This is a genomic window from Homoserinimonas sp. (genome assembly GCF_056262345.1).
Map to the genome: position 1 here is coordinate 1 of NZ_JBACFR010000180.1, position 44,075 is coordinate 44,075.

General features: G+C 63.3%; 46 protein-coding genes. 9 read left to right on the top strand and 37 right to left on the bottom strand.

The features are described from left to right. Positions 1-139: 139 nt before the first annotated feature. The 5 genes from AC062T_RS08875 to infC all read right to left on the bottom strand — a co-directional run bounded on the left by AC062T_RS08875 (position 140) and on the right by infC (position 3,343). Positions 140-955 (bottom strand): amino acid ABC transporter ATP-binding protein, encoded by an 816-nt coding sequence (locus tag AC062T_RS08875; RefSeq protein WP_476029242.1) that lies wholly within the window; start codon positions 953-955, stop codon positions 140-142. 85 nt (positions 956-1,040) lie between these two features. Next, the gene (locus tag AC062T_RS08880; RefSeq protein ID WP_476029244.1) at positions 1,041-1,868 is read right to left on the bottom strand and encodes a TrmH family RNA methyltransferase; all 828 of its coding nucleotides are present in this window, start codon (positions 1,866-1,868) and stop codon (positions 1,041-1,043) included. A 26-nt stretch (positions 1,869-1,894) separates the two neighbouring features. Further along, positions 1,895-2,281: a 50S ribosomal protein L20 gene (rplT, locus tag AC062T_RS08885; RefSeq protein WP_108515909.1), complete on the bottom strand. Its 387-nt coding sequence runs from the start codon at positions 2,279-2,281 to the stop codon at positions 1,895-1,897. Between the two features lie 33 nt (positions 2,282-2,314). After that, on the bottom strand, positions 2,315-2,518 hold the full coding sequence (rpmI, locus tag AC062T_RS08890; RefSeq protein WP_108515907.1) for a 50S ribosomal protein L35: 204 nt from the start codon (positions 2,516-2,518) through the stop codon (positions 2,315-2,317). A 60-nt stretch (positions 2,519-2,578) separates the two neighbouring features. Beyond that, positions 2,579-3,343: a translation initiation factor IF-3 gene (gene infC, locus AC062T_RS08895; protein WP_476029315.1), complete on the bottom strand. Its 765-nt coding sequence runs from the start codon at positions 3,341-3,343 to the stop codon at positions 2,579-2,581. Positions 3,344-3,559: 216 nt separating this feature from the next. Here infC and AC062T_RS08900 point away from each other — a divergent pair, with 216 nt between their 5' ends. After that, positions 3,560-3,931 (top strand): DUF1844 domain-containing protein, encoded by a 372-nt coding sequence (locus AC062T_RS08900; RefSeq protein ID WP_108515905.1) that lies wholly within the window; start codon positions 3,560-3,562, stop codon positions 3,929-3,931. Between the two features lie 44 nt (positions 3,932-3,975). Here AC062T_RS08900 and AC062T_RS08905 read toward each other — a convergent pair whose 3' ends face one another. From AC062T_RS08905 to AC062T_RS08930, 6 genes are all read right to left on the bottom strand, one after another. Then, on the bottom strand, positions 3,976-4,770 hold the full coding sequence (locus tag AC062T_RS08905) for an SseB family protein (protein WP_476029248.1): 795 nt from the start codon (positions 4,768-4,770) through the stop codon (positions 3,976-3,978). Beyond that, a complete protein-coding gene (gene priA, locus AC062T_RS08910; RefSeq protein ID WP_108518803.1) occupies positions 4,767-5,516 on the bottom strand; it encodes a bifunctional 1-(5-phosphoribosyl)-5-((5-phosphoribosylamino)methylideneamino)imidazole-4-carboxamide isomerase/phosphoribosylanthranilate isomerase PriA in 750 nt (249 codons plus the stop codon). Before priA ends, AC062T_RS08905 begins: the two co-directional genes overlap by 4 nt. A 103-nt stretch (positions 5,517-5,619) precedes the next feature. Then, positions 5,620-6,258 carry an imidazole glycerol phosphate synthase subunit HisH gene (gene hisH, locus AC062T_RS08915; protein ID WP_476029250.1) on the bottom strand — a complete coding sequence of 213 codons (639 nt, stop codon included), beginning with the start codon at positions 6,256-6,258 and terminating at the stop codon, positions 5,620-5,622. Positions 6,259-6,346: 88 nt separating this feature from the next. Continuing rightward, positions 6,347-6,955, bottom strand: a complete 609-nt coding sequence (hisB, locus tag AC062T_RS08920) for an imidazoleglycerol-phosphate dehydratase HisB (protein WP_476029252.1) — start codon at positions 6,953-6,955, stop codon at positions 6,347-6,349. A gap of 131 nt (positions 6,956-7,086) precedes the next feature. Then, entirely contained in the window at positions 7,087-8,181 is a 1,095-nt protein-coding gene (locus AC062T_RS08925) for a histidinol-phosphate transaminase (protein ID WP_476029254.1), read from the bottom strand. Positions 8,182-8,231: 50 nt separating this feature from the next. Further along, on the bottom strand, positions 8,232-8,606 hold the full coding sequence (locus AC062T_RS08930; RefSeq protein WP_476029256.1) for a LysM peptidoglycan-binding domain-containing protein: 375 nt from the start codon (positions 8,604-8,606) through the stop codon (positions 8,232-8,234). A 310-nt stretch (positions 8,607-8,916) separates the two neighbouring features. Between AC062T_RS08930 and lexA the strand changes: the two genes are divergently transcribed. After that, positions 8,917-9,597 (top strand): transcriptional repressor LexA, encoded by a 681-nt coding sequence (gene lexA, locus AC062T_RS08935; protein ID WP_476029258.1) that lies wholly within the window; start codon positions 8,917-8,919, stop codon positions 9,595-9,597. On the opposite strand, the gene hflX is transcribed toward lexA, so the two are convergent. After that, positions 9,594-11,117 carry a GTPase HflX gene (gene hflX / locus AC062T_RS08940; RefSeq protein ID WP_476029260.1) on the bottom strand — a complete coding sequence of 508 codons (1,524 nt, stop codon included), beginning with the start codon at positions 11,115-11,117 and terminating at the stop codon, positions 9,594-9,596. The genes lexA and hflX overlap by 4 nt on opposite strands. Before the next feature lie 42 nt (positions 11,118-11,159). On the opposite strand from hflX, the gene AC062T_RS08945 reads away from it, so the two are divergent. Beyond that, positions 11,160-11,768: a class I SAM-dependent methyltransferase gene (locus tag AC062T_RS08945; RefSeq protein ID WP_476029262.1), complete on the top strand. Its 609-nt coding sequence runs from the start codon at positions 11,160-11,162 to the stop codon at positions 11,766-11,768. 41 nt (positions 11,769-11,809) lie between these two features. Here AC062T_RS08945 and dapF read toward each other — a convergent pair whose 3' ends face one another. The 21 genes from dapF to AC062T_RS09050 all read right to left on the bottom strand — a co-directional run bounded on the left by dapF (position 11,810) and on the right by AC062T_RS09050 (position 32,566). Then, the gene (dapF, locus tag AC062T_RS08950) at positions 11,810-12,685 is read right to left on the bottom strand and encodes a diaminopimelate epimerase (protein ID WP_476029264.1); all 876 of its coding nucleotides are present in this window, start codon (positions 12,683-12,685) and stop codon (positions 11,810-11,812) included. A 3-nt stretch (positions 12,686-12,688) separates the two neighbouring features. After that, positions 12,689-13,696: a tRNA (adenosine(37)-N6)-dimethylallyltransferase MiaA gene (gene miaA, locus AC062T_RS08955; RefSeq protein ID WP_476029266.1), complete on the bottom strand. Its 1,008-nt coding sequence runs from the start codon at positions 13,694-13,696 to the stop codon at positions 12,689-12,691. Beyond that, positions 13,683-15,260, bottom strand: a complete 1,578-nt coding sequence (miaB, locus tag AC062T_RS08960) for a tRNA (N6-isopentenyl adenosine(37)-C2)-methylthiotransferase MiaB (RefSeq protein WP_476029268.1) — start codon at positions 15,258-15,260, stop codon at positions 13,683-13,685. Before miaB ends, miaA begins: the two co-directional genes overlap by 14 nt. 59 nt (positions 15,261-15,319) lie before the next feature. Then, positions 15,320-16,036 (bottom strand): regulatory protein RecX, encoded by a 717-nt coding sequence (locus AC062T_RS08965; RefSeq protein ID WP_476029270.1) that lies wholly within the window; start codon positions 16,034-16,036, stop codon positions 15,320-15,322. 2 nt (positions 16,037-16,038) lie between these two features. Beyond that, positions 16,039-17,118: a recombinase RecA gene (gene recA, locus AC062T_RS08970; protein WP_108515885.1), complete on the bottom strand. Its 1,080-nt coding sequence runs from the start codon at positions 17,116-17,118 to the stop codon at positions 16,039-16,041. 355 nt (positions 17,119-17,473) lie between these two features. Continuing rightward, positions 17,474-17,695 (bottom strand): DUF3046 domain-containing protein, encoded by a 222-nt coding sequence (locus AC062T_RS08975; protein ID WP_476029273.1) that lies wholly within the window; start codon positions 17,693-17,695, stop codon positions 17,474-17,476. A 39-nt stretch (positions 17,696-17,734) separates the two neighbouring features. After that, entirely contained in the window at positions 17,735-18,091 is a 357-nt protein-coding gene (locus tag AC062T_RS08980) for a helix-turn-helix domain-containing protein (protein ID WP_476029275.1), read from the bottom strand. Between the two features lie 134 nt (positions 18,092-18,225). Then, positions 18,226-18,711 carry a CinA family protein gene (locus tag AC062T_RS08985; RefSeq protein ID WP_476029277.1) on the bottom strand — a complete coding sequence of 162 codons (486 nt, stop codon included), beginning with the start codon at positions 18,709-18,711 and terminating at the stop codon, positions 18,226-18,228. Then, entirely contained in the window at positions 18,708-19,301 is a 594-nt protein-coding gene (pgsA, locus tag AC062T_RS08990) for a CDP-diacylglycerol--glycerol-3-phosphate 3-phosphatidyltransferase (protein WP_476029279.1), read from the bottom strand. Before pgsA ends, AC062T_RS08985 begins: the two co-directional genes overlap by 4 nt. A 22-nt stretch (positions 19,302-19,323) precedes the next feature. Beyond that, complete coding sequence (locus AC062T_RS08995; protein WP_476029281.1) at positions 19,324-22,101, bottom strand: FtsK/SpoIIIE family DNA translocase; 2,778 nt, start codon at positions 22,099-22,101, stop codon at positions 19,324-19,326. 83 nt (positions 22,102-22,184) lie between these two features. Further along, a complete protein-coding gene (locus tag AC062T_RS09000; protein WP_476029283.1) occupies positions 22,185-23,402 on the bottom strand; it encodes an ABC transporter permease in 1,218 nt (405 codons plus the stop codon). Beyond that, a complete protein-coding gene (locus AC062T_RS09005) occupies positions 23,402-24,121 on the bottom strand; it encodes an ABC transporter ATP-binding protein (protein WP_108515874.1) in 720 nt (239 codons plus the stop codon). The genes AC062T_RS09000 and AC062T_RS09005 overlap by 1 nt, the downstream gene beginning before the upstream one ends. Continuing rightward, positions 24,118-25,062 (bottom strand): efflux RND transporter periplasmic adaptor subunit, encoded by a 945-nt coding sequence (locus AC062T_RS09010; RefSeq protein ID WP_476029285.1) that lies wholly within the window; start codon positions 25,060-25,062, stop codon positions 24,118-24,120. Before AC062T_RS09010 ends, AC062T_RS09005 begins: the two co-directional genes overlap by 4 nt. Positions 25,063-25,185: 123 nt before the next feature. After that, on the bottom strand, positions 25,186-26,862 hold the full coding sequence (locus AC062T_RS09015; RefSeq protein WP_108515871.1) for a ribonuclease J: 1,677 nt from the start codon (positions 26,860-26,862) through the stop codon (positions 25,186-25,188). A 91-nt stretch (positions 26,863-26,953) separates the two neighbouring features. Further along, positions 26,954-27,931 (bottom strand): 4-hydroxy-tetrahydrodipicolinate synthase, encoded by a 978-nt coding sequence (dapA, locus tag AC062T_RS09020; RefSeq protein ID WP_108515869.1) that lies wholly within the window; start codon positions 27,929-27,931, stop codon positions 26,954-26,956. A 44-nt stretch (positions 27,932-27,975) separates the two neighbouring features. After that, the gene (locus tag AC062T_RS09025) at positions 27,976-28,497 is read right to left on the bottom strand and encodes a dihydrofolate reductase (protein WP_476029288.1); all 522 of its coding nucleotides are present in this window, start codon (positions 28,495-28,497) and stop codon (positions 27,976-27,978) included. An 8-nt stretch (positions 28,498-28,505) separates the two neighbouring features. Next, positions 28,506-29,315 (bottom strand): thymidylate synthase, encoded by an 810-nt coding sequence (locus AC062T_RS09030; RefSeq protein ID WP_476029290.1) that lies wholly within the window; start codon positions 29,313-29,315, stop codon positions 28,506-28,508. A gap of 45 nt (positions 29,316-29,360) precedes the next feature. Next, positions 29,361-29,804: a hypothetical protein gene (locus tag AC062T_RS09035; RefSeq protein WP_199220509.1), complete on the bottom strand. Its 444-nt coding sequence runs from the start codon at positions 29,802-29,804 to the stop codon at positions 29,361-29,363. Beyond that, positions 29,801-30,565, bottom strand: coding sequence for a 4-hydroxy-tetrahydrodipicolinate reductase (gene dapB / locus AC062T_RS09040; RefSeq protein WP_476029292.1), 765 nt, complete (start codon positions 30,563-30,565; stop codon positions 29,801-29,803). Before dapB ends, AC062T_RS09035 begins: the two co-directional genes overlap by 4 nt. A 47-nt stretch (positions 30,566-30,612) precedes the next feature. Then, positions 30,613-31,215 (bottom strand): histidine phosphatase family protein, encoded by a 603-nt coding sequence (locus AC062T_RS09045; RefSeq protein WP_108515865.1) that lies wholly within the window; start codon positions 31,213-31,215, stop codon positions 30,613-30,615. A gap of 7 nt (positions 31,216-31,222) precedes the next feature. Continuing rightward, positions 31,223-32,566, bottom strand: a complete 1,344-nt coding sequence (locus AC062T_RS09050) for a M16 family metallopeptidase (protein ID WP_476029295.1) — start codon at positions 32,564-32,566, stop codon at positions 31,223-31,225. A gap of 444 nt (positions 32,567-33,010) precedes the next feature. Here AC062T_RS09050 and AC062T_RS09055 point away from each other — a divergent pair, with 444 nt between their 5' ends. Beyond that, positions 33,011-33,607: a TetR/AcrR family transcriptional regulator gene (locus tag AC062T_RS09055; protein ID WP_476029297.1), complete on the top strand. Its 597-nt coding sequence runs from the start codon at positions 33,011-33,013 to the stop codon at positions 33,605-33,607. A 17-nt stretch (positions 33,608-33,624) separates the two neighbouring features. On the opposite strand, the gene AC062T_RS09060 is transcribed toward AC062T_RS09055, so the two are convergent. Next, positions 33,625-34,539, bottom strand: coding sequence for an aldo/keto reductase (locus AC062T_RS09060; RefSeq protein ID WP_476029299.1), 915 nt, complete (start codon positions 34,537-34,539; stop codon positions 33,625-33,627). A gap of 91 nt (positions 34,540-34,630) precedes the next feature. Between AC062T_RS09060 and AC062T_RS09065 the strand changes: the two genes are divergently transcribed. Continuing rightward, positions 34,631-34,936 (top strand): hypothetical protein, encoded by a 306-nt coding sequence (locus AC062T_RS09065; protein WP_476029301.1) that lies wholly within the window; start codon positions 34,631-34,633, stop codon positions 34,934-34,936. Positions 34,937-35,019: 83 nt separating this feature from the next. Here the strand turns inward: AC062T_RS09065 and AC062T_RS09070 are convergent, their stop codons facing one another. Continuing rightward, on the bottom strand, positions 35,020-37,299 hold the full coding sequence (locus tag AC062T_RS09070; RefSeq protein ID WP_476029303.1) for a polyribonucleotide nucleotidyltransferase: 2,280 nt from the start codon (positions 37,297-37,299) through the stop codon (positions 35,020-35,022). Positions 37,300-37,595: 296 nt separating this feature from the next. On the opposite strand from AC062T_RS09070, the gene AC062T_RS09075 reads away from it, so the two are divergent. Further along, a complete protein-coding gene (locus AC062T_RS09075) occupies positions 37,596-38,768 on the top strand; it encodes a baeRF11 domain-containing protein (protein WP_476029305.1) in 1,173 nt (390 codons plus the stop codon). Positions 38,769-38,974: 206 nt separating this feature from the next. Here the strand turns inward: AC062T_RS09075 and AC062T_RS09080 are convergent, their stop codons facing one another. Beyond that, positions 38,975-39,610 (bottom strand): FMN reductase, encoded by a 636-nt coding sequence (locus AC062T_RS09080; RefSeq protein ID WP_476029307.1) that lies wholly within the window; start codon positions 39,608-39,610, stop codon positions 38,975-38,977. 11 nt (positions 39,611-39,621) lie between these two features. Further along, the gene (locus AC062T_RS09085) at positions 39,622-40,743 is read right to left on the bottom strand and encodes an LLM class flavin-dependent oxidoreductase (RefSeq protein WP_476029317.1); all 1,122 of its coding nucleotides are present in this window, start codon (positions 40,741-40,743) and stop codon (positions 39,622-39,624) included. A 156-nt stretch (positions 40,744-40,899) separates the two neighbouring features. Here AC062T_RS09085 and AC062T_RS09090 point away from each other — a divergent pair, with 156 nt between their 5' ends. The 3 genes from AC062T_RS09090 to AC062T_RS09100 form a co-directional block, all read left to right on the top strand. Continuing rightward, on the top strand, positions 40,900-41,565 hold the full coding sequence (locus AC062T_RS09090; RefSeq protein ID WP_476029309.1) for a hypothetical protein: 666 nt from the start codon (positions 40,900-40,902) through the stop codon (positions 41,563-41,565). Further along, positions 41,562-43,457: a YhgE/Pip family protein gene (locus tag AC062T_RS09095; RefSeq protein WP_476029311.1), complete on the top strand. Its 1,896-nt coding sequence runs from the start codon at positions 41,562-41,564 to the stop codon at positions 43,455-43,457. Before AC062T_RS09090 ends, AC062T_RS09095 begins: the two co-directional genes overlap by 4 nt. Positions 43,458-43,532: 75 nt before the next feature. After that, positions 43,533-44,075: gluzincin family metallopeptidase (locus AC062T_RS09100; protein WP_476029313.1), on the top strand; the 543-nt coding region annotated here is incomplete at its 3' end.

A 44,075-nucleotide genomic window follows, 5' to 3' on the forward strand; every position in this document is an offset into this window, starting at 1 on the left:
CCGCGGTGTCGCTGCCTCCAGCGCATCCCGTGAGCACGAGCGCCGCTGCGGCCAGCGCAGCGACAAATGGGGTTCTCTTGTGCATGGTCTTCCTTTCCTCGGGAGAGACGGCAAGCCGCCCCTCCATCGTGTTTCGGTCTCAGTTCGTGAGGAGCTTGGAGAGAAAGTCTTTCGCGCGGTCGCTCTTCGGATTGGTGAAGAACTCGTGCGGCGTTGCCTCTTCTACGATCTCTCCCTCAGCCATGAATACGACTCGATCTGCAGCCCTGCGAGCGAAGCCCATCTCATGAGTGACGACGATCATCGTCATACCCTCGGAGGCAAGCTTGACCATGACGTCGAGGACCTCATTGATCATCTCGGGATCTAGCGCGGAGGTCGGCTCATCGAACAGCATGACCTTGGGCTTCATCGCAAGAGCCCTGGCGATTGCCACGCGCTGCTGCTGTCCGCCGGAGAGCTGTGCCGGCATCTTGTCAGCCTGCTCAAGGACACCCACGCGATCGAGCAGTGCGCGCGCATCCGCCTCCGCCTCCGCCTTGGCCCGTCCGCGCACCTTGGTCGGCCCCAGGGTCACATTGCGAAGCACCGACATGTGGGCGAAGAGGTTGAACGACTGAAACACCATGCCGACATCGGCCCGCAGGGCTGCGAGGGTCTTGCCCTCCGATGGCAGCTCTTTGCCATCAATGCGAATCTCGCCCGACGTGATCGTCTCAAGACGGTTGATTGTGCGGCACAGCGTAGATTTTCCCGAGCCCGACGGCCCGATCACGACAACGACCTCACCCTTGTTCACCGTGAGGTTGATGTTCTTGAGCGCGTGGAAATCCCCGTAGTGCTTTTCTACGTTTTCGACGATAACCAGGGGCTCACCCGGTGCCGCAAGAATCGGATTGCTCGTTGTCTCAAACTGCGGCAAATCTCGGGCGGCCGCTGCATCGTTCGACGTCATTTTCCTAACTTAGCGCTCATGAGCGCGAGTATTGGGTAGGAAAACAGCGTTACCTAAACGTAACCCCCATTCGAGGGTGCACGAATCAGTCTGCCGAGGCCGTTCGGTGGGCAAAAGCGCTCTCGTAGAGACACACGGACGCCGCCGTCGAGAGGTTCATCGACTCTGCCCTGCCATAAATGGGAACAACGATCGCACGATCGGCAAGAGCTAGCTGCTCGTCGCTCAGGCCGCGGGCCTCGTTGCCAAAAAGCCACGCCGTCGGCTCGTCAAGTACGCCTTCTGAGCGCGCAGCGAGGAGGTCTTCTCCCTTGATGTCGGCCGCGAGGATCTGCAGTCCAGCACCCCGCACGCGTTCGCGCAGGGTCTCGAATTCTGCACCAACGGCAACAGGGATATGAAAAAGCGAACCCGTCGTCGAGCGCACAACCTTGGGGTTGTACAGGTCAACCGAACGGCCGCTGAGGATCACTCCATCAGCTCCGGCAGCATCGGCAGCCCGGATGATCGTGCCTGCATTGCCGGGATCGCGCACCTCTTCGAGGATCACAATGAGCCGGGGGAAAGCCCCGTCAGCGTCAGGCGCGAGGATGTCTTTGACCGAGGTCGGGAACTGCTTGCACACCGCCACAACGCCCTGGGGCGTCACGGTGTCTGCCATAGCATCGAGCACCTGTTCGGTGACGAACTCGATCTCTAGCCCCGCCTCGCCCGCCCCCTCGGCTATGCCGGGGTGACGGTCGAGGGCGGTGGGCGTCGCGAACAGCTCAACAAGGAGCTCCGGACGCCAGGCAAGAGCCTCGGCAACGGCCTGCGGTCCCTCCAAAAGAAAGAGCCCGGTCTCTGACCGGGCGTCTCTCTTGCGGAGCTTCGCAACGCCGCGCACACGAGGTGAACGTGGGTTGTCTAGCATGGGCCAATTCTAGGCCCGATTACTGCTTAGGCCGAAACCTTGGGGGCCGACGTGTCGGCGGGCAGTGCTGCCTTGGCCGTCGCGACGATCGCGGCAAACGTCTTCGGGTCGGTGACAGCAAGGTCAGCGAGCATACGACGGTCAACCTCGACACCGGCGATGCCGAGTCCCTGGATGAAACGGTTGTAGGTGAGGCCGTTGGCGCGCGATGCAGCGTTGATGCGCTGGATCCACAGGCGACGGAAGTCACCCTTGCGGGCACGGCGGTCACGGTACGAGTAGACCAGGGAGTGGGTGACCTGCTCCTTGGCCTTGCGGTAGAGACGCGAACGCTGGCCGCGGTAACCGCTGGCGCGCTCGAGGATTACCCGACGCTTCTTGTGGGCGTTGACCGCCCGCTTTACTCTTGCCATTTTCTCTGTTCCTTAGTTCTGAATGCGGGCGGCTCAGCGGCCGGCTTTGCCAAGAAGGCGCTTGATTACCTTGGCGTCCTGCGGCGCCAGGACCTGGTCTGCGTTCAGGCGGCGCTTGCGCTGGCCCGACTTGACCTCCAGGTTGTGGCGCATGCCAGCCTGCTGCTTCATGACCTTGCCGCTGCCGGTGACCTTGAAACGCTTCTTGGCCCCTGAGTGGGTCTTCTGCTTGGGCATTTCTCTCCTTAGTTGCTGTCGTGCTTAGTGACGCCCTGACGGGCGAAATCTGTGCGGTGGCTATTTAGACTCGGCGTCGTCGCCCGACTGGGCGTCGTCATCGTCGTCAACCTCGTCATCGAGGTCGTCTTCGTCGTGGTCATCGTGGTCGTCGTGGTCGTCGTGGTCGTCGTGCGACTCTGACCGCTCTCCACGGGCGGGCCTTGATGCCGACTTGCGAGCATCCGCCTCTGCCTTGGCCTCAGCCTTGGTCTTGAGCGGGCCGATCACCATAACCATGTTGCGGCCATCGATCGTGGGGCTGGACTCGACCGAACCCCACTCTGCGACGTCTTCAGCGAAACGCTGTAGGAGACGCACACCCTGATCGGGACGCGACTGCTCGCGACCACGGAACAGGATCATGGCCTTGACCTTGTCACCCTGCTTGAGGAAGCCCTCGGCGCGCTTGCGCTTGGTCTCGTAGTCGTGCTTATCGATCTTGAGGCGGAACCGAACCTCTTTGAGGATCGTGTTCGACTGGTTGCGCTTGGCCTCCTTGGCCTTCTGCGCGGTCTCGTACTTGAACTTGCCGAAATCCATGATCTTGGCGACGGGAGGCTTGGAGTTGGGAGCAACCTCAACCAAATCCAGGTCTGCCTCCTGGGCAAGACGCAGCGCCTCTTCGATGCGGACGACGCCGACCTGCTCGCCCCCCGGGCCAACTAGACGAACCTCGGGGACGCGGATTCGGTCATTCGTTCTGGGATCGCTGATGCGGAACTCCTCTGTAAGACATGTCTTTGCCTGGCCTGCGGCGGATGCCGTGGCGACGAGAGGAAGAATCACACCAGAGTCGACGAGAACAAATACCGCGACAACTGGCTCAGCACCCTAGCTGCCGACGCTCGCATACGCTCGCGACGGCGGGGTACCAACAACCCGGTAACCTTGAGTGTTGTAAAAACACAGGCGGTCAAGCGCGGGTGGGAGAATCTCCACTTTCGTATTCGAAACCTACATCGGTTTCGAAGCCCGCATGATTCTAGCAGAGGAATTCACATGAGCGATAGCGCGCACGACAACGGCCACCTGAACGAGATGGCCTTCGAAGAGGATGCGGCCCGCGATATCGCCGACGTACCCGCTATCGAGGTCATCAATACTGTTGCCGTTCACCTGCTGAGCGCCGCCGCCGTCAAATGCGGTCTCGCCGACGACCCCGAGAACCAGCTAGACCTGGACGAGGCCCGGAAGCTGATCACCGCACTCGCCGGACTCATCACCGCCGCGGCCCCTGACCTCTCCGACTCACACGCTCGCCCCCTGCGGGATGGCCTGCGGTCGGTTCAGCTCGCGTTCCGCGAGGCATCAGCGTTCCCCGACGCCCCGGGCAACGGTCCGGGCGAAAAGTTCACCGGCTCCGTCGTCTAGTCGACGGCAACGCCTCACTGGCGGGCTAGCGTGCTTAACCGCACCTAGCTCGCCGGGGCGAGGCGCACGGTGAGCGAATCCACCCTCGTGGCCACAACCTCGCTCGTCGACAGCCCCGTCTGGATCCTCGCCACGAGTTCGCGAAGGGCCTGAGGCTCGAGGCCCGCGCGCAGACGCAGGACCACGATCAGCTCTGGGCCGCGCAAGCGTGCATCAGGAACGCCGGGCATCAGCTCAACCGACACGACATCACCCTCGGCTCCACAGATTCGCTCGACGACTGCCGACACCTCCGGGTCGCGCCAGCACGCAACCCACGGCAGTGACTGGGCGATCGCCCACACCGCTGGCCTGCGCACGACAAACTCGGAATCGGATGTCGGGTCGAGCACGACAAGATCGGTTCCCTCATCGGCTGCCGCAAGCGCAACGCGCACAGACTCTGTCGGCACGGGACGGGCGCGGGGATTCCAGGCCTGCATGGCGGCGACAGAAGAAAAAACGGGCATAACAGACCGACCGTCGGGCCCGGCCACGGTGACGATCGCCAGATCGGCGCTCTTATCAACGGTAACTCCGCTGGCATTCTCGCCAGCCTCACCCAGGGTCGCCATCAACGGCACAAGGAGCCTCACGCTCCGCAGAGCGTCAACGACCTGTTCAGGTGTCGCCTCGCCCGAGCGGAACTGCGCGATAGCGGCCAGGAGACCGGGGTCTGCGGAGCCGTCATCATCGGAGAACGGCGTCTCACCGAAGCTTCGCCCTGCCCACGGTTGACCCGCCGAGTCCGTCAGATGAGACGGCTCGGAGTGATGCTCGTGATTCCCGTGAGCGCTCACGCGCCGGCGACGTCCAGCGCCTCGCCGAGGGTGAACGCTCCGTTGTAGAGGGCCTTGCCAACGATGGCGCCCTCGAGGCCCAGCGGCACAAGTTCACGCAGAGCGATGAGGTCATCGAGGCTCGAAATTCCACCCGAAGCAATGACGGGCTTAGGCGTGTGAGCAAGAACCTCGCGGAGGAGAGCAACGTTGGGGCCCTGCATCGTGCCATCCTTCGTGACGTCAGTGACAACGTAACGGGAGCATCCGGCGTCCTCGAGTCGCTCCATGACCGACCAGAGGTCTCCGCCCTCCTTTGTCCACCCTCGCGTTGCCAGTGTCGTGCCGCGCACGTCGAGGCCAATGGCGATAGCGTCACCGTACTCGGCGATGACGTGGGCTGCCCACTCCGGGTTCTCCAGCGCTGCCGTACCCAGGTTGAGACGTTTCGCTCCGGTGGCCAGTGCCGCCTCAAGGGAGCGGTCGTCGCGGATTCCACCGGAGAGCTCAACGTTTAGCGTGCCACGAACCTGGCGAACAACCTTCTTGATCGTTGCCTGGTTGGAGCCTCGACCGAACGCGGCATCGAGGTCGACCAGATGGATCCACTCGGCCCCCTGAGACGCCCAGGCTTCTGCGGCCGCAACGGGGTCGCCGTAGCTGGTTTCGCTACCGGCCTCTCCCCGAGTCAGGCGAACGGCCTTGCCGTCGGAGACATCAACCGCCGGAAAGAGGGTGAGGCCGGGGGTCGTATTGAACTCGCTCATCATGGACTTTCTCGGCACGAGCCGGGGCTTTCAAGATTGGGTGATGGTGCGCGACGCGCGACAAGAATCAGATACTACTCGCGTTGAGGCGAGAGCGGGACGGCTAGCGGCCGAGGGTGCCGAGCCAGTTGGAAAGCAACCGGATACCGGGCTCACCAGATTTCTCCGGGTGGAACTGAGTGGCGCTGAGCGGCCCGTTTTCCACGGCCGCAAGAAACCGCCCACCGTGGTCTGCCCAGGTCAGATGAGCAGGAGGAAACGGCGGAATGATGTCGAGCGACCAGTCGCGCGCTGCGTAGGAGTGCACGAAGTAAAAGCGCTCGTCTTCGATGCCAGAGAAAAGAGCGGATTCAGGAGCCGCCTCGACCGTATTCCAGCCCATGTGGGGAACGACAGGCGCATCGAGCTCCTCGACGGTGCCGGGCCACTCCCCCAGCCCCTCGGTGGTCTGCCCGCGTTCGATGCCTCGCTCAAAAAGGACCTGCATGCCGACGCAGATGCCCAAAACTGGGCGCCCTCCCGCCAGGCGACGATCGATCATTTCGGGCCCGTTGACGCGCGCGAGAGCATCCATAACCGCAGAGAATGCGCCAACTCCGGGAACGAGCAAACCGTCTGCCTCGGCGACAGCCTTGGCATCGGCGGTCAAGGCAACGTCGGCGCCCGCGAGTTCTAGCGCCTTAACGACGGAATGAACATTGCCGCTTCCATAGTCGAGGACGACGACACTGGGCTTACTCACCGTTCAGCACCCCACAACGTTAGGAGTTGCGGCGTCGCAGAAGAAGTCATTACGCGAGCGACCTCCGACTGAGCGAGACCCGTGTGCATTAGAGCGCGCCCTTGGTCGACGGAATCCCCGACACTCTGGCGTCGGGCTGCAAGGCCATGCGCATGGCCCGCGCGAACGCCTTGAACTCGGCTTCGGCGATGTGGTGTGGGTCGCGGCCTCCGAGAACCCGGATGTGGACCGTAAGACCCGCGTGGAAAGTAATCGCCTCGAAAACGTGCCGCACCATAGAACCGGTGAAGTGGCCGCCGATGAGGTGGAACTCAAAACCAGCAGGCTCGCCCGTGTGAACAAGAAAGGGGCGCCCAGAAACATCGACGACAGCGTTCGCCAGGGCCTCGTCGAGCGGCACCATCGCGTCGCCGTAGCGAGAGATGCCTGCCTTATCGCCCAGGGCGATTGCGATGGCTTTGCCGAGCACGATCGCGACATCCTCGACCGTGTGGTGCACGTCGATCTCGGTGTCGCCCGTAGCGCGCACCGTTAGGTCGATGAGCGAGTGCTTGGAGAAGGCAGTGAGCATGTGGTCGAAGAACGGCACGGTGGTCGAGATATCTGACGTTCCTGTGCCATCGAGATTGAGCGAAAGTTCGATGCTCGACTCGCTCGTCTCGCGGGTCAGCGTTGCGACCCTGCCCTGCTCTGCCATGGTGAATCCTTCTCTCTGCGGGATCGACACGACCGACCTCCCCGCGCATCGCGGCGGACGCCGCCTATCAAGCTTAGCGAGAGCGCTACCGCACTGCCGCTTGCGCCGAACGAAGCAGAAAACCAGGTGACCTATTCAGCGCCGAACGAGGCCCCGCCGAGCTGTTCGAGCGCCTCGAGGAAGGCCGTCGTCTCCGCCTCGGTGCCCGCCGTCACCCGCATGTGGTGAGGGATGCCGAGATCGCGGATAAGGATGTCGCGCTCCAGCAACGCCTCGAACAGGGCATGCGGCTGATGGACCCCTCCGAACAGAACAAAATTCGCGGAGCTAGGCCAGACCGTGAATCCAAGCTGTGGCAGCTCCTCCAGCAGACGGTCTCGCTGACGACGGATGTCGTCGACCATCGCCAGCATCTCTGCGGTGTGGTCAAGCGCGGCAATGGCCGCTGCCTGCGTGAGTGCGGAGAGATGGTACGGCAGGCGCACGAGGCGGAGGGCGTCGGTGACCGCAGGGTCGGCCGCAAGGTAGCCCACCCGTGCGCCGGCGAAGGCGAAAGCCTTGCTCATGGTGCGCGAGACGATGAGCCGTTCACGACCATCAAGCAGCGACAAGGCCGAGAGCTGCCCTTCCGGGGCAAACTCCGCATAGGCCTCGTCGACGACCACGATGCCCGGCGTCGCATCGTAAGCGGCCGCAATGGTCTCTAACGAGACCGGCGTGCCGGTGGGATTGTTGGGGGCGCACAGGAAAACGACGTCGGGGTTCGTCTTCTCGATCCACTCGGTGACCAACTCGGGGGTGAGCTCGTAACCGGCCGCGCGCTCCCCCGCGACCCATTCGGTGTCGGTTCCAGCAGCAATGATCGAGTGCATTGAGTATGTGGGAGGAAAGCCAAGCACGCTGCGGCCTGGACCACCGAACGCCTGGAGGATCTGCTGAAGGATCTCGTTGGATCCGTTAGCCGCCCACATATTCTCGGCGGTCAGGTCGTGCCCGACGTAGGCAGCGAGTTTCTCCCGGAGCGTCGTGAATTCACGGTCGGGGTAGCGGTTGATCGTGAGGAGTGCGGACGCGAGAGCCTCGACGATGTCGTGAGCTACGGGCTCGGGAATCGGGTGGGTGTTTTCGTTGACGTTGAGTGCGTACCGAACCTCTTTCTGAGGTGCGCCGTACGGGCTCAGGCCCTTGAGATTGTCACGGATGGGGAGATCAGCAAGAGAAGCCACTCCCCCATCTTATGAGCCGACGAGCCTGGCGGAATCTGGCACGGAGCCCGTCAGCAACCGGATACGCAGAGGGACGAGGGAATTGCCAGCTGCTGGCCGGGGAACACATCTGCGCTGGAGAGCTGGTTGAAGGCGAGAACCTCGGCGACGAAGTCGCGCGGGTCTGAGTTCGGAGAGATCTCACTCGCGATGCTCCAGAGCGATTCCCCAGCATCAACAGTGACAACGCCAACGGGCGCGCCTGTCGTGTCCGTGGCGGTCGCGATTCCGCCGTTGAGACCCAGGACGAGGGCAATACCAACGACGGGCAACGCCGCGAGCGTCGTGAAGACGACGCGACCGCGACGGGTCAGTCGCAGACGAGACCTGCCCTGCCCACCATTGGACGGGGTCGGGATAGAGGCCTGGAGTGCTGTGGTGCTCATTGTGTGCTCCTTTCGCCAGCGGCTTCTCAAACAAAGAGTTCGCTCCCGAGGTTCGGCCGGGAACCTCGGAAGCGAATCTTTGTACCGAACATATCTTCGATGAATCGCAATTTCAAGCCCAATTTCGAATAAGTGCTCAATAAACCTCGCGACACACTCGAACAAATGTTTGTTTGCAAGCCCTAAGGCGGATACAGTTTCGATTGTCTGCTTGACAGGAAAGCAGGAGCCGCCGACATTCGATCGTCACGATCGAGCGGCGGCACGAAGAATCCGGTCGCTTTATTCGCGCCGAGCTAGCGAGGAGACCATGGACGAGAAGCCTTCAACCCGCCGGCGCAAAAGCCTGAGCGAGAAGCAATTGTCGATCCTCGACTTCATTCAGCGCGAGGTCTCGACCCGCGGTTATCCGCCGAGCATGCGCGAGATTGGCGATGCCGTAGGACTCGCGTCACTTTCGAGCGTGACTCATCAGCTGGGCCAGCTGGAGCTCAGCGGCTATCTCCGCCGCGATCCCAATCGTCCGCGGGCCATCGAAATCCTCATCGACCTTCCGCAGTCCGATCGCGCCGAATCGCCATCCTCCTCTGATGCCACGCCGGCCGCTCCCATCGGCGACGCCGCAATGGTTCCGCTCGTCGGCCGCATCGCCGCCGGTATTCCGATCACGGCAGAACAGCAGATCGACGAGGTGTTCCCCATCCCCCGCCAGCTGGTGGGCAAGGGCGACCTCTTCATGTTGAAGGTCGTCGGTGACTCCATGATCGACGCCGCAATCTGCGATGGCGACTGGATCGTCGTTCGTCAGCAAAAGACGGCGGAGAATGGCGACATCGTCGCAGCGATGCTCGACGACGAAGCGACCGTCAAGGTTTTTCAGCAGCGCGACGGCCACACCTGGCTTCTGCCGCGCAACAGCGCATTCGCACCAATCCTGGGTGACTTCGCCGAGGTTCTCGGCAAGGTTGTCGCGGTTCTTCGCTCGGTCTAGCCGACCGTCGAGAACTCCCGGAGCATCGGCTCATCGTGTTCCCGCACGCGAGCCTTAACGCGCGTGCCACCCTCTTCGTATTCGGTCGACTCGATGACGGCGCGGTCGTGCAGCATGGCGACCACATCCCCGCGGTCGTAAGGGATAAGTAGATCGAGCTCGATCGACGGCGTCGGAAGCAGGTCGCTGATTCGCTCGAGAAGTTCTTCAATGCCCTCTCCCGTGCGCGCAGAGACAAAGATTCCCGTCGGCTCGAGGCCACGAAGGAGCAGACGCTGGTCATCATCCGCCAGGTCTGCCTTATTGAACGCGATGATCTCGGGGAGATCGCGGGCGCCCACCTCGCCGATGACGTCTCTCACCGTGGCAATCTGACTCGCCGGATCAGGATGAGAGGCGTCAACCACGTGCACGATGACGTCTGAGTCTGCGACCTCTTCGAGAGTCGAGCGAAACGCCTCGACGAGCTGATGCGGAAGATTCCGCACGAAACCGACCGTGTCGGTGAGCGTGTAGGGCCGACCATCCTCGGTAACCGACTTGCGAACCGTGGCGTCGAGTGTTGCGAACAACGCGTTCTCGACCAGCACACCGGCACGGGTGATGCGGTTGAGCAGGCTCGACTTGCCAGCGTTGGTGTATCCAGCGATGGCGACGCTAGGAACCTCGAAGCGATTCCGATTCGCGCGCTTTGCATCCCGAGCTGGCTTAAACTCCTTGATCTGCTTGCGCAGACGGGCCATGCGAGTGTGGATGCGGCGGCGATCGAGCTCGATCTTGGTTTCACCGGGACCACGGCTTCCCATTCCAGCACCCGCGCCACCGACCTGGCCACCGGCTTGACGCGACATCGAGTCACCCCAACCGCGCAAGCGAGGGAGAAGGTATTCGAGCTGAGCGAGTTCGACTTGGGCCTTGCCCTCGCGACTCTTGGCGTGCTGGCTGAAAATGTCGAGAATGACCGCCGTTCGGTCGATGACCTTGACCTTGATCGCATCCTCAAGCGCGCGCCGTTGGCTCGGGGCCAGCTCGCCATCGACGATAACGGTGTCCGCCCCGACTGCTGCAACCACTCCCGCGAGCTCGCGTGCTTTGCCCTTGCCAAAGTATGTGCTGGGGTCAGGAGTCGCACGCTTCTGCAGCAAACCGTCGAGAACGACGGCTCCTGCCGTCTCTGCGAGGGCAAAAAGCTCGCGCATTGAGTTCTCGGCATTCCGAAGGTTGCCCTGTGAGTAGATTCCGATGAGCACAACCTGCTCAAGGCGCAGCTGGCGGTACTCAACTTCGGTAACATCGTCGAGTTCGGTCGAAAGGCCGGCTACTCGGCGGAGCGCCTCGCGATCTTCCCGGTCGAGCTGCTCTCCGTCGGTGTCGTCCGAAGGCGCGACGGAATTTTCTTGGAGCGCCTGCGCTCGTCCACTTGAGAAGATGGTGTATCCGGACGAGCGCTGAGCAGCGCCCGCCAAAACACGCTCGATGACGTCATCGTCATTGCGCTTCTCTGATTCAGCTTCACTCATTGGGTTAACCCTAGCCCCTTGGTTTTCGATAGGTTTCTCTGCATGTCTAACGAGCACTACTTCTCCGCCCTGCCGGAAAGTGAGCTCAAGCTCCGCCCGATCACGGTGACCCTCGCTGGCCAACAGCGAACGCTTACGACGGCATCCGGAGTCTTCAGCCCTGACCGACTCGACGTCGGCACACACGTGCTGCTCAACAACACCCCACCCCCGCCGCCGGGAGGAAACCTGCTTGACCTTGGCTGCGGATGGGGCCCCATTGCCCTCACAATGGCCCTGGAATCGCCTCGAGCCACCGTATGGGCCGTGGATGTGAATGAGCGCGCTCTCGACCTTGTGCGGCGAAATGCGGCCACTCTCGGCCTTACCAATGTCAACGCCGTCCTGCCGGGAGATGTTCCCGACGACGTGACATTTATGGGCATCCGCTCAAACCCACCCATCAGGGTCGGCAAGAGCGTGCTCCACGACATGCTGTTGCATTGGTTGCCGCGCCTTGAGCACAACGCCGACGCCTGGTTGGTCGTGCAGCGAAACTTGGGATCCGACTCGCTGCACCGCTGGATGGAATCGGCTCTGCCGGGAGATTTCAGCATTACGCGGGCCGCGACAAATAAAGGCTTTCGCGTACTACGAGTACGCCACCGCTGAGCAACGGGCACTATCCACCGCCGCCTCAAGGCTCGGCCGAGCTAGACGCTGAGGTCGCCCTCAAAGACGAGCGTGGCCGGGCCGCTGAGCGACACATGCTCTCCGTCCTCTGCTGCCCACATTCGAACGCCGAGAACCCCGCCAGGAACCTCGACTCGCCAGTTGTTGGGGGCCGAGGGTCCCGCCCAGTGACGCGTTGCCAGCGCGGCAGCAGCGGCACCCGTGCCGCAGGAGAGAGTCTCGCCGCTTCCGCGCTCGTGCACGCGCATCGTTATCTGCCCCACGCCATCTTTGACTAGGGGGTCATGAGGCACGACAAACTCGACATTGGCCCCCTCTGGAGCAGCCGGATCGAGGATCGGAATGACCGTGAGGTCGGCGGCCGCGAGCTCCTCCAACGACGACAGGGCAACGACGACGTGAGGGTTGCCGACATTGATGCCGAGGCCCGGACGCGCGACGGCGACGTCCTTTGCCCGCACAAGCGGGTCGCTGCCATCAAGCTTCCAGCGCCCCAGGTCGACCTGGAAGCCGCGCTGGTTTCGCTGCAAATCGCGTACTCCAGCCCTGGTGCCCACGGTGAGGGTCTCTGTTGGGCCGAGCTCCACGAGTCCCATCGACGTGAGGTACTCAGCGAAGACGCGGATGCCGTTGCCGCACATCTCCGATGGTGAGCCGTCGGCGTTGTGATAATCCATAAACCACTCAGCGGCGCCGTCCTCGGCCAGTGCTGCCGCCCCTGCGTCGAGGTTGGCGGATCGCACGGCCCGAATGATTCCGTCCGCTCCCACGCCGAACCGCCGGTCAGCGACAGCGGCGAGCTGCGCGGCCGAAAGCTCGATCTCGCCCTCTGGATCGGCGAACAGCACGAAGTCATTGCCCGTGCCGTGGCCCTTGGTGAAGTGGATGTCAGGCATCCGTCAAGGATAGTTGGCGGCGGCTTGGTCTTCTGCCGTAGACATACGGTCGGCCGCGAGGCCGTGAGTGTGAGCAGCGGGATTCAGTGCGGCGCTCAGCGCATCGTCGACGAGAGATGCGGAGTTGTAATCGAGCCAGATCGCGGTGCGATAGCGCCGGAACCAGCCGACCTGCCGACGCGCATACTTGCGGGTGAGGGCCCTCGTGCTCTCGATCGCCTCGGCCTGAGAGAGCTCGCCGCGGATCTGGTCAATCGCCTGCGCGTAGCCAATGGCGCGCCGGGCCGTGACCCCCTGCTCGAGCCCGAGTGCCATAAGCCGCTCGACTTCCCCGAGCAGGCCTGCATCCCACATGCGCTCAACTCTGGCGTCGAGTCGGGAGACCAGCTCGTCCCTCGGGGCCTGCAGCGCAATGATGGACGTTCTCGGCCACCACGGGGCATCTTCGGGAAGGCCAGCGCCGAAGGGCTCCCCCGTGATCTCAATGACCTCCAACGCGCGAACGATCCGCCGGGCGTTATGGGGGCCAATCGAGGCCGCGGCCGCGGGATCCCGCTGCTTGAGCTGCTGAAAGAGCATTCCGGGGCCCTGCTCGGCAAGCTTCTGTTCGAGCGCCGCGCGCACCGAGGGATCGGTGCCGGGGAACCGGAAATCGAACAGCACAGACGAAATATAGAGGCCAGACCCGCCCACCATGATGGGGACCGCGCCGCGAGCAACGATGTCGCCGATCAGAGCCCGCACCTCGTGCTGGTAACGCGCGACGCTCGCTTCTGCTGTGACATCGAGCACATCGAACATGTGATGGGGAATACCCCGGCGATCCTCTTCGGCAAGCTTGGCCGTGCCAATATCCATGCCACGATAGAGCTGCATGGCGTCGGCGTTGACGATCTCTGCGGAGCCGCCATCCGCGCTGATGCGCTCGGCTATCGCAAGCGACAACTCGCTTTTGCCAGTGCCTGTCGCGCCGGCGACGACGACGAGCGGAGTGTGCTCAGCGCTCGCCATCGGTCACGTCATAGATGGGCATGGTCGCGACGCGAGGCGGCGTCGTGCCAGACCCGATGCGGAGCGTTGGCACGCCCAACGAGACACGGCCAGGAGTCGATTCTCCCGAGGGGGACGGGGTGCCACAGGACGCTGCCTGCGCGAGATCCCAGGCATCTCCCGACCGGGTTCGCCGGATGCTCGGGGTCGCGCCGGGTGCCGGGTCTGCAATGACGTAGAACGGCTTGGCATCAGAAACGGTCACGGTGACAACGTCGCCCGGCCGCGGGATGTCCGAGCCCTCAGGCAACGAGAAATGCACGAGTCTGCTGTCTTCTGCACGACCGGAAAGCCTGTGGGTCTCGGCGTCTTTTGTGCCCTCAGACGAAACCATGACCTCGACAGTGGTTCCGACGAGCTTCTGGTTCTCTTCCCACGAGATGCGATCCTGCAGCGCCACGAGACGCTCGTAGCGCTCCTGGACGATCTCCTTGGGGATCTGGTTGTCCATGGTCGCGGCCGGAGTACCGGGGCGAATCGAGTACTGAAAGGTGAACGCGGTCGCAAAACGCGCCTGCTCCACGACTCTCAGTGTCTCTGCGAAGTCTTCTTCGGTCTCGCCGGGGAATCCCACAATGATGTCTGTGGAGATTGCAGCGTTGGGGATCTTGGCCCGCACCCGTTCGAGGATGCCGAGGAAGCGTTCGGAGCGATAGCTGCGGCGCATCGCCTTGAGGATGCGATCGGAGCCGGATTGCAGCGGCATATGGAGTTGCGGCATCACGGAGGGCGTCTCCGCCATCGCGTCGATAACGTCGTCGGTGAACGCGGCGGGGTGCGGACTGGTGAAGCGGATTCGCTCGAGGCCCTCGATCTCGCCGACCGCTCGGAGGAGCTTGCTGAATGCCTGGCGGTCGCCGAACTCCACGCCGTAGGAGTTGACGTTCTGACCGAGAAGCGTGACCTCGATCGCGCCATCCTCGACGAGGGCCCGCACCTCAGAAAGGATGTCTCCCGGGCGGCGGTCTTTCTCGTTGCCGCGAAGGGCTGGCACGATACAGAACGTGCAGGTGTTGTTGCAGCCTACGGAGATGGAAACCCAGCCGCTGTGCGTCGACTCGCGCCTCGTGGGAAGGGTCGAGGGGAAAACTTCGAGCGACTCGAGGATCTCAAGCTGAGCCTCCCCGTTGTGCCTGGCGCGCTCGAGGAGTGCAGGAAGAGACCCCATGTTGTGGGTGCCGAACACGACGTCCACCCAGGGAGCCTTCTCCAGGATGACGTTCTTGTCTTTCTGCGCGAGGCAGCCGCCGACCGCGATCTGCATCCCCTCATGGCGTCGCTTGATCGACGCCAACATGCCGAGGTTGCCATAGAGCTTATTGTCGGCGTTCTCCCGAACAGCGCAGGTGTTGATCACGACGACGTCTGGCTCGGTATCGATCGCTCGAACGTAGCCAGCCGCCTCGAGTGAACCGCTGAGCCGCTCAGAGTCGTGGACGTTCATTTGGCAGCCATAGGTGCGCACCTCGTAGGTGCGCGGAAGCTGCTCTTGGGCGAGCATGGGGGATGGTGCAACGGTCGTCATGATGGAGAACAGCCTAACGCTCCCCGCACCCGGCGCCATGTGTGAACGCCTGGTCGGAGCTATCGAAACCTGACTCCCCCGCCGTCACCCGATGGGCCCCCGGGAGAGCTGCCACGGGGGTGCGACCCGCCGAGGGCATGATCGACTGAGTCGCGCACGACGGCTGAGCTATAGCCTCGACGCAACATGAACGACGTGAGTCGACGCTTGGCTGTCTCTTTGTCGTAGCGGCTCAGCTGCGAAGCACGTTTCTCGGCAATTTCGAGGGCACGCTCGCGCTCGTCATCCGCATCGAGCGCCTCGATCGCGACGTCGATGATCTCTTGATCGATATGGCGGCGCCTCAGCTCACTGATGATCGATTGACGGCCGAGGCCTTTTCGCTCGTGCTGCGTGCGCACGAGCGTCTCGGCGAGGGCCGCATCGTCGATAAGCCCTACCCCCTCAAGGCGGTCAAGCTCATTCGCGATTGCATCGTCATCGAGATCGCGCGAGCGCAATAGCTTTTCGAGCTCCCAGCGCGACATGTTGCGCCGGGTCAACCCGGCGAGACTGACATTCTCGGCACGCCGGGTCTTCTTGTTAGAGAGACCCTTCGACTCTTCACCTTCGGTGGAGTCGGTGGAGTCAGTGGAGTCAGTGGGGCTGGTGAGGGACGGATCGCTGACGAGCGAATCGGCAGTGCTCGCGGAGCCGACCCCGGGAGCCGCCCACGCTCCGGGGAGGTAGCTCACGGTTGCGAGGTGTTCCTCCCCAGAGTGTGAAGCGGTTGTCATGATCAGCCAGCCTTGCGGGTCGATGCCTTCGTCGCGGGAGCCTCAGCCTTAGCTTTGGTCACCACGGGAGCCACAGCGTTCGGGTCCTTAGTGATCCCGAGCTTGACCTTGATCTTCTCTTCGATCTCGTTGGCGACGTCGGCATGCTCGATGAGGTAGCGGCGGGAGTTCTCTTTGCCCTGTCCGAGCTGGTCACCGTCATAGGTGTACCAGGCACCCGACTTGCGGACGATCTCGTGTTCGACACCGAAGTCGAGAAGGCTGCCCTCCCGCGAGATGCCCACGCCATAGAGAATGTCGAACTCGGCCTGTTTGAACGGCGGAGCCATCTTGTTCTTGACGACCTTGACACGGGTGCGGTTTCCCACAGCGTCGGTGCCCTCCTTGAGGGTCTCGATGCGACGAATGTCGAGACGAACCGAGGCGTAAAACTTGAGCGCCTTTCCACCGGCGGTGGTTTCGGGGCTGCCAAAGAAGACACCAATCTTCTCGCGAAGCTGGTTGATAAAGATCATCGTGGTGTTGGTGGTGTTGAGGCCACCCGTGAGCTTGCGAAGCGCCTGAGACATGAGCCTGGCCTGGAGACCGACGTGGGAGTCTCCCATCTCACCCTCGATCTCGGCACGCGGTACAAGTGCCGCAACCGAGTCGATGACGATGAGGTCAATCGACCCGCTTCGAACGAGCATGTCGGCAATTTCGAGCGCCTGCTCGCCTGTATCGGGCTGCGATACCAGGAGGGCATCGATATCGACACCGAGCGACTTGGCGTACTCGGGATCGAGAGCGTGCTCTGCGTCAATGAATGCCGCGATGCCGCCGGCGCGCTGAGCGTTGGCAATGGCGTGAAGGGTCAGCGTGGTCTTTCCCGACGATTCGGGGCCATAGATCTCGACGATGCGGCCACGCGGGAGCCCGCCAATGCCCAGGGCAACATCCAGCGCAATCGACCCCGTCGGAATCACCGCGACAGGTGCTCGCTCATCGCTTCCGAGGCGCATAACTGAGCCCTTGCCAAACTGCCGGTCAATCTGCGCGAGAGCGGTGTCTAGTGCCTTCTCGCGATCAGCTGCTGATGCCATTTCGTAGCTCCTGTCATGTGCACTTCCGGATAGCACCGGGGAGTGACGGGGTGATGTGCCTGTCTTCTGTCGCGTGCTGCTCGACCGATGAAGCAAGGTCGGACCGCCTACGACAAGGCTGGGTTGACGGCGTATGCCAGCACGTCAGACAGTAGAAGGCACCACCGACATCAGGATGTCGGCGAGGCGCATCGGTGCATGACCTGTTTCGATTGCCGCTGGTGAGGAGCCTACTCCCACCCGAACACATGTTCGAAGAGCTTCGTGCCGCGTGTCGAAAAAATGCCCGAGAAAGAAAGAAAGAAATAGCGAAATAAGCGATGGGTTGGTCTACCGACCTACGTTAGCTCCCTTATCAGGGCTCGCGAAGGAGGCCGACTCCATACCAGCGCTCTTCTGGCACATCGGATGCTCGGCAGATAGCAATCCATACGTCACGGGGGTCCTGGCCCGCAGCGATCGCCTCATTGGCTGTGAGGCCGCCACACTCTGTCAGCGAAAGATCCTCCGCGAGCAGCGCGGAATACGCATCACCAAACTCATCGGCCATGGCGATGCGAAACTCACTCAGGCGCAACGGAACCCCATCGATCGAGAAAGAAGCCGAACGAATCGACTACCGAACAGCCATTCCTGCGTCGACACCGGTGCCGATGGAGCGGTCAAAGCCACTCGTGAAACCGCGGCCGAAGGACGACCCGAAATCTTCGGGAACCGTGTCGGGAATGACGTGGAGGCCTTCAATGATCGCCATGCGATCACCGACCTCATGCATGATTACGGAAATGGGGGTATCGAGAGCCTCGGCAACCGAGGCAAGAATCTCGGAACTGGCCTCTTTCTGGCCACGCTCGACCTCGCTCAAGTACCCGAGAGCAACGCTGGCGCGGCTAGCGACCTGACGAAGGGTCTGACCCTTCTGCAGACGGAAGTCCCGCAGAACGTCCCCGATCTCCTGTCGTACGAGAACCATTGGACCCTCCCCTGTCAGTGCTAAAAAACTCTGGCGTGTAAGAAACTCTAGCTAGCCCAGTCTGGGCGGCGCTTGTGAATCTAATGCTTGTAACACGATCGTAGCGAGCCCTATTCCCGGCATTGCGCCATCCCTCAGGATTCAATCACCCTGGCCAGGACCGCGGCGAGCACCGCGTCGACGACCTGGGACCGAATCGAGGCTCTGTCACCGACGAGCTCAAGAGCGATTACCCGCACGTCTGCGCCGACAGCGATTCCCACGAACACCGTGCCGGGAGGATGCCCGTGCTGGGGGTTGGGCCCGGCGACGCCCGTCGTGGAGATGCCGATGTCCGCGGCCTCGCCACCCACCGCAAGGACCTCGCGCACTCGCGATGCCATTTGGGCCGCGACATCGGGGTGCACGGGCCCATGCACGTTGAGAACAGCAGAATCAACTCCGAGCAGCGAATGCTTGAGCTCTGTGTTGTAGGCGACGATTCCCCCGAGAACCGCAGCCGAAGCGCCGGGAACATCGATGAGGCGGGAGACGACGGCGCCGCCCGTGAGGGACTCGGCAACGGCAACGGTGAGCCGCCGCTCGAAGAGCTCGCCCATGAGGCGTTCGGCGGATGTCACACGACCTCCTGGTGACGAATGGCCTTGACGAGATAGTCGATTCCCGAAACAACCGTGGCGATGACGGCCGCAGCCATCAGCGCTCCGTTGACCCAGAGCATCCAGTCGCCCAGAACTACCCAGAGTGGAAAGAGATAGAAAGCAATCGCTACGGCCTGAAGAACAGTCTTGAGCTTGCCCCCGCGGGAGGCAGGAATGACGCGATTACGCAGCACGGCCATACGGTAGGCGGTGATGCCGAGCTCACGCACGAGGATGATCGCCGTGACCCACCACGGCAATTCTCCGATGATCGAGAGACAGACCAGGGTGCCCCCGATGAGGAGCTTGTCGGCGATGGGATCGAGGATCTTGCCGAAATCTGTGACGAGGTTGCGGCTGCGCGCAATGTGCCCATCGATTCCGTCGGTTCCGATCGCGACGACGAAGAAGATAGCCGCGACCCACCGCAGCGGACCAAGGTCGCCGTTGTCGACCAGGAGCATCCAGAACAGCGCCGGCGCCATGAAGATGCGCACGATCGTGATGATGTTGGGCACATTGAGGATGCTGGAGGGGGTGTCTCCTGCGCGCCAGACTCGGCCGCGCATCCAGGTGGGGAGGTTCAGCGGTCTACTCCCTGTCGGTTAGTTGCCAGGCATCCTCATTGGGAGCCTCGTCACTGTCATCGTATCCGCTTGTCATCTGAGCAACCGGGTCGCCGCTGTAGCGATCGTCGGCAGGCGCTGCAGCGGAGGCGGCCGCGGCGGGAGCGGGGCTGCCGTTCGACGGGCTTGAGGACTGCGGAGACTCGTCACCGCGCAGGCTCGCGAGCACGCCCGGCAACTGCTCGGGACTCACGAGAACGTCGCGAGCCTTTGAGCCCTCAGACGGACCAACGATCTCGCGCGCCTCGAGCAGGTCCATGAGCCGACCAGCCTTGGCAAACCCGACCCGGAGCTTGCGCTGCAGCATCGACGTTGACCCGAACTGGGTGCTGACCACGAGCTCTGCCGCGGCGAGGAGAACCTCGAGGTCGTCGCCGATGTCGCTGTCGATCTGCTTCTTCTCGGCCACCGCGGCAACGTCGTTGCGGTACTCGGGCCTGGCCTGCGCCGTGACGTGCTTGACGACGGTGTTGATCTCGTCTTCGCCGACCCACGCGCCCTGCACGCGGATGGCCTTGGAGGCTCCCATCGGCAGGAAGAGTGCGTCTCCTTGCCCGATGAGTTTGTCGGCACCGGGCTGGTCGAGGATGACGCGGGAGTCGGTCATGCTGCTGACGGCGAATGCGAGCCGGCTCGGTACGTTCGCTTTGATGAGGCCGGTTACGACGTCAACTGACGGGCGCTGCGTCGCCAAAACCAGGTGGATCCCGGATGCTCGGGCAAGCTGCGTGATGCGCACGATCGAATCTTCGACGTCTCGAGGGGCGACCATCATGAGGTCGGCCAGCTCGTCGACGACGACGAGGAGGTAGGGGTAGGCCTTGAGCTTTCGCTCGCTGCCCGAGGGCAGCACGATCTCTTTCGCCACGACGGCCGCGTTGAAGTCGTCGATGTGTCGATAGCCGAAGCTCGCCAGGTCGTCGTATCGCATGTCCATCTCTTTGACGACCCAGGCCAGAGCCTCCGCGGCCTTTTTGGGGTTCGTGATGATGGGCGTGATGAGGTGCGGGATTCCGGCGTACGGAGCAAGCTCGACCCGCTTGGGGTCGATCAGAACCATGCGCACCTCTGACGGCTTAGCCCGCATGAGAAGCGACGTGATCATCGAGTTGACGAAGCTGGACTTGCCGGAGCCGGTCGAACCGGCGACGAGAAGGTGAGGCATCTTGGCCAGGTTGGCCACGACGAAGCCGCCCTCGACATCCTTGCCGACACCGATGGTCATGGGGTGACGACTCGTCGTGCTCTCGCGCGAGCGCAATACGTCGCCGAGTGACACGATCTCGCGATCGGTGTTGGGGATCTCGATGCCGATCGCGCTCTTGCCCGGGATCGGAGAGAGGATGCGAACCTCGTTGCTCGCCACCGCATACGACAGGTTCTTGCTCAGCGCCGTGACGCGCTCAACCTTGACACCGGGGCCGAGCTCAATCTCGTACCGCGTGACCGTTGGGCCTCGGCTGAACCCCGTAACGCGGGCGTCCACAGAGAACTGCTTGAGAACCTCGGTAATGGCGGCGACGATATCGTCGTTGGCCTGCGATCGTGACTTGGGCGGGGTGCCCTGCTTGAGCGCGGTGGCCGCTGGCAGTCGATAGGGGGCGTGAGGAAGCTCTGGCTCGGCCTCAAACTCGCCCTGCTGGCCCTTGCCCGATGCGGAATCGGCGAAGCCAGGGAGGAGGTCGTCAACGAGCGGCTGGCCGTCGTCACGGATGCCGGTGCCGGCGCCGACGACGGGCTCGACTTCGCCCGTGAAGCGCTTGACGGCGTCTTCTGCCCGGGTGAGCTCCTCGATGAGTTCAACGCCGAAGTGAGCGTCATCCTCTGCTTCAGGTGCGGATGCGATGACCTCTGTCGCGGCGGAGGGCGCGAGCACGGGGCTATCGAACGCGGGATCGACCTCCCGCTGAGTCTTGTTGCGTCGCCACCACGGAAGCGTCGCAGCCTCCTCCGGATCGATGCCGATGTCGTCGAAGTCGCCGAACTCCACAGACGACTCCGTGGCGGCCGCCTTCTCGCGTTCGGGAAGCGTCTCGCCAAACAGGTAGGCGTAAAGCTCGCGGAGTCGGCGGCCAATGCGATTCGGCGGCGTCTTGGTAATGATGAACAACGACAGCACGAGCACGAGCACGATAATCGGCACGGCCCCCCAGGGGGTGAGCACAAGCACAAGTGGTGCCGCAAGTACCCATCCGAAGACGCCGCCGGCTATCGCAAGCTGTTCCATGCCGTCCGCCGGGTTGGGCTGCCCTCCCGCGATGTGGCACAGCGCGCTGACGGTAATGAGAAGCAGCACGAGACCGATTCCGATGCGGCCGTTGTCGTGAACGGATGCAGGGTGGCGAAACAGCCAGATGGCGAACAGAAGCATGACGACCGGCAGCGCATAAGCCACTCGGCCGAAGAGCCCGCCGAAGGTCCACGCGTCCAGCGTGATCGCCACAGCATCGTTGGGGTTAAACCACTCGACGATGGCGCCGACAATCGCCAGCAAAAAGATGAGAAAGGGAACCCCGTCGCGTCGCTGGTCCTTCTCCAGGGACTCTCGCCCGAACAGCCGTGCGGCACCCCCGACAACGTGGGCCATGCCCATCCATGCCGCCGTGAGGAGGCCAGGCCTCGATTCGGGAGCTGCAACCGCCTTGGGAAGTACCTTCGTCGCTTTTGTCGTTCCCTTTGAGGAGGGTGTCGAACCGCGCGACGACGTGCGCGCGCGCGACGACGCCTTGCTGTTCGTAGCCATGCGACAACGCTACCTGCGCGCACCGACACAGGGTGGTTAGCGGAGCGCGTGTCCGATCCAGGCGCACCGCACAACGGAGATCCCTAGAACCTGATCGCGTCGATCACCTTGACACGAACAGCCACGAGAGCGGGAAGGAGACCGGCGAGCGCCCCCACGGCCGTTGCCGCGCCGAGACCGACGAGGGCTGCTTCGAGGGGGAAGGCCGGGGTATCCAGGACTCCCTGCGCGAGTGCCTGCTGCACCATCGGATTGTTGACGATGAGAATCGCGGCCAGAACACCGACAACGCCGGCGGCAAAGGACGCGACAACACTTTCCATCATTACGGCAAAGAACACTCTGCCCGCAGTGGCCCCGAAGCTCCTTCGGATGCCGATCTCTCTGATGCGTTGGCGCACCGTCACGAGCGAGATGTTGACGAGACCGAGGGCGCCAAGCAGAAGAACCAGGGCAGCGACACCGGCCACCAAAAGCTTGAGCGGGAGGAGAGGATCTGGCCCGTTCCAGGCCGCGTAGTCCTGCCGATTTGCTTGAATGTCGACGTCTGACCCGAGGACTCCCGCAAGATCGCGTCGCACAGCTTCCGACAGTTCTTCTGCGATCTCGCCGGGCACCCACAGCTTGTACTCGCTCGGCAAAGCTGAGGCGACGCTGGGCGGAGTAATGCGCTGATAAGCCGAATCCAGGATGAAAGCCACGGGACCTTCGAATTCCGACGAGGGAACGACGCCGACGATCACGGCCGTCGTCGGATTCTCGCCGACGATGTTAAGGGTGGGATTGCGGTCAAGACTCGGTGACCCCAGAAGGGTCATAACCTTGTCGTTCACGACAACGGCCGGAGCAAGTCTGTTCTCGTCAAACTCAGTGAACCACGACCCCTCCGCCACCTGCATTCTGTGCATCGTTCCGTAGTCGACGTCAACCGCCCGCATGTCTAAGGGCCGAACGCCGTCGTCGAACTGCGCAGACGACGCCGTCCACCGAATAGCGGTCGAGTGCCCAATTTGATAGCGGTCGACGACGATATCGATCGCGTGCTCAAGCTCCGGACCCGTCACCTGTTCGCCCGTGCTCATCTTGTAGGCGTAGATCGAGATGGTTGCTGGCCGACCTGAGCCGCGTTCCATGCTCTCCGTCGTCGACTGCTGAACGATGCCGCCGAGGCCAACGACCGTGGTGATCGCCGTCACCGCGACACCAACACCGACGAGGCTCAGCATGACCCGCGTCTTGTGGATGCGCAGCTCTGCCCATGCTTCAGAGACTGCCCCTAAGAATCCCGTAACGAAGCGCATCAGAGCGTGGCCTCCTGAACGGCACGAACGGACTCGACCGTGACGGGAGACAGCACGCCCTTGTCGAGCCGGTAGTGCCGGCGGGCGAGCGCGGCAACGTTCGCGTCATGGGTGATGGTGATGAGCGCGGCTCCGGATTGAGCGGCGACCTCGTCGACCAGCGCCATTACCGTTGCGCCCGTTTCGATATCGAGGGCGCCCGTTGGCTCGTCCGCCAGGATGAGGCGCGGCCCCCGCACCAGGGCGCGGGCAATGGCTACACGCTGTTGTTCGCCGCCCGAGAGTTTCTCTGGCATCGAGGTGAGGCGCTCCCCCAGGCCGACTCTCTCCAGCATCTCGGCGGCGAGGTTTCGGCGATTCCAGAAGGCGCGGCCCGTCGCATAGAGCAGCGGCGTCATCACGTTCTCCAGAGCGGTGCGCCCCGGGAGCAGATTGAACTGCTGAAAGATGAAGCCGATGTCATTGCCCCTCGCACGGTCCCGCGCTCGGGTACTGAACGTGGAGACGGGGCGGTCGTCAAACATGATGCGACCGGTCGTTGGGGTATCAAGGAGCCCCAAAAGGTTGAGCAGCGTGGTCTTGCCTGACCCGCTGCGCCCCACGACAGAGACATGGTCTCCGACGGCAACGTCGATGTCGACGCCCTTGAGAATGTGAAGCTGTTCGCCCTCTGGCAGTTCGACGGAGCGAGTGACCCCCTCGAGCCGAAGCAGGGTCACGAGCACTCCATCCCGGAGTTGGGTTCACAATCTCCCAGGGCTGCCGCACCGGGCACGAACTCGAGAACAAGGTCGCCCTCGGCGAGGCCAGTCGTCACTTCTACGCTGAGCCCGTCGTTGAGGCCGAGGGTTACCGTCCGAGGTTCCGTGGCACCATCCGCTGTGACGAAGTGGACGACTCCTGTGCCGCTCGTGCCTTCAACCGCCGTGATGGGAACGGTGAGCACATTCTCAGCGGCACCGCCGGAAATCGTGACCTTGGCCGATAGACCCGCGAATACAGTGACGTCCGCGGGTACCGCACAACGCAGGGTAGTTCCCGAACCCTCGGCAGCCTCAGCGCCCTCAAGCGCTGTCGTGATGCGCACGCCCGTGCAGGTGAAGCTGGCGGGACCGCCGGTGACGCTGACGAGAGCATCCGTCGGCTGGTTGAGAAGGCGGTACTGCTGCTCGGGGAGCAACGTTGCCGAGACATGAAAGCTCGGCGGAGCAATCTTGGCGATCGAATCGCCAATCGCGGCGGCCTGACCAACGATCACGGCAACCGTCGACACGGTTCCTGCGGCGGGCGCAACAACCTTGAGGTCACGCGCCCAGGTGGTGCCGTCGTCGCGGATGACGTCTTCGCGGATGACGAACATTTCTGCGCCAGCATCGACCCACGCTCCGACCGTCACTGACACCTTGCGCACAACCCCGGGTGCCGTCGATCGCACGGCTACCGCCTCGTCGGCGGACACTGTGCCCGTAAGCACGACGTCATTCTTGATCGTGCCGAGAGCCACGGGAACCTGCGGAGACATCATGGATGCCGACGGCACGTCTACATCGGGAGCATCCGCCTGGCCGCCGAAAAAAGCGAGCTTGACGAGCGCCACCGCGATCGCCGCGAAGACCACCAAACGAAGACTCGGGAATATCCACTTTCGCCAGACGCCCACGCGAGCTCCACCCGTCAGGACCGGGGCCATTCCCGGCATCGAGACGACCCTAGCGACGCAGAAGGGGCCGCGCCATCATCATTACGGATGATGTTGCGGCCCCTGTGCGAGCAAACGTGGGAGCTATGCCTCGATGACGACGGGAACGATCATCGGGCGACGACGGTGCTGCGTATTAACCCAGCGCCCCACGGTGCGCCGAATTACCTGGCTGAACGCGTGCGAATCGCGGGTGCCGTTCTCTGCTGCCTCGGCAAGCGCCCGCACGATGAGCGGCTTGACGGCGTCAAAAACTGCCTCGTCCTCGGCGAAACCCCTGGCCTGAATCTCGGGCCCGACAATGACCCGACCGGTCTGCGCGTCCACAGCCGCGAAGATCGAGATGAAGCCCTCCTCGGCGAGAATGCGCCGATCTTTGAGGTCAGCATCCGTAATCTCTCCGACGGTCGAGCCGTCGACATAGACGAAGCCGATATCGAGCTGTCCGACAATCGCCACCTCGCCGTCGCGAAGGTCGATGACGGCGCCGTTCTCCACGATGAACGTGTTCTCCTCTGGCACCCCCGTCTGCACCGCGAGATCGGCGTTCGCCACGAGGTGGCGGTACTCGCCGTGAACCGGAAGCACGTTCTTGGGTCGCAGGATGTTGTAGCAGTAGAGCAGCTCGCCGGCGCTCGCGTGGCCAGAAACATGCACCTTGGCGTTGCCCTTATGCACAACGTTGGCACCGAGCTTGATGAGACCGTTGATAACGCGGTAAACGGCGTTCTCATTGCCGGGGATGAGGCTCGACGCGAGGATGACGGTGTCACCCTTGCCCACCTCGATCTTGTGCTCGAGATTGGCCATGCGGGATAGCACCGCCATGGGCTCACCCTGCGAACCGGTGCTCATGTAGACGATTTTGTCGTCGGGGATGTCACCGGCCTTCTTGAAGTCGACGAGAACGCCCTCGGGAACCTTGAGATAGCCAAGCTCAGCCGCGATGCCCATGTTGCGCACCATTGAGCGCCCCAGGAACGCAACGCGGCGGCCATTGGCGTGCGCAGCATCCAGAACCTGTTGTACGCGGTGCACGTGGCTCGAGAAGCTCGCCACGATGACTCTGCGCGGCGCCTTGGCGATGATGCCCTCGAGCACGGGCCCGATGCCCCGCTCGGGTGCCGTGAAGCCGGGCACATCGGCGTTGGTGGAATCGGGGAGGAACAGGTCGACGCCAGCCTCACCGAGACGCGCGAACGCGCGAAGGTCGGTGATGCGGTCGTCGAGCGGCAGCTGATCCATTTTGAAGTCGCCCGTGTGGAGCACGACACCAGCGCTGGTCTTGATCGCGACCGCAAGAGCGTCGGGAATCGAGTGGTTCACGGCCACAAACTCCAGCTCGAAGGGGCCGAACTGCTCCGTCTGCCCCTCCTTGACCGTGAGCGTGTATGGCGAGATGCGGTGCTCCTTGAGCTTTGCCTCGATGAGGGCAAGCGTGAGGTTGGAGCCGATCAGTGGGATGTCCTGGCGAAGCCTCAGCAGGTAAGGCACCGCGCCGATGTGGTCTTCGTGGCCGTGCGTGAGAACCACCCCAAGCACGTCGTCGAGGCGATCGCGGATGGGTGTGAAATCGGGGAGGATCAAGTCGACGCCGGGCTGGTGCTCTTCGGGGAAGAGCACACCGCAGTCGACGATGAGCAGCTTGCCGTCAAGCTCGTACACGGTCATATTGCGACCGATCTCGCCGACGCCTCCGAGAGGGATGACGCGGAGCGTGCCTGGTTTGAGTGCTGCGGGCTGATAGATATGTGAGTTCATGGCGTCCTGTGCTGTCGCGACCGGTCTGGCCGATGTGTTCTAGGGCCCCTAGCCCTCGGTGTGAAGTTGTTGTTGGTTTCGCCGACGGAGGTCAGCGGGTGGTGCCTGCGACCTTAGGGAGCGCGCCGCCGGCGGCAGCGTTGCGGTCGGGGCGGAAGTTGCTGAGGTCGAGACCCGGAATCTCCCCGACCAGAGCCAACTCGTCTTCGATCATCGCCGCCTCAAAGTCCTCAGGTCCCACGAGCGGAAGGCGCACGCGGGGTGAGCCGATGCGGCCAAGACCGTGAAGGATGTACTTGGCGGCAACCGTGCCGGGCACGTGAGTCATCGCTGCGCGCACGAGAGGCTCAAGCTGCTTGTGCGCCGCGGTTGCGGTCGTGAGGTCGCCCGCGTTGACGGCGTCCACGATGACGCGGTACGGCGCGGGAGCGATGTTGGCCGTGACCCCGATCAGGCCGGCAGCGCCGATTGAAAGGTGCGGGAGCACATTGGCGTCGTCGCCCGAAAAGTAGAGCAGATCGGTCTGGTTGAGAACACGGCTCACCTCGGCCAGATCGCCCTTGGCATCCTTGACGGCCAGGATGTTGGGGTGCTTCGCAGCCCGCAGGATCGTCTCGTACTTGATGGGGATGCCGGTGCGGCCGGGGATGTCGTAGAGGATGACGGGGAGATCTGTGGCGTCGGCGATCATGCGGAAGTGCGTGAGCACGCCGGCCTGAGTTGGCTTGTTGTAGTACGGAGTGACGATCATGACGCCGTCGGCGCCCGCCTTCTCGCTGGCCTTGTAGAGCTCGATGGCGTGGGCCGTCTCGTTGGAACCACCGCCGGTGATGATCTTGGCCCGGTTGCCGGCCACAGCCTTGGCAACCTCGACGAGCTTGAGCTTCTCAGGGTCGGTGAGGGTGCTGGTCTCCCCCGTTGTGCCCGTAACGACGATGCCGTCGGCACCGCCGGTGATGACGTCGTCGATGTGCTTCTCAACGTCGTCCCACGCAACCTCGCCGTCGGCGGTGAAGGGGGTAACGAGCGCAACCAGGACCTGGCCGAAGGGATTGTTGAGTTCAGTCACCCCTCAAGGTTACCGCCCGACGCTGCAGACCAATGCACGTGCGATTAAGAAGTCGCTCCGCGTTTCGCATAGCTGACGAAGCGGTAACCGAGGCCGCTCTTGGAGGCGTTCCACCCCTCAGCCGGCTCGATCGCAGAAACTGCCCATTCCTCGCCGATCGTCGGTGCCACGACGTCGCCTTCGAACTGGGCACGAATCTCGGTCACCTCAAGCCTGTCGGCCTCGCCGATGACCGCGGCGTAGATCTCGCTGCCGCCGATGACCCAGACCGTTTCGCCCTCTGCCAGTCCGTCCCCCGCGAGCGCGAGGGCGTTGGCGATGCTCGGGGCGACCTCGGCCCCCTCGTCACTCCACCGAGACTGGCGCGTGACGACGATATTGCGGCGGCCAGGCAAGGGGCGCGACCGCGGCGGAAGCGACTCCCAGGTCTTGCGGCCCATGATGACCGGGCTACCCAGAGTGAGCTGCTTGAAGCGGGCGAAGTCCTCGGGAACATTCCAGGGCATGACCCCGGCGCGACCGATGATGCCCCCCTCCGCTTCTGCCCAGATCAAGGCAATGTTCATCTGACCGGTCATACCGCGACCGCCCCTCTGATAGCGGGATGGTGCGTGTATCCCTCGATGGTGAAGTCCTCGAACTCGTAGTCAAAGATGCTCTGTCGACCCGGTGCGATGACCAGCTTGGGCGCCGCATACGGCTCTCGTGTGAGCTGTTCCGTGACCTGGGCGACATGGTTGTCGTAGATGTGGCAGTCCCCACCCGTCCAGACGAAGTCGCCGACTTCGAGTCCGGTCTGCTCTGCCACCATGTGGGTGAGCAGGGCATAGCTGGCGATGTTGAAGGGAACCCCCAAGAACAGATCGGCGCTGCGCTGGTAGAGCTGGCAGCTGAGCCGCCCGTCGGCAACATAAAACTGGAAGAGCGCGTGGCATGGGGCAAGTGCCATAGACGGGATGTCGGCGGGATTCCAGGCCGAGACGATCAGCCTGCGAGAATCGGGGTTCGAGCGGATCTGCTCGATGACATCCGAAATCTGATCGATCTGCTCGCCGCTCGGCGTGGGCCACGAGCGCCACTGAACGCCATAGACGGGGCCCAGCTCGCCGGCGTCGTCTGCCCACTCATCCCAGATCGTTACGCCGTGCTCCTTGAGCCACGAGACGTTGCTCTCGCCGCGCAGAAACCAGAGAAGCTCGTAGGCGATCGACTTGAAATGAACCCGTTTGGTCGTGATGAGGGGAAACCCCTCCGACAGGTCGAATCGCAGCTGGCGGCCGAAAACACTGCGGGTTCCGGTGCCCGTGCGGTCGCTCTTGTGGCTGCCGTTCGCGAGAACATCGCGAAGCAGGTCTTCATAGGGGCTGGGGATCGTCGCGCTCATCGAGACCGATGCTACCGGTCGCGGCGACTTACGGGGAGCACCACGTCATCGACTCGAACGTTCGAGCGCTATAGCCCGGCGAACCGATGAGCGCGCCCTCCGCCGATCGCCGCAGGCATCGTAGGCAACTCCTAGGCGAAGCCACGCCTGCCAGCTTTCGGGCTGAGCCTCAACCTCGGCCTGGTATCGAGGAAACGCAGCATCGGCTGCGGCACGGTCGGGCCGACCGCTGACATGAACCGGCACAGCATCGTCGGGCGCATCGCCTGCTTCTTCGAGCTTGCTCAGGAGCCGTTCGCTCCTCAACCCGAAGAGGATTTCGCTCAGCATTCCCCACAGAGCCAGCAGCGGAAGAATGGCCAGCGCAACTCCCATGGCGATGACCACGCCGTCGCCGCTTTGCATCATGACCAGCGCGAGCCGCCCCACCGCAACGATGTACAGCAGGAGGAGCGCCGCCATAACGATGACGCCGATCTTCTTGGTCACGCGGTCACCGCCCCGGCTGCGAGCTCCGTGCCATCGAGGTCAAGAAGCTCCTCGAGACCGACCGTGACTCCCCTCGCGTCGCGGAGCGCGCCGATCGCCACGGTGATGCCGTGCGCGTAGGCATCCTGCGAGAGCGTGTCGTGCGCGACGGAGAGAACCTCGCCGGTTCCTCCGAAAATGACCTCCTGGCGAGCGACAACGCCCTGCATGCGCAGGCTGTGGATGGGGATGCTCGCCACCTGCTGACCGCGAGCGAGCTGGTCGGCGTGCGGTGCGCTTACGGGGCCAAGATCTGCGCGTGCCTTGGCCATGAGCTCAGCGGTGCGAACGGCGGTGCCGGAGGGTGAATCCACCTTTGCGGCGTGGTGAGCCTCGATGATCTCAATCGAATCGAAGAAACGGGCAGCTACGGTCGCAAGCCTGGTCGCGAGAACCGACCCGAGTGAAAAGTTCGGCACGATGATGACGCCGGAGTCAGGATGCTGCTGCACAGTTACGCGCAGCGAATCGATGCGGTCGGCTGACCATCCGCTCGTGCCGACGAGCACATTGCGACCATTCTCAAGGGCGAAGGTGACGATCTCCGGGCTTACCGCAGGGTTGGTGACATCGACGACAACGTCGGCCGCAAGCATCTCTTCTCGGGGCGACGACGAGCCGAGCTTGGCCACGAGTTCCCATGCGGGATTGGCCTCGATAATGCTCGAAACGAGCTTGCCCATTCTGCCGTTTGCGCCGACAACGGCCACCGTGAGAGTCATAGGTCAAATCTACCAACCCGGTACGGCGCCCGGGTTCTCGCCCTGACCTAGTAGGGCTGGTCGACGGGGAGCCCCGTTCGAAGCTCCGCGGGGAGGTGCCCCAAATCGTTGTGGGTGATGAGTTCTGGCGACTTCAGCGACCTCACCCTGATGATGGTGAGCCCGCAGTTGGCCTGGTTGATACTCATCCATCGCCACGGCGGCGCACCAAGAGTCTCGCGAACGAACCAGGCGATCACGAAGTTGTGCGTGATGAGAAGCGTGTGCCGGTCATCCAATGACGGAGTCATCCACTCGTCGACGGCGTCGGCCATTTGCGCCTCGCCCGCCTCGATCTGGGCTTCGGTGACAGACCCGAAGAACGGCTGGAACGTCGATGGCATGTCGGCTGCGGGGCCGGAGGGGATGCAGTCGAAGAGCAGCGCTGACGGCTCGGACGAAATCGCGGGCAGCCGGTCGGTGATGGCGAGGGCTGTCGCCTCCGCCCTCTGCAGGGGCGAATGCCACGCCCCGGTGAAGGGCACACCGCTCAGCCGGTCTGCGATGAGGGTGGCCTGGCGCTGGCCTCGAGCCGAGAGCGGACCATCGGGCAGTCCGTGCTCGGCATGCTGTTGCTCGCCGTGGCGGACGAGATAAATAAAGTGGGACATCGTTGTCCTACGCTCCTTCTGCTGTGATGAACATGCCGTCGGCGACACTGCCGACCGCTGCAAGAGACACGGGTCGCGAGGCAAGCTCCGCGCCGAGATCGGCAACATCGTCGATAGTCACGAGCGAGAGCCGTCGAAGCGCCTCGTCGAGGTCGACAAACTCCCCCATCGTGATCTCGGCGCGACCAAGGCGCGACATGCGAGTGTCGGAATCTTCTAACGCGAGTGCCGAAGCGCCGCCCATCTGACCGACGGCCCGTTCCAGCTCTGCCTGCAGGATGCCTCCGGTTCCGATCGAGCGAAACTCTTCGAGCATGAGAGCGGCGACGCTTTCGGCCTTAGCCGGGGAGCACCCCGCATACATGCCGAGCACGCCAGCATCGGAGTAGCTGGGTGAAAACGAGTACACCGAGTAGGCAAGTCCGCGACGCTCCCTGATCTGCTGGAACAACCTCGACGACATTCCGCCACCCAAGACGGAATTGAGCACAGAAAGCGTGCTGCGCCGCGCATCCGTTGCCGCAAGCCCGCGAACGCCCATCAGGATGTTGGCCTGCTCGCTGGGGCGCGGCACGATCAGCTTCGACGATGCGGTGGTGGGAACCGCCTGCTCAGCATCGCGCCGCGGTGCAGGCTCTGCTGGGGTTTCGAGATCCCAACCGCCAAGGGCGAGATGCCGCTGAACCGCTTCGACAAGGTCGTCGTGGTCGACTGCGCCCGCGACGGTGACCACGAGCCGGTTGGGCGAGTAGTTGCGGCGGTAGTGGTGCCAGACGCCCTCCCGAGTCGCCTCACGAATGGTCTCTGGGCTGCCTCCGATAGGGCGGCCGAGGCTGTGATCGCCGAAGAGCGCCTCGAAGAACCGCTCGCTCGCGACATCGCCCAGGTCATCTTCTGCCATCGCGATCTCTTCGAGAATGACCTCGCGCTCGGTTTCGAACTCGTCGGGATCAATCACCGATGAGGTGATCATGTCGGCCAGGACCTCGATCGCCATGGGTACGTCACTATCGCGAACCCTGCCGTAGTAGCAGGTGTACTCCTTTGCGGTGATGGCATTGTGCTCACCGCCGACCGCATCAAAGCTCACCGCAATATCGAGCGCGGTGCGCTTGTGGGTGCCTTTGAAGAGCAGATGCTCAAGAAAATGGGTTGAACCGTATTCGTCCGGAGCCTCATCCCGGGAGCCAGCTGTAACCCAGAAACCGATGGTCGCGCTTCTCGCTCCAGGAACCCGTTCGCTCAGGATGCGAAGGCCGGAGGGGAGAACGCTGCGCCTCACGAGACACTCGCCAGCGGCCATAAAGGATTGTTCGCCTGCCACGAGGGGAAGCGTCGTTGCACCGGTCATTGTGTCGAGCCTAGGCCACGCTGCTGAACACCCCGGGCGTTTTGCACAGCGACAAGGTCCGATGCGGCGCTAAATCAAATGCACCCCAGAAAACCAAAAATGTACCCCGGTTGCCGGACAAACAGAGCTGTCTGTCCCCTCCGGCCTTGCTACTGTTGAGCCATCGGAGGAACCGGTTACCCGGCCGAAGAATCCGAGTCCGCCACCCGAAGGCGGGCGGCCTGCACCAAGGCCTGCAAGACATTGAGACCGACCCATCGCGAACCCGAAACGCGAGGCGCGCAGGCAGAGAACCCGATTCTGTGAGCACGCCACTCGGATTCAGTGATACCTAGCCGGTTGCCCGAGGGCGTCACGCCGAGGTAGTGCAAGACTCCGGTCTTGTCACCCGGCGTGACCCCGAGGGCTCGGAGGCTCCATCCTTTTTTCAGATAGGACGCTTCAATGTCGATGCACGAGGACAGATCCGCTGAGGCGCCGATCTTCGCCCCGGGGCCCGGAGCACGAGCCCGAATTCTGGCAACGGCCTCTCGCCTGTTCTATTACGAAGGCATCCGCGCCGTCGGAATCGACCGCCTGATCAGCGAATCCAGCGTGACCAAGGCGACCTTCTACAAGCATTTCGGCGCAAAAGACGCCCTCATCCTCGCGTACATGCAGCTCGTTCACGTCGACACCGTCGAATCGATCACCGCTATCCAATCGAACGCGGGCGGCCCTGTGGACACCCTGAGGGGCCTGATCGACGAGATCAGGGAACGCGCAGACCGAGCTGACTTTCGTGGCTGCGCCTTTATGAACGCCTCCGTCGAGTTCCCCGACAGCGCGCATCCGGTTCGCTCGATCGTCAATATCCACCGCGACTGGTATTCAGAGTTCGTTGCCGAGCAGTTCCGGCTCGCCGGGCACCCGCTCGCAGGGGACGCAGCCGACGAGTTCGTCATGCTTCGAGACGGAGCCATGGTCGGGGGCTACATGGGTGATCGGATCGCCACCAACGCCGCCCTCTCACGGCTGGGCGAGCGTCTTCTCGCCGCTTAGGCCCGAGATCTGCCGCGTTATGCCGAGACGGCGTCGAGAGCCGCCGTCTGGCTGCGTGTGAGCGCAAGGTACCGAGCAGCGGTCAGATCGACGATCTCGTCCACGGACTGAGCCGAGAACAGCGCGGCCGAAACTCCCGGCTTCGAAATAGTCCAGGCCGCGGCCACCCGTCCGACCGAGACGCCGTGTTCGGACGCAATGCTCGTGAGCTTCTCCAGCACCCGTGTACCCCGCCTGCCGGCAAAAACCGCGGCGCGATCCATGCCCGCGATCATGGGAACAGTGATTGGCCCCGTTGCGCGCCCCGAAAGAAACCCATGGGCGAGGGGGCGGCGGGCGAAGAAACCGATGCCGAGTTCCTCGGTCGTCGCCGCGACCTCGTTCTCGAAAACCCCGCGAGCCATGAGGCTGTAGTCGTGAACGGCCGCCACGAGCGGCGGATAGCGCGACTCGAGCGCGTTGCGCTGCATCGCTCTAACCCGAGCCGAGGAATGCCGAAGAACGGCGACGTGCCTAACCTTGCCCGCGCGATTGAGCGCATCAACCGCTTCGAACGTGTCATCGATTGCAACCGATGAGTTTGTGCCGTCGAGCGTGAGGATGTCAATGTGATCGGTGCCAAGCCTGCGCAACGACGCCTCTGTGGCCCTCGTGACCATACGAGGAGAAAGCCCCGGCCAATCCGGATGCCGCCCCACCGTCGTTGCCACAACAAAGCGTGAACGATCTGGCCGCGTTCGCAGCCAGGATCCGATCATCACCTCGCTTCTGCCCCCGGCATGGTGATCGGCCGTATAGATGAGGTTGCCCCGCGAGTCGGCAAACGCGTCGAGCATGGCCGCGGCGTCGCGGGCGCCAGACTGCCAGCCGAAGACTCCCCCGTCGATGCCGACGGGAAAGACCTCGAGGCCGGAGTGCCCCACTGTACGCATAGGCAGATTCTATGAGGCGCGGAGGCTGGCATCTGAACGCGGAGAGTGGCAGCGTTGAGGGCGAGGTCCGTCCGAGGGGTGGAGGTGCACTGTGTCAGACCCGCAGAAGGTAACCAACCAGAAAGCGCTCAGAACCGACAGCGGAAAGACGTGGCTTGTCGTCGCGGCCATAATCGCCGGGCTCAGCATCGTCATGCTGTGGGCAATGCGGGAATTGCCGCCCCTGGGTGCGGCCACCGCAGGGCTCGTCACAACCGTTGTGCTCTACCTGGTGATGGTCGCCGTTCGGTTCGGCGTGGAAAACATCCGAGTGAGGCTCGCCCTGCTTGCGGCCCTGACCATCAGCATCGTTATTGGCTTTATGGTCGTGGGCTGGACCATCATCCTGAGCACATAGTCGCTGTTCATAGTCGCCGCGCAAACGACGAATGCCCCGCCCTCACGAGGAGAACGGGGCATCCGTAGACACTGCGGTGGCGATTAGCCCTCTGCAGGCGCCTCGGTCGACGTAGTCGTGGCAGCAGAACCATCGGTGTCTGCAGCTTCGGTCTCGTCCTGGACGGGCTCGAGCGAGAGCTTTCCACGGTCGTCGATCTTGGTGATCTGGACCTGAATCTTCTGGCCGACGGAGAGCACGTCCTCAACGTTCTCAACACGCTTGCCACCGGCAAGCTTGCGAACCTCGGAGATGTGCAGGAGACCATCGCGACCCGGCATCAGCGACACGAAGGCGCCGAAGGTGGCGATCTTCACGACGGTGCCGAGGAAGCGCTCGCCCACCTCAGGGTTGAGGGGGTTAGCGATCGCGTTAACCGCGGCACGAGCAGCCTCGGCCGACGGTCCGTCAACGGCACCGATGTAAACGGTTCCGTCGTCCTCGATCGAGATGTCGGCTCCCGTGTCGTCCTGGATCTGGTTGATCGTCTTGCCCTTCGGGCCGATCAACTCACCGATCTTGTCAACGGGGATCTGCACCGCGATCACGCGGGGCGCGGTCGGGGCCATCTCGTCGGGCTCGTCGATAGCCGACGTCAGCACGCTGAGGATTGCCGTGCGGGCATCCTTGGCCTGCTTGAGCGCGCCATCAAGAACGGACGACGGGATGCCATCGAGCTTGGTGTCGAGCTGGATTGCGGTGATGAACTCGCTGGTACCGGCGACCTTGAAGTCCATGTCGCCCAGAGCGTCTTCTGCACCGAGAATGTCGGTCAGAGCCGCGTAGCGGGTCTCACCATCGATGGTGTCGGAGACGAGGCCCATGGCGATGCCGGCAACGGGTGCGCGCAGCGGCACACCGGCGTTGAGCAGCGACAGGGTCGAAGCGCAAACAGAACCCATCGAGGTCGAGCCGTTGGAGCTGAGCGCCTCGGAGACCTGACGGATTGCGTAGGGGAACTCCTCGCGGCTCGGCAGAACCGGTACGAGGGCGCGCTCGGCGAGGAAGCCGTGCCCGATCTCGCGACGCTTCGGCGAACCAACGCGGCCGGTCTCACCGGTCGAGTAGGGCGGGAAGTTGTAGTGGTGCAGGTAGCGCTTCTTGGTGATCGGGCTCAGGGAGTCGATCTGCTGCTCCATCTTGAGCATGTTCAGCGTGGTGACACCCAGGATCTGGGTCTCGCCGCGCTGGAAGATCGCCGAACCGTGAACGCGCGGGATGACCTGGACCTCGGCGTCGAGCGGACGGATGTCGGCAAGGCCACGACCGTCCATACGAACACCCTCGGTGAGGATGCGGTCGCGAACGACCTTCTTGGTGACCGACTTGTAGGCGGCAGACACCTGACCGTTAGCCTCGGCGGGCAGCTCGCCAGCCTCGACCTTGGCGGCGATTGCCGTCTTGACCTCGGCCTTGAGTGCGTCATCCGCATCCTGGCGCTCGACCTTGGCTGCGATCTGGTAGACGTCCTTGAGACGGTCAAGAGCGACAGCAGAAACGGCGTCGTAGGTGGCCTGGTCGTACGCGGTGAATACCGGGAACTCCTGGATCTCCTTGGCCGACTGAGCGGCAAGCTCAGCCTGTGCCTTGACGAGCTGCTTGAGGAACGGCTTCGACGCCTCAAGGCCCTGGGCGACGACGGCCTCGTCGGGCTTGGTTGCGCCCGCCTTGATGAGGTTCCATGAAACCTCGGTGGCCTCGGCCTCCACCATCATGATGGCGATGTCTTCGTTGCCGTCCTTGTCGGTGACCAGGCGGCCAGCGACGGTGAGATCGAATACGGCGTTCTCGAGCTGCTCAACGTTGGGGAATGCAACCCACTGGTCGCCGATGAGGGCGAGGCGGATGCCGGCGATCGGGCCGCTGAAGGGAAGCCCCGAGATCTGCGTCGAAGCGGATGCCGCGTTGATAGCCAGCGCGTCGTAGAACTCGCCGGGGGCGATGCTCAAAACGGTGATGACGATCTGGACCTCGTTGCGGAGACCGTCGACGAACGACGGACGCAGGGGCCGGTCGATGAGACGGCAGACGAGGATGGCCTCGGTGCTGGGCCGACCCTCGCGACGGAAGAACGAGCCGGGGATCTTGCCGGCGGCGTAGGAACGCTCTTCGACATCGACGGTGAGCGGGAAGAAGTCGAATCCTTCACGCGGGTGCTTGCCGGCGCTCGTGGCGCTCAGAAGCATGGTGTCCTCATCGAGGTAGGCGGCTACTGCGCCCTGTGCCTGCTGCGCGAGGCGGCCGGTCTCGAAACGGACCGTGCGCTTGCCGAACTTGCCATTGTCGAGAACGGCTTCAGCAAACTTAATTTCTGGACCCTCCATTAAGGGTTTCTCCTTTGTTTTACGTCGCCCCCCGTGTGGGCGCGACTCATACATCGGAGCAGGAGCGGGCAGTCAGGGGCGCGCGCGATATGCGCGAGCGCCGGGCTCTGGCCAACAGTAGAAAATCACCGTTTCGCCCTGTGCGATACGGGAACTCACCACCGGTGACCAGCCTCATGCCGGCCTGCTCCGTTTGGTTCTTGCTCTAGTTGCATCTCTGCAACCTCGCCAAGCCTACCAGCGACCCCCTGCGAGAGCCAGGATCGCCGCGAGCGCGGAGTGTTCCTAGGAATCCCATGAGCGTTCTCCCCGCGTATGCCGGTGAAACCTACCGTGGAGGCATGACCGCAACACTCACCTACCAGGACATCGTTGAACTCGCTGGCGAACGATCGGAGGCGAGCGTATCCATCATCCTGCGAACCACGCCGTTCGCCGCAGAACGAGAGCGCTTAGAGCTCGAATACAAAGACGCCCTCCGGGAGGCGGATCACCAGCTCGAAGCTGCAGGAGTCGACGTGCGGCAGCGGCGTGCAGTGCGGGCGGCTCTCGACTCAGTGACGAGTGAGGAGTTCTGGCTGAACCTCTCAGAATCGATGGTGCTCTTTGCCAACCCGGATGGTGCCAGAGAATTCCGAGTGAAGAACCATCTGACCAACCGCACCTCGGTCGGCGACAGGTTTGATGTCGGGCCGCTTCTTCGATCGATCGCCTTTAGTCACGCGGCGTACGTGGTGGCCGTAAGCGAAGGCGGCGCCCAGCTCGCCGAGCTTTCGCCCGATGAGGGGGTGCACGAGGTCCCGCTCACGCTGCCGGATGACATCCACACGGTTCTGGAATACACCTCGAGCGACGGGCAGCGAGACCGCGGGCGTGCATTGGGAAGCACGGGCGAGAAGATCGAGCTTCGCAAATATTGCCGCATCGTGCAGGACGCCGTCATTGCTGCGATGGCGGAGCACACCGAGCCGTTGATCCTGGCCGCTTCGAGCGAGCTGCAGCCGGCCTATCGCGAGGCGAACACCTATAAGAATCTGCTGCCGGAGCCGATCGAGGAGAACCCCGCTGCCCTCTCTCTGGCGGATCTGGAAACCAAGGCGAGGGCGGTTCTCGACGAGCATTACGCCGCCATCCTGACATCGTGGCGAGAGGGCTTTGGCACCAAAGCAAACCACGGTCGCGCCTCGGCCGATCTCGCGACGGTTGCCCGCGCTGCTACCGACGGCGCCGTCGAGGAGCTGCTATTCGACATCGACGACACCCAGGAGGGCACGATCGATGACACGGGTGCCCTCGCTCTGGCGAAGGAACCGAGTGGAAGCACCAACGGCATCGTGGACGAGATTGCGCTTCGAGTGCTTCGCTCGGGCGGCAAGGTGTGGGCTGTGCGCCGTGCGGACCTACCGGGAGAATCCTCGGTCGCCGCCGTGATGCGGTATCCGCTCGACGAGCAGGCACCACCCGCGTAGTCCGACAGGGGCGGGATACAAGTCGCGCGTCCGGAATGCCCCACCCCCGTGGGATTCCGGACGCGCGGGCCTTGTGGCTTAAGCGTCAGCGTCTCAGCGATCAGGGCTGCGACGGTGCCAGCAGCAGCCAGCATATTATCGATCGAGACATGCTCGGTACCACGCCGGCTGCCGACCTCATATGCCGTCCCCGGCCTGTGGCCGCGCTAGTCGATGATGTAAGACCCTGTCGGACTGAACGACGCGTCGAGCGCGAACGGGTCTCGCACCGTGCTCGACCGGGTCGAGTCGGCGACGAGCGGAGCAAGCTCCTTCGCCGCACGCTCGATGCGGCTGCCGAGGGTTTTGACCTTGTCGCCCGCGTCGCCCCAGTCCGAGGATGCGGCGAAAACGCCGGTCGGAGTTACGACCGCGTGCAGGTAGGTGAACAGCGGACGCATCGCGTAATCGAGCACGAGCGAGTGGCGCGGCGTTCCTGCCGTCGCCCCGATCACGACCGGCATATCGACGAGAGCCTGGTTATCGATGACGTCGAAGAACGACTTGAACAGACCGCTGTAGCTCGTGGTGAACACGGGAGTGACAACAATGAGTCCGTCGGCACTCGTAACAGTGCCGATGACCTCCTCAAGCTTGGGGCTCGGAAAACCCGTGAGCATGTTGTTGGTCACATCCTGCGCTGTGTCGCGCAGCTCGAACGTGTCGACATGAACCGTGATGCCCTGAGCCTCGAGCTCTGCCACGGTTGCCGCCGCAATACGGTCGGCGAGCATCCGGGTACTCGATGGCTTGCTGAGCCCCGCCGATACCACGGCGATGCGTCGAGTGGTTGTTTCTGTCATTGCTCTGCTTCCTAACTCTGAAGGGCCGTGTCGGCTTCTGCCGCGGCCCTCTCGACGGCGGCCGCAGCAGCCGCCATGCGTGCGGTGTGCGTAGGGGCATCGGGAACGTTCGCTGGCCGATTCTTGGCGAACTCCTCGCGAAGAACGGGGACCACTTCTCCCCCGAGCAGGTCGAGCTGCTCAAGCACAGTCTTGAGTGGGAGTCCGGCGTGGTCGAGCAGCCACAGCTGACGCTGATAGTCGCCCACGTAGTCGCGGAATCCGAGGGTGCGGTCGATGACTTCCTGCGGACTGCCCACCGTGAGCGGCGTCTGCGAGGTGAACTCTTCGAGACTCGGGCCGTTTCCGTAGACCGGCGCATTATCGAAGTACGGGCGAAACTCGTTGATCGCATCCTGCGAGTTCTTGCGCATGAAGACCTGCCCGCCGATACCGACGATCGCCTCAGCGGCCGTTCCGTGACCGTAGTGTTCGAAGCGCTGGCGGTAGAAGCCGACCATCTTGGCGGTGTGCGATCCCGGCCAAAAGATGTGGTTGGAGAAGAATCCGTCGCCGTAGTAGGCGGCCTGCTCCGCGATTTCTGGACTGCGGATGCTGCCATGCCACACGAACGGAGGAACCCCGTCGAGCGGGCGCGGCGTCGACTGGAATCCCTGCAGCGGCGTGCGGAACTGGCCCTCCCAGTCGACGAACTCTTCGCGCCACAGGCGGCGAAGCAGCGCATACTTCTCAAGCGCGAGCGGGATGCCCTGGCGGATATCTTCGCCGAACCAGGGGTAGACGGGGCCAGTGTTGCCACGGCCGAGCGTAAGGTCCATTCGGCCGTCAGAGAGATGTTGAAGCACGGCGTAGTCCTCGGCGAGACGCACGGGATCGTTGGTCGTGATCAGGGTCGTCGCGGTCGAGAGTATGAGGCGCTCGGTCTTGGCAGCGAGCCAGCTGTTGATGGCGACGGGGCTTGAGGGAAAGAACGGTGGGTTGTGGTGCTCGCCCATGGCGAAGACATCGAGCCCAACCTCTTCTGCATGCTGCGCGATCGTCAGCACGTCTTTGAGACGCGAGGCATCGGTGGGGGTGCTGCCCGTTGTGGGATCGACGGTGATGTCACCGACGCTGAAGATACCGAACTGCATCTGGGTGCTCATCGCGCTGTCCTATCTTGATACGTTTGCATTGATATTCGTCACAACGCGACCGAGCACTCTGCTATTCCCCAAACCCGATGACAACACTCCAGCCTCCAGACCTACACTGAGCGGGCCACGCGCACCATCGCATCGGGAGGTCTCGTGATCGTCACACTAACCGAGGTGAGCAAGGGTCGGCACGGCTCAGCTCTCCCCGTAATGTCGGCAGCGTTCCGCAGTAACTCTGCGACACTCGCCGTAGTCGAGACCGCCCAGCGCCCGAGCGTTCTCGGGCTCATCGCATCGGGCAGAATGCGCCCGGATAGCGGTGGCGTGACCATCGATCACTCCACCAATGCGCCAGAGCTGCGCAGGCGGGTTGCCCTGATCGACGCACCGGAGGTCAACGACCCGTCGGCCGAGGTCACGGTGTTCGCAGTCGTTGCCGAGGAACTCATGTTCGCCGGGCTTCCGGCGGGGCCGCGGGCAACGGTTCGCGCCCTGCACGAACTCGGCGTAACAGAATGGCGATCCTGGACCATCGGAACAGTGCCCCCGATTGTTCGCATCAGGCTTCTCACCGAGCTGGCGGTGCTGCGCGACGACGTCGAAGGGCTCGTCATCACCGCGCCAGACCGGCACGGCGGGGATCCCGCCCACTGGTGGCAGCGTTCACAAGAACTCGCTGCCCGAGGTTATGCGGTGCTGGCAATCGCGGGGGTCGCCTCGGCGACCGCACTCGGAATCGCGCCAGAACCCGATCAGGTGGCAACGCCAGACGCCAGGGGCGGCGATGACGACGCAACCACGCAGGAAGGCACATCGTGAAGATCCCGGCAATGATCGCGGCGGAGTTTCGGCGGCTGGTTCGCAAGCCCATGGCGTTCATCGCCCTGGTCGCCCTCGGAATCGTGCCCCTGCTGTATGGCGGGCTCTACTTGTGGGCCAATCAGAACCCCTACGACCGCCTGGGCCAGATCCCCGTCGCGCTGGTCGTGGCCGATCGCGGCGTCACCTCGGACGGCACCTATACAAACTATGGGGACCGCATCGCCACGAAAATCCTTGACTCCAACACGTTCGACTGGCACAGAGTCTCCCCCACAGAAGCGGCACAGGGCGTCGACGATCAGCGCTTCGACTTTGCCGTAACGCTCCCCCAGGGTTTCTCAGAAGCCATCGCCTCGTCCGCGGCCGATGACCCCCGCCAGGCAGAGCTCGTTCTCACAACGAACGATGCCAACAGCTATCTCGGCACCACGATCGGCCAACAAGCGATCAAGACCATCACGACCGACATTGTGGCGCAGGTAAACGAAGAAGCAGCGTCAACCTTTCTCGTCTCCCTCTCGACGATTCGCACGAGCCTCTCCACCGCGAGCAACGGGGTAACGGAACTGCTCTCTGGAGCACAGACGGCCGCGGCTGGCGCCACAGAACTGGCCTCTGGCACCGCACAGCTGGCCAGCGGGTCGGTGACTCTGCGCGATGGCCTCGGCCAACTCGCCTCCGGCACCGCCTCGCTTCCCGCAGAAAGCACCGCACTAGCCAACGGTGCGGCCGAGGTCGCCTCGGGCAACCAGCGCGTCGCCGCCCTCGGCGACCAGGTCAGCGCGGCCTCCTCCGATGTGATCGCGAGTCTGCAGCCGGTGCGAAACGAGATTGAACAACGACTCTTGACCTCGGGACTCACCCCCGCTCAGATTGCCGAAGCACTGACTGTTCTTGACGATCTCAACGCCGCAGTGCAGAACGGCGACGCCAGGCTCAAACAGGCCGTCGGCCAACTCGACACCCTTGCTGCAGGATCAAGCGAGGTCGCCGCGGGGGCACGGAGGCTAGCGCAAGCCGCTCCGACGCTCACCAATGGCATCCAATCTGCCGCGGCGGGCTCAGCGGAACTCGCGACGGGTGCGTCCGAGGTCAATTCGGGCGCAGCGGAACTCTCATCAGGGCTGCCGCAACTGGTTTCTGGGCTGGCGACGCTCCAATCGGGGCTAGCCGATGGCATCCAGCGAATCCCTGAGACCACGGAGCAGCAGCGGGCAGCTCAAGCTAAGAACATTGCAGACCCCGTCACCGTGAAAACCGCAGCAGTCGCGGAAGCGGGAACCTATGGAGCAGGGCTCGCCCCCTTCTTTATGGGGCTCGCTGCCTGGATCGGCATCTATGCGCTATTTCTCATCATCAAGCCCTTCTCTCGCCGTGCCATAACTGCCCTGCACTCCCCCGTTAAGATCGCGATTGCCGGCTGGTTGACGCCCACCATGATCGGGGTGCTCCAGATGATCGGCCTGTTTGTCATCGTGGCCGTTGTTCTGGGGTTCAAGGTCGAGAATCCCGCAGGAACCATCGGCCTCATGGTGCTGTCATCGGCAACGTTTGCCTCGATACTCCTCGCCCTCAATATCTGGCTCGGCAGTGTCGGGGAGTTTCTTGGGCTCGTGATGATGGTGCTTCAGCTCGTGACCGCGGGCGGAACTTTTCCCTGGCAGACCCTCCCTGCCCCGCTCGCCTTTATCCACCATCTGTTACCCATGTCCTACACCGTGGACGGGCTCAGACAGCTGATGTACGGAGGAAATCTCACTGACGCGATAAACGATGCCTGGGTGCTCCTTGCGTGGCTCGCCACAGCGCTGGTGGTCGCCTCACTCGGTGTCGCAAGAATGACGCGCTTCCGAACGCTCGGAGACCTGGAGCCGAGCCTGATCGGCTAGCTGCCTACCCGAGCGTTTGCCGGGTATGCCCGCGCCTGGCCCAGCTACGTCGGTGGCCGATGTGAAGATACATCAATGCCAGCCACCTCCGCCCCCCGCTCGCCGGTACCCATGTTCGTTGTTCCGCCCTACTTGCTCGCACACCTCGCGAGCGCCGAAGACCCCCGGTTCGAAGCCGCGGCGACAGCAGCACGGCACGCGCTGGAAACCGATCCAGGGATTCGGCAGGGTCGACTGTCGCAGCATCCTTCCGCGGTGGCCCCCGAGCTAGAGCACCCAACTGCCGCGACGCAGTCCGAGCCCTATCGGCGTATCTTCGACGCGAAAAACAGCACAGAGCTGCCGGGAGTCCTCGTGCGCTCCGACGGCGGTGATACTGCACCCGGCGACATTGCGGTAACGGAGGCCTGGGATGGCCTGGGCGCGACCCACACGCTCCTGCTCTCCGCCGTTGGCTGGGCCTCCGTAGACGGCAACAACGCGCGACTGGATGCCACAGTTCACTACGGCAACCGCTATGACAATGCATTCTGGGACGGAAGCCGCATGGTGTTCGGCGACGGCGACGGGGAGGTCTTCGGGCGGTTCACTGCCTCCCTCAGCGTTATCGGTCACGAA

Coding starts and splice junctions, on each gene's coding strand:
- AC062T_RS09025 (WP_476029288.1), bottom strand. CDS start 28,497: ATGAACATTGCCTTGATCTGGGCAGAAGCGGAGGGGGGCATCATCGGT.
- AC062T_RS09080 (WP_476029307.1), bottom strand. CDS start 39,610: ATGACAGAAACAACCACTCGACGCATCGCCGTGGTATCGGCGGGGCTC.
- AC062T_RS08995 (WP_476029281.1), bottom strand. CDS start 22,101: ATGGCTACGAACAGCAAGGCGTCGTCGCGCGCGCGCACGTCGTCGCGC.
- miaA (WP_476029266.1), bottom strand. CDS start 13,696: ATGGCGAGCGCTGAGCACACTCCGCTCGTCGTCGTCGCCGGCGCGACA.
- AC062T_RS09030 (WP_476029290.1), bottom strand. CDS start 29,315: ATGAGCGCGACGATCCCCAGCCCCTATGAAGACCTGCTTCGCGATGTT.
- lexA (WP_476029258.1), top strand. CDS start 8,917: ATGGACGAGAAGCCTTCAACCCGCCGGCGCAAAAGCCTGAGCGAGAAG.
- AC062T_RS08930 (WP_476029256.1), bottom strand. CDS start 8,606: ATGAGCACCACAGCACTCCAGGCCTCTATCCCGACCCCGTCCAATGGT.
- AC062T_RS09085 (WP_476029317.1), bottom strand. CDS start 40,743: ATGCAGTTCGGTATCTTCAGCGTCGGTGACATCACCGTCGATCCCACA.
- AC062T_RS08875 (WP_476029242.1), bottom strand. CDS start 955: ATGACGTCGAACGATGCAGCGGCCGCCCGAGATTTGCCGCAGTTTGAG.
- rplT (WP_108515909.1), bottom strand. CDS start 2,281: ATGGCAAGAGTAAAGCGGGCGGTCAACGCCCACAAGAAGCGTCGGGTA.
- AC062T_RS08965 (WP_476029270.1), bottom strand. CDS start 16,036: ATGACAACCGCTTCACACTCTGGGGAGGAACACCTCGCAACCGTGAGC.
- AC062T_RS08945 (WP_476029262.1), top strand. CDS start 11,160: ATGTCTAACGAGCACTACTTCTCCGCCCTGCCGGAAAGTGAGCTCAAG.
- AC062T_RS09075 (WP_476029305.1), top strand. CDS start 37,596: ATGAGCGTTCTCCCCGCGTATGCCGGTGAAACCTACCGTGGAGGCATG.
- priA (WP_108518803.1), bottom strand. CDS start 5,516: ATGAGCGAGTTCAATACGACCCCCGGCCTCACCCTCTTTCCGGCGGTT.
- AC062T_RS09000 (WP_476029283.1), bottom strand. CDS start 23,402: ATGCGCTTCGTTACGGGATTCTTAGGGGCAGTCTCTGAAGCATGGGCA.
- AC062T_RS08900 (WP_108515905.1), top strand. CDS start 3,560: ATGAGCGATAGCGCGCACGACAACGGCCACCTGAACGAGATGGCCTTC.
- AC062T_RS09045 (WP_108515865.1), bottom strand. CDS start 31,215: ATGTCCCACTTTATTTATCTCGTCCGCCACGGCGAGCAACAGCATGCC.
- AC062T_RS09015 (WP_108515871.1), bottom strand. CDS start 26,862: ATGAACTCACATATCTATCAGCCCGCAGCACTCAAACCAGGCACGCTC.
- AC062T_RS09070 (WP_476029303.1), bottom strand. CDS start 37,299: ATGGAGGGTCCAGAAATTAAGTTTGCTGAAGCCGTTCTCGACAATGGC.
- miaB (WP_476029268.1), bottom strand. CDS start 15,260: ATGACGACCGTTGCACCATCCCCCATGCTCGCCCAAGAGCAGCTTCCG.
- AC062T_RS09060 (WP_476029299.1), bottom strand. CDS start 34,539: ATGCGTACAGTGGGGCACTCCGGCCTCGAGGTCTTTCCCGTCGGCATC.
- dapF (WP_476029264.1), bottom strand. CDS start 12,685: ATGCCTGACATCCACTTCACCAAGGGCCACGGCACGGGCAATGACTTC.
- AC062T_RS09050 (WP_476029295.1), bottom strand. CDS start 32,566: ATGACCGGTGCAACGACGCTTCCCCTCGTGGCAGGCGAACAATCCTTT.
- recA (WP_108515885.1), bottom strand. CDS start 17,118: ATGGCATCAGCAGCTGATCGCGAGAAGGCACTAGACACCGCTCTCGCG.
- AC062T_RS08880 (WP_476029244.1), bottom strand. CDS start 1,868: ATGCTAGACAACCCACGTTCACCTCGTGTGCGCGGCGTTGCGAAGCTC.
- rpmI (WP_108515907.1), bottom strand. CDS start 2,518: ATGCCCAAGCAGAAGACCCACTCAGGGGCCAAGAAGCGTTTCAAGGTC.
- AC062T_RS08980 (WP_476029275.1), bottom strand. CDS start 18,091: ATGGTTCTCGTACGACAGGAGATCGGGGACGTTCTGCGGGACTTCCGT.
- hisB (WP_476029252.1), bottom strand. CDS start 6,955: ATGGCAGAGCAGGGCAGGGTCGCAACGCTGACCCGCGAGACGAGCGAG.
- pgsA (WP_476029279.1), bottom strand. CDS start 19,301: ATGCGCGGCCGAGTCTGGCGCGCAGGAGACACCCCCTCCAGCATCCTC.
- hflX (WP_476029260.1), bottom strand. CDS start 11,117: ATGAGTGAAGCTGAATCAGAGAAGCGCAATGACGATGACGTCATCGAG.
- dapB (WP_476029292.1), bottom strand. CDS start 30,565: ATGACTCTCACGGTGGCCGTTGTCGGCGCAAACGGCAGAATGGGCAAG.
- AC062T_RS09055 (WP_476029297.1), top strand. CDS start 33,011: ATGTCGATGCACGAGGACAGATCCGCTGAGGCGCCGATCTTCGCCCCG.